This is a genomic window from Bradyrhizobium sp. AC87j1 (genome assembly GCF_002936975.1).
In the GTDB taxonomy this organism is placed as follows: Bacteria; Pseudomonadota; Alphaproteobacteria; order Rhizobiales; family Xanthobacteraceae; genus Bradyrhizobium; species Bradyrhizobium shewense.
This window is the reverse complement of record NZ_PTFE01000005.1, coordinates 57,074-113,707: the sequence shown is the minus strand read 5'-3', so window position 1 is coordinate 113,707 and position 56,634 is coordinate 57,074. Positions and strand designations below refer to the sequence as shown.

53 protein-coding genes (2 of these 53 only partly in view) are annotated in these 56,634 nt (G+C 64.8%); 29 read left to right on the top strand and 24 right to left on the bottom strand.

All coding sequences use genetic code 11. The features are described from left to right. Positions 1 to 444 carry the start of a phosphopyruvate hydratase gene (gene eno / locus CV770_RS05295; RefSeq protein WP_104461569.1) on the bottom strand. 840 nt of this gene lie to the left of the window's left edge, so 444 of the gene's 1,284 nt are visible here — the first part of the coding sequence; its start codon is at positions 442 to 444; the stop codon falls past the left edge of the window. 176 nt (positions 445 to 620) lie between these two features. Here eno and CV770_RS05290 point away from each other — a divergent pair, with 176 nt between their 5' ends. From CV770_RS05290 to CV770_RS05280, 3 genes are read left to right on the top strand one after another with little or no spacing between them, the layout of a single operon-like run. Next, entirely contained in the window at positions 621 to 1,598 is a 978-nt protein-coding gene (locus CV770_RS05290) for a Vgb family protein (RefSeq protein ID WP_104461568.1), read from the top strand. Between the two features lie 51 nt (positions 1,599 to 1,649). Then, on the top strand, positions 1,650 to 2,102 hold the full coding sequence (queF, locus tag CV770_RS05285; protein ID WP_165637764.1) for a preQ(1) synthase: 453 nt from the start codon (positions 1,650 to 1,652) through the stop codon (positions 2,100 to 2,102). Positions 2,103 to 2,162: 60 nt separating this feature from the next. Further along, entirely contained in the window at positions 2,163 to 2,924 is a 762-nt protein-coding gene (locus CV770_RS05280; protein WP_104461567.1) for a substrate-binding domain-containing protein, read from the top strand. 42 nt (positions 2,925 to 2,966) lie between these two features. Here the strand turns inward: CV770_RS05280 and CV770_RS05275 are convergent, their stop codons facing one another. The 6 genes from CV770_RS05275 to tpiA all read right to left on the bottom strand — a co-directional run bounded on the left by CV770_RS05275 (position 2,967) and on the right by tpiA (position 8,631). Continuing rightward, a complete protein-coding gene (locus CV770_RS05275) occupies positions 2,967 to 4,172 on the bottom strand; it encodes an MFS transporter (protein ID WP_104461566.1) in 1,206 nt (401 codons plus the stop codon). After that, complete coding sequence (gene kdsA, locus CV770_RS05270) at positions 4,172 to 5,020, bottom strand: 3-deoxy-8-phosphooctulonate synthase (RefSeq protein ID WP_091965740.1); 849 nt, start codon at positions 5,018 to 5,020, stop codon at positions 4,172 to 4,174. The genes CV770_RS05275 and kdsA overlap by 1 nt, the downstream gene beginning before the upstream one ends. 123 nt (positions 5,021 to 5,143) lie before the next feature. After that, the gene (locus CV770_RS05265) at positions 5,144 to 5,470 is read right to left on the bottom strand and encodes an NIPSNAP family protein (protein WP_104461565.1); all 327 of its coding nucleotides are present in this window, start codon (positions 5,468 to 5,470) and stop codon (positions 5,144 to 5,146) included. Between the two features lie 79 nt (positions 5,471 to 5,549). Further along, complete coding sequence (pyrG, locus tag CV770_RS05260) at positions 5,550 to 7,181, bottom strand: CTP synthase (RefSeq protein ID WP_091965742.1); 1,632 nt, start codon at positions 7,179 to 7,181, stop codon at positions 5,550 to 5,552. A gap of 166 nt (positions 7,182 to 7,347) precedes the next feature. Then, complete coding sequence (gene secG, locus CV770_RS05255; RefSeq protein WP_104461564.1) at positions 7,348 to 7,734, bottom strand: preprotein translocase subunit SecG; 387 nt, start codon at positions 7,732 to 7,734, stop codon at positions 7,348 to 7,350. A gap of 141 nt (positions 7,735 to 7,875) precedes the next feature. Beyond that, positions 7,876 to 8,631 carry a triose-phosphate isomerase gene (gene tpiA / locus CV770_RS05250; protein ID WP_104461563.1) on the bottom strand — a complete coding sequence of 252 codons (756 nt, stop codon included), beginning with the start codon at positions 8,629 to 8,631 and terminating at the stop codon, positions 7,876 to 7,878. Positions 8,632 to 8,854: 223 nt separating this feature from the next. Here tpiA and CV770_RS05240 point away from each other — a divergent pair, with 223 nt between their 5' ends. The 4 genes from CV770_RS05240 to moaC are packed head-to-tail and all read left to right on the top strand — an operon-like array spanning position 8,855 to position 13,115. Then, on the top strand, positions 8,855 to 10,756 hold the full coding sequence (locus CV770_RS05240) for a SurA N-terminal domain-containing protein (protein ID WP_104461562.1): 1,902 nt from the start codon (positions 8,855 to 8,857) through the stop codon (positions 10,754 to 10,756). A 14-nt stretch (positions 10,757 to 10,770) separates the two neighbouring features. Continuing rightward, entirely contained in the window at positions 10,771 to 11,790 is a 1,020-nt protein-coding gene (trpD, locus tag CV770_RS05235) for an anthranilate phosphoribosyltransferase (protein ID WP_104461561.1), read from the top strand. Between the two features lies 1 nt (position 11,791). Beyond that, on the top strand, positions 11,792 to 12,613 hold the full coding sequence (trpC, locus tag CV770_RS05230) for an indole-3-glycerol phosphate synthase TrpC (RefSeq protein WP_104461560.1): 822 nt from the start codon (positions 11,792 to 11,794) through the stop codon (positions 12,611 to 12,613). Position 12,614: 1 nt separating this feature from the next. Beyond that, a complete protein-coding gene (gene moaC / locus CV770_RS05225; protein WP_104461559.1) occupies positions 12,615 to 13,115 on the top strand; it encodes a cyclic pyranopterin monophosphate synthase MoaC in 501 nt (166 codons plus the stop codon). A 14-nt stretch (positions 13,116 to 13,129) separates the two neighbouring features. On the opposite strand, the gene CV770_RS05220 is transcribed toward moaC, so the two are convergent. After that, positions 13,130 to 13,723: a CGNR zinc finger domain-containing protein gene (locus CV770_RS05220; RefSeq protein ID WP_104461558.1), complete on the bottom strand. Its 594-nt coding sequence runs from the start codon at positions 13,721 to 13,723 to the stop codon at positions 13,130 to 13,132. A gap of 139 nt (positions 13,724 to 13,862) precedes the next feature. Here CV770_RS05220 and CV770_RS05215 point away from each other — a divergent pair, with 139 nt between their 5' ends. Genes CV770_RS05215 through CV770_RS05210 form a run of 3 tightly spaced genes read left to right on the top strand, consistent with a single transcriptional unit; the run spans position 13,863 to position 16,530 of the window. Beyond that, a complete protein-coding gene (locus CV770_RS05215; RefSeq protein WP_349627963.1) occupies positions 13,863 to 14,879 on the top strand; it encodes an amidase in 1,017 nt (338 codons plus the stop codon). Next, entirely contained in the window at positions 14,876 to 15,277 is a 402-nt protein-coding gene (locus CV770_RS44010; RefSeq protein WP_349627962.1) for an amidase family protein, read from the top strand. Before CV770_RS05215 ends, CV770_RS44010 begins: the two co-directional genes overlap by 4 nt. Then, complete coding sequence (locus CV770_RS05210) at positions 15,274 to 16,530, top strand: MFS transporter (protein ID WP_104461557.1); 1,257 nt, start codon at positions 15,274 to 15,276, stop codon at positions 16,528 to 16,530. Before CV770_RS44010 ends, CV770_RS05210 begins: the two co-directional genes overlap by 4 nt. Here CV770_RS05210 and CV770_RS05205 read toward each other — a convergent pair. Then, on the bottom strand, positions 16,511 to 16,675 hold the full coding sequence (locus CV770_RS05205; RefSeq protein WP_104461556.1) for a Flp family type IVb pilin: 165 nt from the start codon (positions 16,673 to 16,675) through the stop codon (positions 16,511 to 16,513). The two genes, CV770_RS05210 and CV770_RS05205, sit on opposite strands and share 20 nt — an antisense overlap. 310 nt (positions 16,676 to 16,985) lie before the next feature. On the opposite strand from CV770_RS05205, the gene CV770_RS05200 reads away from it, so the two are divergent. Then, the gene (locus CV770_RS05200) at positions 16,986 to 19,718 is read left to right on the top strand and encodes a bifunctional diguanylate cyclase/phosphodiesterase (RefSeq protein WP_104461555.1); all 2,733 of its coding nucleotides are present in this window, start codon (positions 16,986 to 16,988) and stop codon (positions 19,716 to 19,718) included. 309 nt (positions 19,719 to 20,027) lie between these two features. Beyond that, a complete protein-coding gene (locus tag CV770_RS05195) occupies positions 20,028 to 20,780 on the top strand; it encodes an SDR family oxidoreductase (protein ID WP_104461554.1) in 753 nt (250 codons plus the stop codon). Between the two features lie 74 nt (positions 20,781 to 20,854). Here CV770_RS05195 and CV770_RS05190 read toward each other — a convergent pair whose 3' ends face one another. Further along, the gene (locus tag CV770_RS05190) at positions 20,855 to 22,192 is read right to left on the bottom strand and encodes a S41 family peptidase (RefSeq protein ID WP_104461553.1); all 1,338 of its coding nucleotides are present in this window, start codon (positions 22,190 to 22,192) and stop codon (positions 20,855 to 20,857) included. Positions 22,193 to 22,534: 342 nt separating this feature from the next. On the opposite strand from CV770_RS05190, the gene CV770_RS05185 reads away from it, so the two are divergent. The 7 genes from CV770_RS05185 to CV770_RS05155 all read left to right on the top strand — a co-directional run bounded on the left by CV770_RS05185 (position 22,535) and on the right by CV770_RS05155 (position 29,143). Further along, positions 22,535 to 23,668, top strand: a complete 1,134-nt coding sequence (locus tag CV770_RS05185) for an alpha-hydroxy acid oxidase (RefSeq protein ID WP_104461552.1) — start codon at positions 22,535 to 22,537, stop codon at positions 23,666 to 23,668. Positions 23,669 to 23,681: 13 nt separating this feature from the next. Continuing rightward, complete coding sequence (locus tag CV770_RS05180; protein ID WP_104461551.1) at positions 23,682 to 24,305, top strand: HAD family hydrolase; 624 nt, start codon at positions 23,682 to 23,684, stop codon at positions 24,303 to 24,305. Between the two features lie 167 nt (positions 24,306 to 24,472). After that, a complete protein-coding gene (locus CV770_RS05175; protein ID WP_091965798.1) occupies positions 24,473 to 24,679 on the top strand; it encodes a hypothetical protein in 207 nt (68 codons plus the stop codon). A gap of 227 nt (positions 24,680 to 24,906) precedes the next feature. Next, positions 24,907 to 26,118 carry a molybdopterin molybdotransferase MoeA gene (locus CV770_RS05170; RefSeq protein ID WP_104461550.1) on the top strand — a complete coding sequence of 404 codons (1,212 nt, stop codon included), beginning with the start codon at positions 24,907 to 24,909 and terminating at the stop codon, positions 26,116 to 26,118. Between the two features lie 176 nt (positions 26,119 to 26,294). Further along, positions 26,295 to 26,996, top strand: a complete 702-nt coding sequence (lexA, locus tag CV770_RS05165) for a transcriptional repressor LexA (protein ID WP_091965799.1) — start codon at positions 26,295 to 26,297, stop codon at positions 26,994 to 26,996. A gap of 567 nt (positions 26,997 to 27,563) precedes the next feature. Next, positions 27,564 to 27,998 (top strand): hypothetical protein, encoded by a 435-nt coding sequence (locus CV770_RS05160; protein ID WP_028141557.1) that lies wholly within the window; start codon positions 27,564 to 27,566, stop codon positions 27,996 to 27,998. A 203-nt stretch (positions 27,999 to 28,201) separates the two neighbouring features. Then, a complete protein-coding gene (locus CV770_RS05155) occupies positions 28,202 to 29,143 on the top strand; it encodes a GAF domain-containing protein (RefSeq protein ID WP_104461549.1) in 942 nt (313 codons plus the stop codon). Between the two features lie 9 nt (positions 29,144 to 29,152). Here CV770_RS05155 and CV770_RS05150 read toward each other — a convergent pair whose 3' ends face one another. After that, positions 29,153 to 31,429, bottom strand: coding sequence for a ComEC/Rec2 family competence protein (locus CV770_RS05150; RefSeq protein WP_104461548.1), 2,277 nt, complete (start codon positions 31,427 to 31,429; stop codon positions 29,153 to 29,155). A 96-nt stretch (positions 31,430 to 31,525) separates the two neighbouring features. Further along, positions 31,526 to 31,759: a DUF2171 domain-containing protein gene (locus CV770_RS05145; RefSeq protein WP_091965758.1), complete on the bottom strand. Its 234-nt coding sequence runs from the start codon at positions 31,757 to 31,759 to the stop codon at positions 31,526 to 31,528. 388 nt (positions 31,760 to 32,147) lie between these two features. Here CV770_RS05145 and CV770_RS05140 point away from each other — a divergent pair, with 388 nt between their 5' ends. Beyond that, positions 32,148 to 33,470, top strand: coding sequence for an MFS transporter (locus CV770_RS05140; RefSeq protein WP_091965759.1), 1,323 nt, complete (start codon positions 32,148 to 32,150; stop codon positions 33,468 to 33,470). Between the two features lie 135 nt (positions 33,471 to 33,605). On the opposite strand, the gene CV770_RS05135 is transcribed toward CV770_RS05140, so the two are convergent. The 3 genes from CV770_RS05135 to CV770_RS05125 form a co-directional block, all read right to left on the bottom strand. Further along, the gene (locus tag CV770_RS05135; RefSeq protein WP_165637767.1) at positions 33,606 to 33,968 is read right to left on the bottom strand and encodes an SPW repeat protein; all 363 of its coding nucleotides are present in this window, start codon (positions 33,966 to 33,968) and stop codon (positions 33,606 to 33,608) included. 171 nt (positions 33,969 to 34,139) lie between these two features. Beyond that, positions 34,140 to 34,526 (bottom strand): nuclear transport factor 2 family protein, encoded by a 387-nt coding sequence (locus tag CV770_RS05130; protein ID WP_104461547.1) that lies wholly within the window; start codon positions 34,524 to 34,526, stop codon positions 34,140 to 34,142. Positions 34,527 to 34,533: 7 nt separating this feature from the next. Beyond that, positions 34,534 to 36,210 carry a glutamine--tRNA ligase/YqeY domain fusion protein gene (locus CV770_RS05125; protein ID WP_104461546.1) on the bottom strand — a complete coding sequence of 559 codons (1,677 nt, stop codon included), beginning with the start codon at positions 36,208 to 36,210 and terminating at the stop codon, positions 34,534 to 34,536. Between the two features lie 167 nt (positions 36,211 to 36,377). On the opposite strand from CV770_RS05125, the gene gltX reads away from it, so the two are divergent. The 8 genes from gltX to CV770_RS05085 all read left to right on the top strand — a co-directional run bounded on the left by gltX (position 36,378) and on the right by CV770_RS05085 (position 45,626). After that, positions 36,378 to 37,805: a glutamate--tRNA ligase gene (gene gltX, locus CV770_RS05120; protein ID WP_104461545.1), complete on the top strand. Its 1,428-nt coding sequence runs from the start codon at positions 36,378 to 36,380 to the stop codon at positions 37,803 to 37,805. A 147-nt stretch (positions 37,806 to 37,952) separates the two neighbouring features. After that, positions 37,953 to 39,257, top strand: coding sequence for a citrate synthase (gene gltA, locus CV770_RS05115; protein ID WP_091965764.1), 1,305 nt, complete (start codon positions 37,953 to 37,955; stop codon positions 39,255 to 39,257). 192 nt (positions 39,258 to 39,449) lie between these two features. Continuing rightward, the gene (locus CV770_RS05110; RefSeq protein WP_201759708.1) at positions 39,450 to 40,628 is read left to right on the top strand and encodes an ROK family transcriptional regulator; all 1,179 of its coding nucleotides are present in this window, start codon (positions 39,450 to 39,452) and stop codon (positions 40,626 to 40,628) included. 57 nt (positions 40,629 to 40,685) lie between these two features. Further along, positions 40,686 to 41,972, top strand: a complete 1,287-nt coding sequence (locus tag CV770_RS05105; RefSeq protein ID WP_104461543.1) for an ABC transporter substrate-binding protein — start codon at positions 40,686 to 40,688, stop codon at positions 41,970 to 41,972. Continuing rightward, complete coding sequence (locus tag CV770_RS05100) at positions 41,969 to 42,892, top strand: carbohydrate ABC transporter permease (protein WP_201759703.1); 924 nt, start codon at positions 41,969 to 41,971, stop codon at positions 42,890 to 42,892. Before CV770_RS05105 ends, CV770_RS05100 begins: the two co-directional genes overlap by 4 nt. After that, a complete protein-coding gene (locus CV770_RS05095) occupies positions 42,885 to 43,742 on the top strand; it encodes a carbohydrate ABC transporter permease (protein ID WP_201759702.1) in 858 nt (285 codons plus the stop codon). Before CV770_RS05100 ends, CV770_RS05095 begins: the two co-directional genes overlap by 8 nt. A gap of 10 nt (positions 43,743 to 43,752) precedes the next feature. Next, entirely contained in the window at positions 43,753 to 44,862 is a 1,110-nt protein-coding gene (locus CV770_RS05090) for an ABC transporter ATP-binding protein (protein ID WP_104461541.1), read from the top strand. Beyond that, on the top strand, positions 44,859 to 45,626 hold the full coding sequence (locus tag CV770_RS05085; protein WP_104461540.1) for an SDR family NAD(P)-dependent oxidoreductase: 768 nt from the start codon (positions 44,859 to 44,861) through the stop codon (positions 45,624 to 45,626). Before CV770_RS05090 ends, CV770_RS05085 begins: the two co-directional genes overlap by 4 nt. Positions 45,627 to 45,763: 137 nt before the next feature. Here the strand turns inward: CV770_RS05085 and lpxB are convergent, their stop codons facing one another. From lpxB to lpxA, 3 genes are read right to left on the bottom strand one after another with little or no spacing between them, the layout of a single operon-like run. Next, positions 45,764 to 46,942, bottom strand: a complete 1,179-nt coding sequence (lpxB, locus tag CV770_RS05080; RefSeq protein WP_104461539.1) for a lipid-A-disaccharide synthase — start codon at positions 46,940 to 46,942, stop codon at positions 45,764 to 45,766. Then, positions 46,939 to 47,796, bottom strand: coding sequence for an LpxI family protein (locus tag CV770_RS05075; RefSeq protein ID WP_049814974.1), 858 nt, complete (start codon positions 47,794 to 47,796; stop codon positions 46,939 to 46,941). Before CV770_RS05075 ends, lpxB begins: the two co-directional genes overlap by 4 nt. Positions 47,797 to 47,815: 19 nt before the next feature. Continuing rightward, complete coding sequence (lpxA, locus tag CV770_RS05070; RefSeq protein ID WP_104461538.1) at positions 47,816 to 48,607, bottom strand: acyl-ACP--UDP-N-acetylglucosamine O-acyltransferase; 792 nt, start codon at positions 48,605 to 48,607, stop codon at positions 47,816 to 47,818. Positions 48,608 to 48,782: 175 nt separating this feature from the next. Between lpxA and CV770_RS05065 the strand changes: the two genes are divergently transcribed. After that, positions 48,783 to 49,106, top strand: coding sequence for a KTSC domain-containing protein (locus CV770_RS05065; protein ID WP_104461537.1), 324 nt, complete (start codon positions 48,783 to 48,785; stop codon positions 49,104 to 49,106). Between the two features lie 27 nt (positions 49,107 to 49,133). Here the strand turns inward: CV770_RS05065 and fabZ are convergent, their stop codons facing one another. From fabZ to CV770_RS05035, 6 genes are all read right to left on the bottom strand, one after another. Continuing rightward, complete coding sequence (gene fabZ / locus CV770_RS05060) at positions 49,134 to 49,595, bottom strand: 3-hydroxyacyl-ACP dehydratase FabZ (RefSeq protein ID WP_091965774.1); 462 nt, start codon at positions 49,593 to 49,595, stop codon at positions 49,134 to 49,136. Further along, entirely contained in the window at positions 49,592 to 50,659 is a 1,068-nt protein-coding gene (lpxD, locus tag CV770_RS05055) for a UDP-3-O-(3-hydroxymyristoyl)glucosamine N-acyltransferase (protein WP_104461536.1), read from the bottom strand. Before lpxD ends, fabZ begins: the two co-directional genes overlap by 4 nt. 125 nt (positions 50,660 to 50,784) lie before the next feature. After that, positions 50,785 to 53,334, bottom strand: coding sequence for an outer membrane protein assembly factor BamA (gene bamA / locus CV770_RS05050; RefSeq protein ID WP_104461535.1), 2,550 nt, complete (start codon positions 53,332 to 53,334; stop codon positions 50,785 to 50,787). 177 nt (positions 53,335 to 53,511) lie between these two features. Next, entirely contained in the window at positions 53,512 to 54,663 is a 1,152-nt protein-coding gene (gene rseP, locus CV770_RS05045; RefSeq protein WP_091965777.1) for an RIP metalloprotease RseP, read from the bottom strand. A gap of 44 nt (positions 54,664 to 54,707) precedes the next feature. Beyond that, positions 54,708 to 55,931 carry a 1-deoxy-D-xylulose-5-phosphate reductoisomerase gene (gene dxr, locus CV770_RS05040; RefSeq protein WP_104461534.1) on the bottom strand — a complete coding sequence of 408 codons (1,224 nt, stop codon included), beginning with the start codon at positions 55,929 to 55,931 and terminating at the stop codon, positions 54,708 to 54,710. 4 nt (positions 55,932 to 55,935) lie between these two features. Further along, positions 55,936 to 56,634: the 3' portion of a phosphatidate cytidylyltransferase gene (locus tag CV770_RS05035; RefSeq protein ID WP_104461533.1), read on the bottom strand. Its footprint extends 144 nt past the window's final position; the window shows 699 of its 843 coding nt (coding positions 145-843); its start codon lies off the right edge, out of view; it ends in the stop codon at positions 55,936 to 55,938.

Below are 56,634 nucleotides of genomic sequence, written 5' to 3'. Positions count from 1 at the left end.
GTTCATCATCGGCACCGGCAAGAGGCGCGCGGAGGTGCCGCCGACATACCGATAGAGCGGCATGTCGAGCGAATTCGCGGCCGCCTTGGCGCAGGCGAGCGAGACGCCGAGGATGGCGTTGGCGCCGAGCCGGCTCTTGTTCGCGGTGCCGTCGAGGTCGATCATGATCTGGTCGATCTGGGCCTGCTGCTCGGCATCGAGGCCGCTCAAGGCCTCGAAGATCTCGCCGTTGACGGCACCGACCGCCTTGCTGACACCCTTGCCGAGATAGCGGGCCTTGTCGCCGTCGCGCAGCTCCACCGCCTCATGGGCACCGGTTGAGGCGCCGGACGGCACCGCGGCGCGGCCGAGCGCGCCATCCTCCAGCACGACATCGACCTCGACGGTGGGATTGCCCCGGCTATCGAGGATTTCGCGGCCGATGATGTCAATGATGGCGGTCATGATGTGCACTTCCGTTCGTTGGAGCTGATCGGTTCGCCGCGGGTCTTACACGGGCCGCAAGCAAATGTGAACGCTTGAGGGTGGCACGTCGACTGACGCGTGAAGGCGCCGGGATTAAGGTCGAGAGCATCGGGTCTGTGCGTGCATCCTCAATCCCAAGCAGTCGGGGTAACGCCATGAATCGCCGCCAGTTTCTTGCTTCCAGCACCGCCCTGTTCGTGGCGCGCCCAAGTTTTGCCCAAGAGGGCCCGTTCCGGACAAAATACTTCCCGATCAGTGCCGGCATCGGCCTGCACGATCTGACGCCCGCCCCTGACGGTTCGGTCTGGTTCACGGCGCAGGGCAAGGGCCTGCTCGGCAGGCTTGATCCCCGGGATGGCCGTTTCAAGACGGTCAGCCTCGGTCAGGGCGCGGCGCCGCATGGTGTCACCATCGGCCCCGATGGCGCGCCCTGGATCACCGAGGGCGGCCAGAACGCGATCGCCCGGGTCGATCCCGGCGATCTCAAGGTCACGCTGTTCCGCCTGCCGGAAAAGTTCGCCTCCGCCAATCTCAACACCGGTGTGTTCGACAAGGAAGGCACCTACTGGTTCACCGGCCAGTCCGGCTATTACGGCCGCCTCGCGCCTAAGTCCGGCGAAATGAATGTGTTCAAGGCGCCCAAGGGCGTCGGCCCCTATGGCATCACGGTGACGCCCAAGGGCGAGGTCTGGTACGCCTCGCTTGCCGGCAGCTATATCGCGAAGATCGACCCGGCAAGCGGCAATGCCGCCGTGGTCACGCCACCGACGCCGAACCAGGGATCGCGGCGCGTCTGGTCGGATTCGAAGAGCCGGATCTGGGTCAGCGAATGGAACAGCGGCCATGTCTCGGTGCACGATCCCGCCGATGGATCGTGGAAGAGCTGGAAGCTGCCGGGCGAGCGTCCCCGCGCCTACGCTGTCTTCGTCGACGACAAGGACAAGGTCTGGCTGACCGATTTCTCCGCCAACGCGATTGTCCGCTTCGATCCCCCCACTGAGACGTTCAACGTCTTCCCGAGCGACAGGGCCAACGCCAATGTACGCCAGCTCGACGGCCGACCGGGCGAACTCTGGGGCTGCGAGTCCGGCAACGATCGCATCGTCATGATCCAGACGATCGCGGCCGGTTGACGGCAGTGGCATTTGCGTCCATCCCGGCATCCGAAACAGGATGTGACGACGATGGCGAAGAAATCCCTCCAGCTCGGCCGCGCGGTCGAATGGCCGCACACACCGGAAGATGCCCAGCTCGACCGCGTGCCCAATCCGCAAAAGGGCACCGACTATCTGGTGCGCTTCACCGTGCCGGAATTCACCTCGCTCTGTCCGGTCACAGGCCAGCCGGATTTCGCGCATCTGATGATCGACTACGCGCCTGGTCCGTGGCTGCTGGAATCGAAATCGCTCAAACTCTACATCGCGAGCTTCCGCAACCACGGCGCCTTCCACGAGGATTGCACCGTGATGATCGGCAAGCGCATTGCGAGCGAGATCAAGCCGAAATGGCTGCGCATCGGCGGCTATTGGTATCCGCGCGGCGGCATCCCGATCGACGTGTTCTGGCAGACCGGCCGCGTGCCGAAGGGCCTGTGGGTGCCCGAGCAAGGCGTCGCGCCCTATCGCGGGCGCGGCTAGAGGGAGACGGACCCATGAAATCGATGTCAGCATTCCGCTGCCTTCGCCTTCAAGCTTGCTCTGGGCTTTCTCAGCTTCCTCTGGCTGGCCGGCTCGGCCGGTGCCGCCGAGGTCCGCGTGATGATCTCGGGCGGATTGACGGCCGCCTACAAAGCGCTCGTGCCGGAATTCGAGAAGGCCACCGGTCACAAGGTGCTGACGGAATATGGGCCGTCGATGGGAACGACGGCGAATGCAATCCCGGTGCGGCTCGAACGCGGCGAGCCGGCCGATGTCCTGATCATGGTGGGCTATGCCCTCGCCGACCTCGCGAGCAAGGGCAAGGTCGTTGCCGGCAGCCAGGTCGATTTGACCAAGTCGCCGATCGGGGTCGCCGTGAAATCGGGTGCGCCCAAGCCGGACATCAGCTCGGTCGAGGCAGTCAAGCGCGCTCTGCTGGCGGCAAAGACGATCGCCTATTCCGACAGCGCCAGCGGCGTCTACGTCTCGACCGAGATGTTCGACAAGCTGGGCATTGCCGACGTCATGAAGGACAAGGCGCGCAAGATCCTGGCAACGCCGGTCGGCGAGATCGTCGCGCATGGCGAAGCCGAGCTCGGCTTCCAGCAGATCAGCGAGCTGAAGCCCGTCAAGGGCATCGATATCGTCGGACCGCTGCCGAACGATTTGCAGAAAATCACGATCTTCTCCGCCGGGATTGCGACCGGTTCGAAGGAGCCCGAGGCAGGCCATGCCTTGATCAAGTTCCTGGCCTCCCCAGCCGCGCGCGAAGCGATCATCGGGAGTGGTATGGAGCCGATCACGGCCGCCGGGGCGAATTAGCCAAGTCTCGCCCGGTCGACACCTCCGCCGGACGAGGCGCCGTCAGCGCGCATCAGCCGGTGCACGCGGCTTGAGCAGCCGGGCGCAGACGAAGCCCAGCACGACCATGATCGCTGCGCTCGCGAACAGGGTCGGCATCTTGCCGGCATGCTGGAGCCCAAAGCCATAGGCGAGCGGCCCGACGGTCTGCCCCATGAAGAAGAAGAACGAATGCAGCGACAGCGCGGTGGCGCGCGCCTCGACCGAGAGCTCGCTGGCGAACACCTGAAGACAGCCATGGGCGATGTAGAAGCCCCATCCCATCACGATGAGATTCAGCGCCTGCACTTCCCAGCGCGGACCGAATGCGACGGCGACGAGTTGCGAGGCGACCAGCGTCATGCCTGCGATCATCATGCCCTTGACGCCGAGCCACGGCAGCAGGCGCGACACCGTCAGCGTGTAGAACAGGCCACCGACCGCAAAGCCCGCGATGACCATGCCGGCGATCGACAGCGAGGTCTGCCCGAGCTCGAACAGGAACGAGGCGATGTAGGGAAACAGGCCGAGCACGCAGCAGCCTTCGATGAACACCGCCGAATAGCAGACATAGGCGTTCGGATTGGTGAAGATGGTGCGATAGCCCGCTTTCAGCGCCGACAGGCTCGTCTTCGGCGGGTGCTTGACCTTGGCGCCGCGAAAGCCGGCGGCAACCGCAATCGACGCCACGATCACGAGCGCGCCGAGCACCGCGAGCACGCCGCGCCAGCCGAGGAAATCGCCTATCAGGCCGGAGGCCGAGGCACCGAGCAGATTGCCGGTCATGGCGCCGGCAAGCGTGCGGCTGATCGCGACCTGACGTTTCTCGGGCCCGACGAGATCGCTGGTCAGGCTCAGCGCCACCGGAAACACGCCGCCGGAGCCGATGCCGGCGAGGATGCGGGTCGCAAACAGAACCGAGAACGAGGACGAGAGTGCGCCCAGGATGTTGGCAAGGCCGAGCAGCGCGAGGCAGCCGATCATCAGCCGCGTCTTGCCGAACAGATCGGCGGCGGCGCCGACTATCGGCTGGATGATCGAGAAGGTGAAGGCGAACACCGCGGCAAAGCCCGCGGCGGTGGCAATGCTGACGCCGAAATCCTCGGCGACGTGCGGCAACACCGGGTCGAGTGCGCGCGCCGAAAGCGCCGCGGCGAAGCTAGCTCCTGATATGACGTAGAGCGCTGCCGGCAGGCCGTGATCGTGCGGCCGCGCCTCGCCTTGCTGCATCAGCGCGGGTTCTTTGCCAGCGCGTCGAACGCCATCAACCTGGCGATCAGCCCCTCGAACTCGCGCAGCGGCACCATGTTGGGTCCATCGGACGGCGCACTGTCGGGGTCGGGATGGGTCTCGATGAAGACGCCGGCGACGCCGACCGCCACGGCCGCGCGCGCCAGCACCGGCACGAACTCGCGCTCACCGCCCGACGAGGTCCCCTTCCCGCCCGGCTGCTGCACCGAATGGGTGGCGTCGAAGATGACGGGCGCGCCGGTGGTGCGCGCCAGGATCGGCAGCGCGCGCATGTCGGAGACCAGTGTGTTGTAGCCGAAGGAGGCGCCGCGCTCGGTGACGAGCACGTTGGGATTATCCGCGCTGGTGATCTTCGTGACGACATTTGCCATGTCCCACGGCGCGAGGAATTGCCCCTTCTTGACGTTGACGACCTTGCCGGTCGCCGCCGCCGCGAGCAGCAGATCAGTCTGCCGGCACAGGAAGGCCGGAATCTGCAGAATGTCCACGGCCTGCGCCACCTCGGCGCATTGCGTGGCCTCGTGCACGTCGGTCAGGACAGGCAGGCCGAGCGAGGAACGGATTTCGGCGAAGATCGGCAGCGACTGCGCGAGGCCCAGCCCGCGCGCCGCCGACGCGCTGGTGCGGTTGGCCTTGTCGAACGAGGTCTTGTAGACGAGGCCGATGTTCAGCCGTGCCGCGATCTCCCTCAGCGCGGAGGCGACCTCCAGCGCATGCTGACGGCTTTCGAGCTGGCAGGGTCCTGCAATGATCGAGATCGGCAGATCGTTGCCGAATTTGACCCTGCCAATGGTGACGACCGGCGCCGCTGAATGCGAAGAGCTCAAGGCAAATCCCTCGTTTCGGCGCGACCATAGCCGCGATGAGGGTCGGATCAACCCTATTCGGGCCGGGCTGCTTGAATAACAGGGTTGCGCCGGGCCTCCCCGGCGCCTCCCTTGCAGGAGCTGCTACTTGACCGAGGAGAAGGCGGTCGGCGTCAGGATCTGGCTCACGATGTTGGCGACGATCTGGCCGTCGGCTTCGCTCTCGGTGCGCGCTTTCGTCCAGTCGGGATCGGTCACGAACTTGCCCCACTTCGTCTCGCGCTCGGCGAGCGAGTCCCAGGCGAGGAAATAGGTCAGATCCTGGTTGGATTCACCGATCACGGTCGTAAAGAACCCGGCCTGCTTGATGCCGTGCTTCTCCCAGATCTTCAGCGTTGCGGTCTCGAACCGCTTCAAGAGCGCCGGCAGCCGACCCGGCACGCAACGATAGACGCGCATTTCGTAGATCATTGGAGTTCACTCCTGCATTGTTGTTCTTGCTGGGAGCTTGTCGCAACAAAACGCGCAATCGTCAAAGGGAGAGCGTGCGCTACACCAGCCGGCTCTGCACCATCGCCGCCCGAATGAAGGACGCGAACAGCGGATGCGGCTCGAACGGCCGCGACTTCAGCTCGGGATGGAACTGGACGCCGATGAACCAGGGGTGATCCTCGTACTCGACGATTTCAGGCAGCACGCCGTCCGGAGACAAGCCTGAGAATTTCAGGCCGTGCTGCTCAAGGCGGGCCTTGTAGGCGGTGTTGACCTCGTAGCGGTGGCGGTGGCGCTCGGAAATCTCGGTTGCGCCGCCATAGACCTGCGAGACGCGGCTGCCGCGGTTGAGCGCGGCGGGGTAAGCGCCAAGCCGCATGGTGCCGCCGAGGTCGCCGGCATTCGAGCGCTTCTCGAGCTCGTTGCCGCGCAGCCACTCCGTCATCAGGCCGACCAGCGGCTCCTTGGTCGGGCCGAACTCGGTGGAGTTGGCGTCCTCGATGCCGACGAGATTTCGCGCCGCCTCGATCACCGCCATCTGCATGCCGAAGCAGATGCCGAAATACGGCACGTCGCGTTCGCGCGCGAACTGCGCCGCGCGGATCTTGCCTTCCGCACCGCGCTGACCGAATCCGCCGGGCACCAGGATGCCGTTGACGTGCTCGAGGAACGGCGCGGGATCTTCCTTCTCGAAGATCTCGCTCTCGATCCAGTCGAGATTGACCTTGACCTTGTTGGCGATACCGCCATGCGAGAGCGCCTCGATCAGCGACTTATACGCATCCTTCATGCCGGTATATTTGCCGACGATGGCGATGGTGACGTCGCCCTCGGGATTGCGGATGCGTTCGTTGATCTGGTGCCAGCTCTTGAGCACCGGCGGGATGCGCGATTCGATGCCGAAGGCGGCAAGCACTTCGTCGTCGAGGCCCGCCGCGTGATAGGCTTCGGGCACGGCGTAGATGCTGTCGGCGTCGCGCGCCTCGATCACGGCGCTTTCACGCACGTTACAGAACAGACCCAGCTTGCGCCGCTCTTCCTTCGGAATCTCGCGGTCGGTGCGGCAGAGCAGGATGTCCGGCTGAATGCCGATCGAGCGCAGCTCCTTCACGGAGTGCTGCGTTGGCTTGGTCTTCAACTCACCGGCGCTCGGAATGTAAGGCAGGAGCGTGAGGTGAATGTAGATGGCGTGATCGCGCGGCAATTCGTTCTTGAGCTGGCGGATCGCCTCGAAGAACGGCAGGCCCTCGATGTCGCCGACGGTGCCGCCGATCTCGACCAGCACGAAGTCGTAATCGTCATTGCCGGAGAGGACGAATTCCTTGATGGCGTTGGTGACGTGCGGAACCACCTGGATGGTCGCGCCGAGATAATCGCCGCGGCGCTCCTTGGAGATGATGTCCTGGTAGATACGTCCCGTGGTGATGTTGTCCTGCTTGGTCGCGGGACGGCCGGTGAAGCGCTCGTAGTGACCGAGATCGAGATCGGTCTCCGCGCCGTCATCGGTCACGAACACTTCGCCGTGCTGATACGGCGACATCGTTCCGGGATCGAGGTTGAGATAGGGGTCGAGCTTGCGGAGGCGGACCTTGTAGCCCCGGGCTTGCAACAGCGCACCGAGTGCCGCTGAAGCCAGACCCTTGCCGAGCGAAGAAACCACGCCGCCGGTGATGAAAATGTACCGCGCCATGGGACTTAACCTCTAATCCCTCGAATTCGATTCGCCAAAGCGATTCGTATTCCGCCCCAAAGATTTTGCGGGCCTGTGGGTGAGCCAAAACTAAGAGTGGTGACAGTGCCTTGATGGGGATTGTTGATGCAGGACGGTAGCCACCGCCCTGCATGGCCCCCCTGCTTTATTGCGAACGAGGCACCTGCGGGCCGCTCGGAGCCGGCCCCTGCTGCTGCTCGTCGGCCTTCTTCAGCGAATCCAGGATGCCGCCAGAGGTCGGCGGCGCGATCGGCGATCCGCCGGCCGGCTGGCCCTGCGAGGCCGGCGTGCCGATGATCGACGACGGCGCGCGGCTGTAGCCCGCATGCCAGGACAGGAACATGCTGGTGAGGAAGAAGCCGGCGGCAAGAATCGCGGTGGTCCGCGTCAAGAGGTTCGCGGTGCCGCGGCTCGACATGAAGCCTGCGCCGCCGCCCATGCCGAGGCCGCCGCCTTCCGACTTCTGGAGCAGGACGGCGCCGATCATGACGGCGACGATCATGAGGTGGATGACGATGACAACGGTCTGCATAGTATCCTTCCGTCACAAGCGGGCGGCGCCTGACGGCGGCCGATCGCGCTTCGCGGGTTTTCCTGAAGTTGCGCGGTGTTACACGATCAGAGGGGCCATTGCCACCCCCGATCGGGTCCGGATCAGCCGCTTTGGGGTTAGCTAGGGGCACCCCTTCGCGATCGCAAGGAAATCGGCCGCCTTCAGGCTGGCGCCGCCAACCAGCGCCCCGTTGACGTTCTTGACCGCCATCAACTCGGCCGCATTCGAGGGCTTGACCGAGCCGCCGTAGAGGATGCGCATGTTCGCCCCGTCGGTCTTGAACCGGGAGGTCAGGACCTCCCGGATAAACCCATGAATCTGCTCGACATCCTTGGCCGTGGGGGTGAGCCCGGTGCCGATTGCCCAGACCGGCTCATAGGCCACGATGAGATTCGCGGCCGTCGAGCCATCAGGCAGGGAGCCGGCGAGCTGCCCGCGCAGGATGTCCAGTGTCTGGCCGGCGTCGCGCTGGGCCTGAGTCTCGCCGATGCAGACAATCGCCGTCGCACCGGCGCGCCAGGCGGCCTCGGCCTTCTGCCGGATCAGGGCATCGCCCTCGCCGTGGTCGGCGCGGCGCTCGGAATGGCCGACGATGATGGCCGTTGCCCCGGCATCAGCCAGCATTTCGGCGGCGATATCGCCGGTATGGGCACCGGAGGCCTTGGGGTGGCAATCCTGGGCGCCGACCCCGACTTTCTTGCCGCGCGCCTTGTCGGCGAAGGTGGCAATCAGGGTCGCAGGCGGGCAGACCAGCAGATCGGCCTTGCCGCTCACCTCGGCCGCACCGTCGAGCATGGCGTCGAACTCGGCAGCCTGGGCCTTCTGGCCGTTCATTTTCCAATTGCCGGCGATCAGGGGGCGGATGGCGTCGGTCATGTCAATTTCCAGCAAAATGAGGTTTGTGCATGCGCTAGCAGAGGACCTGCTGCAGTTCCAGAGACCAGAGGCTTTTAACCGCAGCCGCAAACGGTCGCCGGACCCGAGGTTGCGGGGGGAAAGCCACCACTTTATGATGATTGATCAATTTGGTGACGCGCTTTTGCTGAATCTGCATTAAGACGCGATCCCGTTCCCCTCCTGCTCAAACAAGTTGGACCAAATGCTTCGAGGAATGCGCAAGGCCTCATCAAACTGGCTCGGCAAAACCATTATGGCCGTGGTGATGGGCGTGTTGATCGTCAGTTTCGGCATTTGGGGCATCGCCGACATCTTCAAGGGCTTCGGGCAGTCCACGGTGGCCAAGATCGGCAGCACCGAGATTTCGCTGAACGAGTTCCGCCAAATCTATACGGACCGCCTGCAACAGATCAGCCGCCAGTTCGGCCGTCCGCTGACGCCCGACCAGGCGCGTGCCTTCGGCCTCGACCGCCAGGTGCTGCAGCAGACGATCGCCGAAGCCGCCCTCGACGAAGAGGCGCGCCGGCTCGGGCTCGGCCAGTCCGACGACCAGATCCGCCAAGTCATCATGAACGACCCCAACTTCAAGGGCGTCGGCGGCAGCTTCGATGCGAACCGGTTCCAGGCCGTGATCCGCAATTTCGGCTATACCGAGCAGCGCTACGTCGCCGAGCAGCGCAAGGTCTCGCTGCGCCGGCAGATCACCGGCACGATCGGTGCGGGCCTCGAGCCGCCGAAGGCCATGATCGACGTGCTGACGCGCTTCCAGAACGAGCAGCGCGCCATCGAATTCGTCAGGCTCGATGCCGCCCAGGCCGGCCAGATCGACGCGCCCTCGCCCGAGGCGCTCGCCGCCTATTTCGAGGACCACAAGGTCCAGTTCCGCGCGCCCGAATACCGCAAGATCTCCTTCGTCGTGGTCTCGCCGGAAGAAATCGGCAAGTGGAGCGAGGTCTCCGATGAGGACGCCAAGAAGGTGTTCGAGCAGCGCAAGGACCGGCTCGGCACGCCTGAGAAGCGCCAGATCCAGCAGATCGTGTTTCCCAACGTGACCGACGCGCAGGCCGCACGCGAGCGCCTCGTCGGCGGAATGTCGTTCGAGGACCTCGGCAAGGAGCGCGGGCTGAGCGCCTCCGACGTCGACCTCGGCCTCGTGACCAAGTCTTCGCTCGCTGCCGCCGTCGGCGATGCCGCCTTCGCGCTTCCCGCCGGCGAGATCAGCCAGCCGATCCAGGGTGGGCTTGGCGTCGCGATCGTCAGGGTCGACAAGATCGAGCCGGGCAAAGAGGCGGACTACGCCAGCCTTGCCGGCGACATCAAGCGCGAGATCGCCACCGAGCGCGCGCGCGTCAAGGTCGCCGATCTCCGCGACAAGATGGAAGACGAGCGCGGCGGCGGCGCCAGCGTGATCGACGCGGCGCAGAAGCTCGGCCTCACCGCCGTGACCATCGACGCGGTCGATCGTTCCGGCCGCGCCCCCAACGGCCAGCCGGTCGCCAACATTCCGCAGGGCCTCGACGTGGTGTCGCAGGCCTTCAACACCGATGTCGGCGTCGACAACGACTCGATCTCGTTCAAGGGCGGCTATGTCTGGTACGACGTGCTCGCGATCACGCCGTCGCGCGACCGCAATCTGGACGAGGTCCGCGACCAGGTCGAGGCGCGCTGGCGTCAGGACCAGATCGCCACCAAGCTCAAGGCCAAGGCGACCGAGATGGTTCAGAAGCTCGAAGGGGGCGGCAAGCTTGCCGATGAAGCCGCAGCGATCGGCGCCAAGGTCGAGACTGCAACCGGCTTCAAGCGCGACGATACGCCTGCCAGCGTGCCCGCAGCCGTCGTATCGGCCGCCTTCCGCACCGCCAAGGACGGCGTCGGACAGACGCCGGTGACCGGCGGCACCGAGGTGATCGTCTTCCGCGTCACCGACATCGTCGAACCCGCGGTCGACGCCGCCTCCGACGCGGTCAAGAAGCTGAAGGAAAGCCTCGACCGCGCCCAGACCGAGGAGCAGGTCGCTTCCTACGTCAACAAGCTTGAAACCGACATCGGGACCACCATTAATCAGGCCGCCTTCGCGCAGGTGACCGGCGCGAACCAGCAGTAAGTTGAAAGCACGCGATGGACGACCTGAAATCGATCATTGGAAAAGTGGCGACCGGCGCCAGCCTGTCGCGTGAGGAAGCGGCTTCCGCCTTCGACGCCATGATGTCGGGCGAGGCCACGCCCTCGCAGATGGGCGGCTTGTTGATGGCGCTGCGGGTACGCGGCGAGACCGTGGACGAGATCACCGGCGCTGTTACGGCGATGCGCTCCAAGATGCTGAGCGTGACGGCACCGCCTGAAGCCGTCGACATCGTCGGCACCGGCGGCGACGGCTCCGGCTCGGTCAACGTCTCGACCTGCGCCTCCTTCATCGTCTCCGGCGCCGGCGTGCCGGTGGCCAAGCATGGCAACCGCGCGCTGTCGTCGCGCTCGGGCGCGGCCGACGTGCTGGCCTCGCTCGGGGTGAAGATCGACCTCAGGCCCGAACAGGTCGGCCATTGCGTGCGCGAATGCGGCATCGGCTTCATGTTCGCTCCCGCTCATCACCCGGCCATGAAGAATGTCGGCCCGACCCGAGTCGAGCTTGCGACACGCACGATCTTCAATCTGCTCGGCCCCCTGTCCAACCCGGCTGGCGTGAAGCGGCAGATAGTCGGCGTGTTCTCGCGGCAATGGGTGCAGCCGCTGGCGCAGGTGCTGAAGAACCTCGGCTCCGAATCCGCCTGGGTCGTCCACGGCTCCGACGGCCTCGACGAGATCACCCTCACCGGCCCGACCTTCGTCTCAGCGCTCCACAACGGCGAGATCCGCAATTTCGAGGTGACGCCGGAGGATGCCGGCCTGCCGCGCTGCGAGGCCGGCGCGCTCAAAGGCGGTGACGCCGACGCCAATGCAATCGCCCTGCAGAGCGTGCTCGACGGCAAGCCGAGCGCCTACCGCGACGTCGCGCTGATGAACGCCGCCGCAGCGCTGGTCGTGGCCGGACGCGCCAAGGACCTCAAGGAGGGCGTCGCGATCGGCATGAAGTCGATCGACAGCGGCGCCGCCAAAGCGAAGCTGAAGCACCTGATCGCGATCTCGAACGGCCAAGCCTGACATGTCGGACATCCTGACCAAGATCGAAGCCTATAAGCGCGAAGAGATCGCAGCCGCCAAGCGCGCCGAGCCGCTCTCGGCGGTCGAGGCGAAGGCCAAGGCGCAAGCCGCACCGCGCGGCTTCGTGCAGGCGATCAAGGCCAAGCACGCCAACGGCGACAACGCGCTGATCGCGGAGGTGAAGAAAGCGTCGCCGTCGAAGGGGCTGATCCGCGCCGATTTCGATCCGCCCGCGCTCGCGAAAGCCTATGAAGCCGGCGGCGCGGCCTGCCTGTCGGTGCTGACCGACACGCCCTCGTTCCAGGGCCATCTCGACTTCATGGTGGCGGCGCGTGCGGCGACGGCACTGCCGGTGCTGCGCAAGGATTTCATGTTCGACACCTATCAGGTGGCGGAAGCGCGCGCGCACGGCGCCGATTGCATCCTGATCATCATGGCCGCGCTCGATGATGCCACGGCAAAAGAGCTCGAAGACGCCGCGCTCGCCTACGGCATGGACGTGCTGATCGAGATCCACGACCGCGCCGAGCTCGACCGCGCGCTCAAGCTCCGCTCACCGATGATCGGGGTCAACAACCGCAATCTTCGCACCTTCGAGACCACGCTCGCGACCAGCGAAACACTGGCGCCGCTGATCCCCGGGGATCGGCTGATGGTCGGCGAGAGCGGCATCTTCACGCCCGCCGATCTCACCCGGCTCGAGCGGGTCGGCATGTCGACCTTCCTGGTCGGCGAGAGCCTGATGCGGCAGGCTGACGTCACCGCCGCGACGCGCACGCTGCTCGCGCGCGAGAGTGCGACGCGCGCGACGGGCACGCGCTGACATGGCGCGCAAGCCGGCCAAGAAAGTCGTCCCCGCCCTCACCCATATCGGCGCCTCCGGCGAGGCGCGGATGGTCGACGTATCCGACAAGCCGGCGACCGAGCGGCTTGCAGTCGCGGAAGGCCGGGTCGTCATGACCAAGGCGACGCTCGACCTGATCGTATCCGGCAATGCCAAGAAGGGCGACGTGCTCGGCACGGCCCGCATCGCCGGCATCATGGCCGCCAAGCGCACCTCGGAGTTGATCCCGCTCTGCCATCCGCTGGCGCTGTCGAAAGTGACGCTCGACATCGAGCCCGACGCGAAATTGCCGGGCTGCCTCGTTCGCGCCAGCGTCAAGGTCACGGGCCCGACCGGCGTCGAGATGGAGGCCCTCACGGCCGTCTCGGTCGCCTGCCTCACCATCTACGACATGATCAAGGCGGTCGAGCGCGGCGTGCGCATCGAAGGCATCCATCTGGTCGAAAAGCTCGGCGGCAAGTCCGGCCATTACCGCGCCTGACTGCGCAATCCGCTCTATTTCGCCTCGCGCTGCCGCTCGCGATAAGCGCGCGTCTTCATCCGGTTGCCGCATAGCGTCGACATGCACCATCGCCGCGTCGATGGTTTCGACCGGTCGAAGAACACCCGGCGGCATTCCTCCGACGCGCACATCTTCAGCCGATCCAGCGTTCCCACGAGGGTTGCGTCATGAAGCTCGATCGCGATGACCGACAGGCCGGCGAGCGCATCCTCGCGCGCTGCTGACAGCGTTGCGCCACGGCCTGCGTGCGCCTCGACCCGCAACGGAAACGGCGCCAGCGCGTCATTGAGCGCGCCGAGAACGCTCTTGTTCCGGAGCCGCTCGCTCGGCTCACACTGCAGATAGGCACGCAAGGCCTCGCGCATCCTCAGCGCCGTCTCGAACATTGCAGGCGTGACATGGCCGCGCTTGGCGCCAAGGCCGCGTTCCCGCATCCAGTCCGCCAGGTCCTTCGGGCCACTGAGCTCATCGCTCTCCGGGTGCTCCACGCCGAAATGCGTGAAGCGGCGAACATCGAGCGTGTTGGCGAAATCGTAGAGGTTCGCCAACGCGTCGGGAACCTGGAATTTGCGCGACTCTTTCGACATCGGAACACCAAAGATTTGAACACCAGTAAAACATATTTACTGGTTGACAGCAAGCGACACCTGTATTCCAGTTATACCTGTGTCGAACGATCCCTCGGGGTCGAGCGCCTCTGCGATCACTGGAATGGAGAACCGAGCCGTGGCCGACGCCCTGCACTATCTCGAACTCACCGCGCTCGCGGCACGCCTCAAGTCGCGCGAAATCTCGGCGCTGGAGGTGACGCGCGCGCAACTCGACCGGATCGCCTCCGTCGACCGCGATCTCGGCAGCTACGTTCACGTGATGGCGGAAACGGCCATGGCCGAGGCGAAAGCCGTGGACGCCGACATCGCGCAGGGCCGGTATCGGGGCCCCCCGCATGGCGTGCCGATTGCGCTCAAGGACCTGTTCTGGACCGAGGGCGTTCCGACAGCGGCCGGCACCACGCTTCATCGCGACTTTCGTCCCAATGAAGACGCAACCGTCGTGCGCCGGCTCAAGAACGCGGGCGCCGTGATCCTCGGCAAGGTGCAACTCACCGAGGGCGCCTATGCCGATCACCATCCGCTGGTGAAACCGCCGAAGAATCCGTGGAATGCGAGCTACTGGCCGGGTATCTCGTCCAGCGGCTCGGCGGTCGCGACGGCTGCCGGACTTTGCTTCGGCTCGCTCGGCTCCGACACCGGCGGTTCGATCCGCTGGCCCTGCGCCGCCAACGGCCTGACCGGATTGAAGCCGAGCTGGGGCCGCGTCAGCCGCCACGGCACCTTCGAGCTTGCCGCGTCACTCGACCATGTCGGACCGATCGGCCGCAGCGCGGCCGACGCCGGTGCGCTGCTCGGCGTCATCGCCGGACACGATCCGAACGACCCGACATCGCTGATCGATCCGGTGCCCGACTATCTGGCCGCCGCCGCACAGGACGTGCGGGGCTTGCGGATCGGCGTCGATCCTGCCTGGAACAGCGACGACGTGGACGTTGCGACCCAGCGCGTGCTGGCGGACGCCATCGATGCTTTCCGCGCGCTTGGCGCCGACACCGTCAATGTCCGATTTCCCGACGTCACGCAGGCGATCGCCGACTGGACGCCGAACTGTGCGGTGGAAGCTGCGGCGCTCATGAGGCGACCTATCCCGCCCGCAAGGATGATTATGGTCCGATCCTCGCCTCCGTGATCGAGACCGGCCGCGCTCTCTCTGCTCTCGACTATCAGAAGATCCTGCTGCGGCGGCTGGCGCTACGCGGCCGGGTGACTGCGCTGTTCGAGACCATCGACCTGCTGCTGATCCCGGTGCACCCGTTCCCGCCAGTGACGCTTGCCATGATCCAGACGCTCGGCGAACAGCCGGATCTAATCGCGAAGCTGCAGCGCTACACCTGCCCGTTCGACATGACCGGTCATCCCACCATCACACTGCCAGGCGGCGCGTCGACGGACGGGCTGCCGATCGCGTTCCAACTCGTCGCCGCCCATCTCGGCGAGGCCACGCTCGTGCGCGCCGGCGCGGCCTTCCAGCGGGCCACGTCTTGGCATCGTCGCCATCCTTCCCTCACCTCGCGGAGGCAGCATTGACCATTCAATCCACGCTCGCTCAGCGAAGCATTTTCCATGGCTGGTTCGTCGTCGCGGCGGCGTTTGCCGTCATGTTCGTCGGCTTCGGCTCCGCCTACACGTTCAGCGCATTCCTCGAGCCGCTCCAGCGCGATTTCGGCGCCTCGCGCGGTTCGATCTCGCTGGTGTTTTCGATCGCGGGCTTTCTGTACTTCGCGCTCGGCCTCGTCAGCGGTCCCCTCGCCGACCGGTTTGGCTCGCGTCCGCTGGCCGTCGCCGGCATGATCCTGGTCGCGGTCGGACTTGCGGCCGCGAGCGCTGCCCGGTCCGTCGTCGAGGTCTATCTTGCCTACGGGCTCGGCGTCGGCCTCGGCGTCGGCTGCGCCTATGTCCCGGCCATCGGCGCGGTGCAACGCTGGTTCGTCAGGCGCCGCGGCTTTGCCTCCGGGCTCGCGGTGAGCGGCATCGGGCTCGGTACACTGGCGATGCCGCCGCTCGCCTCATTGCTGATCGCCTCGGTGGGATGGCGCGGAGCCTATCTGGTGCTGGGCGTGATTGCGCTGGTGCTGGGCGGCGGGATGTCGCTGCTCATCGAGAACGATCCGAAGCACCGCGGCCTCGGACCCGATGGCGATCCGCCTCGCGATGCCGCGGGCGCCAACAACGCCGGCGGCGCATCCGTGCGCGAGGCCATCCGGTCGACGCGGTTTGTCGCCCTCTACCTATCGTGTCTGGTCTGCTCGTTCGGAGCCTTCGTCCCGTTCGTCCATCTCGTGCCCTACGCGCGCGACCACGGGGTCGCGGCGTCCTCTGCCGTGCTGCTGCTCGGCGTGATCGGGGCCGGCAGCACCGCTGGCCGCTTCTTTCTCGGCGCACTCGCCGACCGGATGGGCCGCGACCGCTCGCTGATCCTGGTCCTGACCGGAATGGCGCTCGCGATGGCGATCTGGGCCATTGCTGCTGATGTCTGGACCCTCGCCGCTTTTGCCTTCGTCTACGGCGTGTTCTACGGCGGCTGGGTCGCGCTGCTGCCCTCTGTGGTCATGGACTATTTCGGCGGACGCAATGTCAGCGGAATCATCGGCATTCTCTACACCAGCGTGGCGTTCGGCACGCTGATTGGCCCGAGTGCCGCCGGCTTCGCCTACGACGTCAACCACAGCTATACGATGCGGATCCTGATCGGTGCCGCCGCGAACATCGTCGCGGCGCTGATCGTGGTGGCGATACTGGCGCGCAGCGGAACCCGCGCGATCAGCGCAGCGACGCGCTGATCGCGGTGAATTTGCTGTTGAGCTTGGAGCCCATGCCATTCACGACAGTGATGATGGCCAGCGCGATGCCGGCCGCGATCAGGCCGTACTCGATCGCGGTTGCCCCACGCTCGTCGGCAAGGAAGTTCTTCAAGGTGCTTTTCATCGTTGCGTCCTCTCTGTGTCGTCAGCAGGCATCTCGCAAATCACGTGCCAATGCCGATTTGAGGATCCCCAACACGTTAGATGGTTAGGCCTTGGTTGATTGTGGCGTGGCCGGCAGGAATTGACCGGCGCCCTCCAATGCCTTCGGCAATTCCTGCCCGCTGTATCGCGCATCTCGGTTGCATTTGCGCGCGGCCGTTCACACAGCGTTAACCGCGCTTCCTAACTTCGCCTCCACACCGTTCCCGTAAACCAACGGGTGTCTTCGGGGCCAAGAATTGATCCTGACGTGTGCACGGCAATGATCCAGCATGATGACGAGATTCGGCAGTCGCCTCTTTGACCACGCCTTCGTGCGCAGCGGACCGATCCGCTGGCTGGTGGTGGGCGGCGCCCTGCTTATCGCGGCCATCGCCATTGGCTCGGTCCTGATGGCGCAGAACTTCCGCGAGCGGACGCTGCGCAACTCCAGCCGCGAGCTGGAAAACACCGTGCTGCTGCTCGCCCATCATTTCGATCAGCAATTGCAGGATTTCGCGGTCATCCAGAAGGACTTCGTCGATCACGTCCGCACGACCGGAATCAGGACCGTGGAGGACTATCGCAAGCGCCTCGCCGGCGAGGACGTCCACCGGATGTTGCGCTCGAAGATCGAAGCGCTGCCCTACATCGGCGGCGTCAACATCATCGATGCCGAAGGCAATCTGATCAATTCGTCGACGGCATGGCCGGCTCCGAAAGTGAACGTTGCCGACCGCGCCTATTTTCGCACTTTCAAATACGATCCCTATTCGCCTGATATCCTGATCGAGCCGTTGCACAGTCGCATCTCCGGCGCCTGGACCGTCCTGATCGTGCGCAGGATCGTCGGGCCGAACGGCGAGTTCCTGGGTGTTGTCGGGCGCGGCATCGAGCCCGCCAATTTCGAGAAGTTCTTCGCCTCCGTCGTGCTCGGTGAGGGCGCGACGATCTCGATGCTGCATCGCGACGGTACGCTGCTCGCCCGCTATCCCCATTCCAGCGAATTGATGGGGCGGAATTTCAAGTCCGGCACGACCGCGCAGCAGAGAGTCTTCGACCTCGATCACTTCGCCGGACGATTCATGAGCCCCGTCGACGGCGAAGACAGGCTGATCTCCTCGCGCGCCCTGCCCCACTTCCCGATCCTGATGATGGCCACCACGACGCGCGCCTCCGCCTTGACGGACTGGCGCGAGCAGATCGGCATCCTGATCTCGGTGGCCGCCTCTTCCGCGCTCGCCATCGCAGGCGTGCTGATCGCGGTCGTGCGCAAGCTTCTGGAGCAGCACCGCCTCTCGCGGGAACGGCTGACGCTGGAAAAGCAGCGGCTCGATCGCGCCGTCAACAACATGACGCAGGGCCTCTTGCTGTTCGACGCCGAGCAGCGGCTGGTGGTCTGCAACCAGCGCTATCTCGAAATGTACGGATTGTCGGCCGAGGTCGTGAAGCCCGGCTCGAGCTTCCACGACATCATCGCCCATCGCAAGGCGACCGGCTCGTTCACGGGCGACATCGACGACTATGTCGTGCGCGTGCTGAAGGGCGTCCATACGCGCAATTCCATGGTGGTCGACACCTCCGACGGCCGCTCGATCCACATCCTCAACGAGCCGCTCACGGACGGCGGCTGGGTGGCGACGCATGAGGACATCACCGAGCGCCGCCGGATCGAGGAGCGCATCACCCACCTCGCCCATTACGACGCGCTGACCGACCTGCCCAACCGCACCATGTTCCACGAGCATCTGCGCGAAGAGCTGGCCGCCGTCGGCAACGACGAACAGATCGCGGTGCATTACATCGACATCGACGAGTTCAAGGGCGTCAACGACGCGCTCGGCCATCTCGTCGGCGACGAGCTGTTGAAATCGATCGCCGGAAGCCTGCGCCGCTGTGCCGGCCCGGCGGATTTCGTGGCGCGGCTCGGCGGCGACGAATTCGCGATCGTCCAGAGCGCGGTGGCGTCGCTCGACCAGGTCAACGAGCTGGTCGCACGGGTCTTCGCCGCCATCCGCGCGCCGTTCGACTGCATGGGCCACCATCTCACCACCGACGCCAGCATCGGCATTGCGCTCGCGCCGGAACACGGCACGGCGCTCGACCAGGTCCTCAAGAACGCGGACATGGCGATGTACGCCGCCAAGTCCGCCGGACGCCGCACCTATCGCTTCTTCGAGCCGGAGATGGATGCCAAGGTCCGCGAGCGCCGGCAGCTCGAGAGCGACCTGCGCCACGCCATCGCCCAAGGGGGGCGCGATGGCGGCCTCGAGGTCTATTACCAGCCCTGCCTCAGCCTGAAGGATGATCGCATCACCGGCTGCGAGGCATTGGTGCGCTGGCGTCATCCCGCGCGCGGCATGGTCTCGCCGGCGGAGTTCATCCCGATCGCCGAAGATACCGGCCTGATCAACGAGATCGGCGAATGGGTGCTGGCGACCGCCTGCCGGGACGCTGCGAACTGGCCCGACGACATCCGCCTCGCCGTCAACGTCTCGCCGGTGCAGTTCAAGAGCGGCACGCTGGCGCTGAAGATCATGGCGGCGCTCGCTGCTTCCAACCTGCCGGCGAGCCGGCTCGAGCTCGAGATCACCGAGGCGGTGCTGATCCGCGACGACGACACGGCGCTGGCGATCCTGCACCAGCTCCGCGCCATCGGCGTGCGCATCGCGCTCGACGATTTCGGCACCGGCTACTCGTCGCTGAGCTATTTGCACCGCTTCCCGTTCGACAAGATCAAGATCGACCGCTGCTTCGTCGACGACATCGGCGGCCCCGACGGCTCGGCCAGCATCGTCCAGGCCGTCGTCAATCTGGCGGCCGCGCGCCGCATGACCACCACGGCCGAGGGCGTCGAGACGGAGGAGCAGCAGCGTCTGCTCCGCGCGCTCGGCTGCTCCGAGATGCAGGGCTATCTGTTCAGCGCCGCGAAGCCCGCCGACAAGGTGCAGGAGCTGTTCGCGCTGCATCGCAGCCGGCTCGCCCAGCGCGGCGGCGCGAAAGCCCGCCGCCGCGAGGCGAGTTAGGCTCGCCGCCCTCACCTCGGACTTGACGATCACGGGCGCCCAAAGTATCTCCGCACCCGTAGCTCCGTGTCAGACGGCGCTGCCGTAGGCGTTACCGTCATCCAACGCGTCCTTTGTCGAGAGGATCCCAGCAGGGAGTTCTCGATTCACGAGACGCCACGGTATGCCATTTCCCCTGCTTGCGGACCCCATTCAAGACGTTGATTCACCGCGGCCCATCGGCGCCGCGATGGGGCTGTCTTGTCGGATTGTTCGTCGTCGGGAGTCCAGGAGTTGCCGTGGCCTTCACCTCAGTCGAAAGGCAGCAACATGAAAATGACTGGCAACACGATCCTCGTCACCGGCGGCACCAGCGGCATTGGCCGCGCGCTCGCTGAAGCCTTCCACGACCGCGACAACCGCGTCATCGTCACCGGAAGACGACAGACCCTCCTTGATCAGATCGCGGCCGAACGTCCCGGCCTGATCGGCCTATCGCTCGACCTTGACGATCCCTCGGCATTGCCACGCTTGTCGGCCGAGGTGCGTTCGAGTTTCCCCGAGCTCAACGTGGTGATCGTCAATGCCGGCATCTCGCGTCCGGAGGACATGAGCGCGGATTGGAATGTTCAGGACGCACAAGCCATCGTCGAGACCAACATCATGGGCGTGCTGCGCGTGACGGCAGCATGTCTGCCGTTGCTGAAGAGGCAATCCAACGCGACCATCATCGCGACCAGCTCGAACCTCGCCTTCGTGCCGCGTGCCGATTTCCCGACCTACTGCGCCAGCAAGGCATTCCTGCATTCCTGGCTGCAGTCGCTGCGGCATCAGCTCCGCAATATCCCGGTCGAGGTGCTGGAGCTTGCGCCACCCTATGTGCAGACCGAGCTCACCGGCACGCAGCAGGCGAGCGATGCACGCGCCATGCCGCTTGCTGCCTATGTCGCGGAAGTCATGCAGTTGCTGGAACTGCGGGGACATCCCCGCGATGAAGTGCTGGTTGAACGCGACCGTGCACGACGATGGGCCGAGCGCGACGGCCGCTATGAGGCGACCTTTGCTGCCCTGAACCCGAGCTGAGGCGAGGCCCAAAACAAATTCGCCCGGGAGTGGACATCCACTCCCGGGCGATCGATGTCTGGGGGGCGTAAGATCTAGTTCGGCACCGCGGCCTTCGACGCGGGCTTTGCGGCCACCGCATTGGCGGTGACGCCGTGCAGGAAGTCGTACGCGGCATGCAGGGCCTTGTCGTCCTCCTCCTTCGGCGGAACGTAGGATTGCGATCCGGTCTGCTCGCCGCCCTCGCCGGCTGAGAGATGCCCGCGCATCTGGGACTCCGCCATGGTGTCCATGCGGCCCTTCAGCTCCGGCGGCACGTCTTGCAGGATCTCGATGTCGGGGGCGATGCCCTGGGCCTGGATCGAGCGGCCGGACGGCGTGTAGTAGCGCGCGGTGGTCAGCGCCAGCGCGCCATTGCCGGCACCGAGCGGAATGACCGTCTGCACCGAACCCTTGCCGAACGAGCGCGTGCCGATGATGGTCGCACGCTTGTGATCGTGCAGCGCGCCGGCCACGATCTCGGAAGCCGAGGCCGAGCCGCCATTGACCAGGACCACCAGCGGCTTGCCCCTAGTGAGGTCGCCGCCATGCGCGGTGAAGCGCTGGGTCTCTTCCGGACTGCGGCCGCGGGTCGAGACGACCTCGCCGCGCTGGAGGAAGGCGCTCGACACCGAGACGGCCTGGTCGAGCAGACCGCCCGGATTGTTGCGCAGGTCCATCACGTAGCCGGTGAGCTTCTCCTGCGGCACTTGCTTGGAGATCGCGGCGATCGCCTTCTTCAGGCCGTCGGTGGTCTGCTCATTGAACGAGGTGACGCGGATATAGCCGATGTCGCCGTTCTCGACGTGGAATCGCACCGGGCGCACGTGGATGATCTCGCGCGTGATCGCGACGTCGAGCGGCGCGTCAGCACCCTTGCGCACGATGGTGAGCTTGGTCTTGGTATCGACCGGGCCCTTCATCTTGTTGACGGCCTGCTCGAGCGTCATGCCCTGCACGGCCTCGCCGTCGATCTTGCTGATGAGGTCGCCGGACATCAGGCCGGCCTTCGAGGCGGGCGTATCGTCGATCGGGGAAACGACCTTGACGAGACCGTCTTCCATCGTGACCTCGATGCCGAGGCCGCCGAACTCGCCGGAGGTGGTCTCCTGCATCTCGGTCCAGGCCTTCGCGTTCATGTAGCGCGAATGCGGATCGAGCGAGGTCACCATGCCCGTGATCGCGCCTTCGATCATCTTGGCGTTGTCGGGCTTCTCGACATAGCTCGCCTTGACGCGCTCGAACACCGTGCCGAACAGGTTGAGCTGGGAATAGGCATCGTCCGCGCTCGCTGCCGCCCGTGCCGCCCATACACCACCGTGCGGGCTGGCGACCAGAAGGGTGAGACACGCTCCGGTGAGCGCGCCCAGAGGGAACAGCAGGGTTTTCCGCATGGGTGGGCTTGCCTTTTTGCTTGGCGGTTCGCTTGAGCTTGCCTGGGCTCGTCTCTCGAGACTTGGGAAGCAGATTTGGGACGCGCCATGCAATTGGCGATCCAGTCCACTTCTCACAATACCATTCTGGTTTCTTCAAGGCCGGGACGCACCGCCGACCGGTACACCGCAAAAATCGCTTCGTTCAGGCCTAAACTTTTGGCAACGTTGCAGGACTGGCCCGCCCCAAGGGGGAATAGGTGCGCCCGTCCACGCCGCGCAGCCATGCCATTTTAGGATGGTTTTGGAGCGCTGGACGGGTTAGGCGATGACACAAGGCTTCAAATTCTCGGGAGGATAACAATGAACGAAGCACCCCGGATCCGGCCGGAACGGAACGTCGAGCTCGGCGCCAGCAACGAGCCGTTCCAGAACCTGCACGAATTCATTCGGAAAGCGCGGGCCAACCTCAACCAGAACGCCTGGGACTACATCGTCGGCGCCGCCGAGACCGAAACCACGATGCGCCGCAACCGCATGGCGCTGGACGAGATCGCCTTCCGCCCGCGGGTGCTGCGCGACGTCCGCAAGGTCGACGGCTCGGTTCAGCAGTTCGGCCGCAAGATGCGCCTGCCGGTGGTGCTCGCCCCGGTCGGCGCGCTCGAGATCTTCGATCCGGATGGCGCGGCGAGCGTCGCGCGCGCTGCCGGCACCTTCGGTGCGGCGCACATGCTGAGCTCGGTGTCCGAGCCCGGCCTGGAGCAGACCGCCGAAGCCGCGCCGGATGCGCTGCGGCTCTATCAGCTCTATGTCCGCGGCGACGACGCCTTTGTCGCCGATGTCGTCAGCCGGGCCGAGAAGAGCGCCTATGCCGGCTTCTGCCTGACCGTCGACACCGCCCATTACAGCCGTCGTGAACGCGACATCGCCAAGCGCTACGTTCGCGAGAGCCGCCTGCGTGCCACCGGCGGCGATTTCCAGAAGGGCCTGGAGTGGCGGACCGTGAAGATGATCAAGGACAAGTTCAGGATTCCGCTGATCCTGAAGGGCATCGCCACCGCCGAGGACGCCCTGATCGCGGTCGATCACGGCGTCGAATGGATCTACGTCTCCAACCATGGCGGCCGCCAGCTCGACCACGGCCGCGGCGCCATGCATGTGCTGCCCGAGATCGTCGAGGCCGTGAAGGGCCGCGCCAAGATCATGGTCGACGGCGGCATCTGCCGCGGCACCGACATCGTCAAGGCGATCGCGGCGGGCGCGGACATGGTCGGCATCGGCCGGCTGCAATGCTGGGCGCTGGCGGCGGCTGGCGAGGCCGGCGTCGCGCGGATGCTGGAGCTGCTGGAGGACGAGGTGCTGCGCTGCCTCGGCCTTTTGGGCGCCACGTCATTTGCCGAGGTGGACAAATCCTGCCTGCATCCGGCGACCGCCACCAACCCGCCGAGCGTGTTCAGCGCATTCCCGCTGTTCGACCACGATCCGTATCGATACTGAGTGAAAGGACGCAATGACTTCGCTCTCTCCCGGCAGCGCGGATGCGCTGCTGTTCGATCTCGGGCGCGTGGTGCTCGACATCGATTTCTCCAAGGCGATCGCCTGCTGGGCGGGACATGCCGGCTGCCAGCCCGAGGCCATCGTCGCGCGCTATGTGCGTGACGATGCCTACCGGCTGCATGAGGTCGGCAAGATCAGCGACGAGGATTATTTCGCCTCGCTGCGTGCATCGCTCGGCATCGGCATTTCGGACGCGCAGTTCCTGGAAGGCTGGAACGCGATCTTCGCCGGCGAGATGCCTGATATCGCCGAGCTGCTGCCGCGCGCGGCGAAACAGATGCCGCTCTACGCCTTCTCCAACACCAACCGGCCGCATGTCGACTATTTCTCGAAGGAATACGGCGAACTGCTCGGCCATTTCCGCGCGCTGTATCTGTCGTCAAGCATCGGCCTGCGCAAACCGGACGCGGAAGCCTTCGACCATGTCGTCGCCGCGATCGGCGTGCCCGCAGGGCGCATCGTGTTCTTCGACGATCTCGCCGAGAACATCGAGGGCGCGCGGTCGCGCGGGCTGACGGCGGTGCACGTGACGTCGCCGCGCGACGTCGGGAACGCCTTGAAGGCATTGGGCATCTGACGATCTCCGCTCAGTGGGAGGCGCAAGGTCGGGCAGCCCTCCCGGAACCAATTTGCCCAAAATGAGGAACCAGAGCGCTTTGTGCATTTTTGTACGGAGTTCCGGGAACGGAATGGCCCCTTCCGGACTCTTGAGTCCGTTGGGACTTCTACACCGGACTTATGGACGTGCTGGGCAAAACCTATCTCACCAAGCAAGCCTCTCTCCTGCTTGAATTCGCAAGAACCACCTCGGATTCTGACCTTTCCGCCAAGCTGATCAGCAAGGCCGCCGACCTGAAATCCCAGGCCGATCCGCTGCCCGACAAGGATCAAGGCCCGAAGGCTCCCGACGTCGCGCTGGACGACGGGCCGGACCGGCCGAGCGGGAGTTGAGCGATGCTGGCCGTGGCGCTCGTCATTCTCGTCCTCGCCATGGCCACCCTCCTGCCGATCGGTCTCGTTCTCTGGATCATGCCACACCAGGCCTGAGCCCGCTTTCCATCCAGGGCCGGAAGCGGCAGGATAAATCGTGCCCGCACCGCAATTTTGCCTCTGCTCCCGCGCTCGGCTAGAAGACTGTCGGAACATTTCGTCCGAACGTGCCGAGCAGGAGTTTCGCCGTGGCCTTGATGCCGGTTTCCGACGCCCTTGCTGCGGTGCTGGCGGGTGCAGAGCCGCTGCCTGCAGAGATGGTTTCACTCGACGAAGCCTACCATCGCGTGCTCGCGCAGGACGTCGCTGCGCGGCGTACCCAACCGCCCCAGGCGATGTCGGCGATGGACGGCTATGCCGTGCGCGCGGCCGACGCAGCGACAATCGATTCCAGGCTGACGATGATCGGTGAGGTCGCAGCGGGCCGTCCGTTCACGGGAAGGGTCGGCGCCGGCGAAGCCGTGCGGATCTTCACCGGCGGCGTCGTTCCCGACGGCGCGGACGCAGTCGTGATCCAGGAGGACACGATCGCCGAGGGCAAGCAAATAACGATCAAGGAAGCCGCGATCGTGGGTCGGCACATCCGCCCCGCCGGGGTCGATTTCCGCGAGGGCGACGTCCTCCTGCGCAAGGGAACCCGTCTGACGGAGCGCGATCTCGCCCTCGCCGCTGGAATGAATCACCCGCATCTCGCCGCCTGCCGCCGCCCGAAGGTCGCGATCCTCGCCACCGGCGATGAACTGGTGATGCCGGGCTCAACGCCCGGGCACGGCCAGATCGTCTATTCCAACGGCTACGCCCTGCACGCGCTCGCCCGCAGCGAGGGCGCCGAGACCATCGACCTCGGTGTCGCCGCCGATACGCTGGAGGCCACCACCGCCGGCATCCGCCGCGCGCGCGAAAGCGGCGCCGACGTCCTGGTCACGACCGGGGGCGCATCGGTCGGCGACCACGATCTGGTCCAGCAGGCGCTGAAGGACGAAGGCATCGCGATGGCGTTCTGGAAGATCGCGATGCGGCCCGGCAAGCCGATGATGCACGGACGCTTAGGGACGATGGGCGTCATCGGCCTGCCCGGCAATCCCGTGTCGTCCTATGTCTGCGCCTTCCTGTTCATGGTGCCGCTGATTCGCGCCCTGTCGGGCCGTTCGGTGATTCATCACCATCGCGAGCGCGTCGTGCTGGGCCGCGATCTCGGCGCCAACGACCAGCGCGAGGATTATCTGCGCGCGCGCCTGGAGCTGCGCGACGACGGCACGCTCGTCGCCCTTCCCGTCAGCCATCAGGACTCCTCTCTGCTTGCGAATCTTGCTGCAGCACAGGTACTTCTCGTGCGCGCACCGTTTGCGCCAAAGGCCGAGGCCGGCAGCCCTTGCGAGGTGCTGCGGCTCCCCGTCTGACCTGCGCGGCCACACGCATTCCGCGCGCTCCGTCTTGTTCACGCTAAATTAAGCAGTTGCGGAACATGTATCGAACATATAGTGTCCGTTCATGATTTGTTTCGAGGATGTAGCGGCTTATCGCTGAATTCATCGTCTCGGAATCGAACGACATCAACCGGGGGACTTTGGTCGAGATGTTAACGCGCAAACAATACGAGCTTCTGCGGTTCATCAGCGAACGCTTGAAGGAAAGCGGCGTGCCGCCGTCCTTCGACGAGATGAAGGATGCACTCGACCTGCGCTCGAAGTCAGGCATCCACCGCCTGATCACCGCGCTCGAAGAGCGCGGCTTCATCCGCCGCCTGCCCAACCGCGCCCGGGCCATCGAAGTGATCAAGCTGCCGGAGCTCCAGGCTGCCGCCGGCAACCGACGCGGCTTCACGCCAAGCGTCATCGAGGGCAATCTCGGCAAGGTGCGCGCGAGCTCCAGCCCGTCCGCAGACGAGGGCGAGCGACCCGTTGCGGTGCCGGTGATGGGCCGAATCGCGGCCGGCACCCCGATCGAGGCATTGCAGACCCGCAGCCACACCATCAGCGTGCCGCCCGACATGCTCGGCTCCGGCGAGCATTACGCGCTCGAAGTGCGCGGCGATTCCATGGTCGAGGCCGGCATCCTCGACGGCGACATGGCGTTGATCCAGCGCAACGAGAGCGCCGATACCGGCGATATCGTGGTGGCGCTGATCGACGACGAGGAAGCCACGCTCAAGCGCTTCCGCCGCCGCGGCGCCTCGATCGCACTGGAGCCCGCCAATGCCGCTTACGAGGTGCGCATCCTGCCGCCAAACCGCGTGAAGATTCAGGGCAAGCTGATCGGGCTTTACCGCAAGTACTGATACCGGAACTACTCATACCGGAAGTAGTCAGCGCCTCGCGCGCGCCTTCGATCGGCATCGCCGATCAGAGATCGGAGCGGATGATGGTCCGCTCCGGCGGGATAGCCCTTCTGGTACTGCACAGATTGTCCGGCCCCTCCTCCTTTCGCGACATCCTCGGTAGGCCGCGCGAAGCAACATCGCTTCGCGGCCTTTCGAGTTCGAGGGAGACAGCCCAAATGCGCCAGATCGTTTGAGCGCAGCCGCAGCGACGCTGGTTGCATCATCATGTCGGCAAGGACACGGCCGTGATCTAGAAAATCCGCAACGACCGCGTACACAGCCGAGCTGACGATACTCGGGCTGGCTGGTTTCGCCGGTCGTTGACGCGCGCCTGCCAAATGCACGGAAGCCGACTTTGTTCCTATCGAATTCGGAAAAGATGGAAAAGATAATGTGATCGGGGCTCGCGGATCCCAGCCGTAGATTTGCCTACAACCAAGCAGACCGTCACGTGCTTCCACTCTGGTAGGGGCCTGCGCCTCCGAAAGAGGTGCGGGTCGCTATCTCTGCATTGAGGAGCACCCGATGTGTGACTACAGCCTGCATGCCGTCGCGACGCGCCCCGCAGAAGTCGGCGAGACGATCGTCACGACAACATTCCGCGGCACCTCGACCCGCGGCTTCGCCTCCGAAGCCGATCTCTCCGTCGCGGTCTGCCTGCTGCCGGGAACGGAGCTCGCTTTCGCCGACAACGTCCGTTACGACAACCGCTGGATCTGGACGCGCACCGTCAACTCCCGCGTCGGCAAGTTCGGCAAGATCGATCCGCACATTCCCGATCGCCATCATGATGCGATTGAATTCCCGGACGGCAAATCCGTGCTGGTGACGCAGCTCGTCGAAGGCCAGCGCGCAACCGTGCTGCAACTGCCCGTGACCCAGCCGATCGGCGAGCGCGAGCACAAGCCGCAGATCATCGCCGACAGTCGCCCGACGGTCACGCGACTGCCGATCGGCTGACGCCCCGGCCGACAGGTCGAGGGCCAGGATTGAAATGCCGTCGCCGGCCGAGGCCGGCGAGCCCGGTGGGTTTTTGTTTCACGACATTCGAGCGGCGAACCTCGTCGCCGCACGAAGTTTGGGCCGTCCTGCCTGAATTTTGAACCTCCGCTCCGCAGCCAAATGACCGATGCTGTCGTGATCTGAGGCGGCGGACACGCTCGATGAAAACCTTCATTCGCGTCGTTGAACTCTGGGTGCCTGACCGGACGCGCATGCGGCTGGAATTCGGCGGCGGCCTCTACGATGAAGGGCTGTCCGCGTTCAAGGCCGTCAGCGAAGAGCTGCACTTCGGATATGACGAGGGGCTTCCAGGCAAGGCCTGGGCCTGCGGCCATCCCGTCATCCTCACGAAATTCGCCAACTCCTATTTCAAGCGGACTGATCAGGCCGTCGCGGCCGGCCTCACTTGCGGCGTGGCGGTGCCGGTGTTCGCGGGCGAATTCCTGCAAGCGGTGATGGTGCTGTTCTGCGGCGACGACGAGGCGCATGTCGGCGCGATCGAACTCTGGCACAACGATCCTGATCTCTCCCACGAGATGGGCCTCGTCGACGGCTATTACGGCGCAGCTGACATGTTCGAATTCAACTCCCGCCACACCAGATTTCCTCGCGGCTTCGGACTGCCCGGACGCACCTGGAAGGCTGGCCTGCCGCTGATCATCAAGGACCTGCACGACGCCAAGAGCTTCCTGCGCTGGGAGGACGCAGCCAAGGTCGGGATCAATCTCGGCGTCGGCGTGCCCTACCGAACCGGCACCGACCAGACCTGGGTCCTGACATTCCTCTCCGCGCAGGCAACGCCGATTGCGCGACGCTTCGAGATCTGGGTCCCTAACGAGGCCCGTTCGGCGCTGGTCTTTCGCGCCGGCGATTGCAGCGCGCACACCGACCTTGACGCGCTCTATGCGACCAGATTCATCGCCCGAGGACAAGGCAGCATCGGCGGCGCCTGGGCCACCGGCATGCCGGCGCTCAACGACGATCTCACCCACGACGGCTCGGTCGCCGGCTCGGACGCCTGCGCAGCGGGGTTGAGGCGGATGGTGGCCCTGCCAGTCATCGGCAACGCAAGGCTCGAGGCCGTGCTGGCCTGGTATCTGTAATCGATCGCGTCAATCGTCGGCCTGCAAGTCGGTCTCCGATGGCGTTGCGTCGCGGCTGCGGGGAGCCGCCTTCGGCGCAAGGCTGCCGTCGAAATCACCTTCGCCGGCACCGGCCGGTAACCACGGGCGGTTCGTGCCTCTTGTCCTCACCGCCTGAACCGAAAAGCCGTCGCCACGCTGGGTCAATGCCAGCGCGCCCTGGCGAGCGAGCCGCGGCCGATCCACCACCATCGCCGCACAATCGGGCGGCGCGGGCCGTGACGTCACCACCAGCGCGGCCCGGCTGCAATCGTCCGCCAATGCGTCGATGCGCGAAGCCAGCGCGACCAGCCGTCCGTCGGCGAGCGGCATATCGTGCGACGAGTCCGGCTGCGTGACGCCGCTCGCCAGCGCGCTACTGCCGGCATCGCGCGGATCGGCGTCGGCAGCCAACCACTCCTTGAGCAGGAAATTGTCCTTGCCCGCCCTGATCAGATGCAAACGCCCGTCTCCGCCGCGCACCGCGACGCTCGCGCCGTCCCCGGCAATCAGGATATCGGGCTGCCGCACCGACAGCCCCCAGCCGATGGAAACGAGCAGCACCATGGCACCGCACCAGCGCAAGGGCGTGCGCAACAGGCTCATCACGATGATCCCCAGGCTCGCGGCGATCAGCGGCGCGATGCCAAAAGCCGGGATGCGGCCGACCGCGCCCGGCAATGCCGCCACCCAGCGCGAGACCGCGACCATCCAGTCGATCCCGATCCCCATCAGCCACCAGAACACGCCGTCGAGCCCGAACGGCGCCGCGAGCAGGCCCAGCAGCCCCGCCGGCATCACCAGCGCAGAGACCACCGGCATCGCGCCGAGATTGGCGAGCACGCCGTAGGGCGTGACGCGGTGGAAGTGGAAGGCGGCGTAGGGCGTGGTCGCAAGCCCGGCGATCAGCGAGGCCAGGAACAGCATCGCGATCTCGCGGCCGCCCCACATCGCGATCCGCGCGGTGGCGGAATGATCGGGGGATGCGAACAGGTTCGGCATGCCGATCTGCACCAACGCAACGAGTCCGAGCGTCGCGGCGAACGACATCTGAAAACTCGGATGCACAAGCGCTTCCGGCGCGACCGCGAGCACGATCAGCGCCGCCACCGCGAGCGTACGGAACGTGATGGCGCGGCGATCGACCATCACCGCGATCAGCACCACCGCCGTCATGAAGAACGAACGTTGCGTCGCGACCTCCGCGCCAGACAAAAGCAGATAGAACGCAGCCGCGACCAGCGCCGCGGCCGCCGACCATTTTTTGATGGCAAAGCCGGCTGGCAGTCCCGGGATCAAGGCCAGCAATGCGCGCACCGCGAAGAAGACCACGCCCGCGACCACCGCCATGTGATAGCCGGAGATCGACAACACGTGCCCGAGCCCCGAGATGAACATCGCGTCGTTCACGGGCGTGGAAATCGCATCGCGCCGTCCGGTGAGCAGCGCTGTCGCGATCGCGCGGTTGTCCCCCTCGAGCGTGGCGCGGATGCGGGCGTCGATCGCATCGCGCAGGCCCTGCATGAAGGCGGCGTAACGCAGCCGCAGGCCGCCGGCATCGGGCGGGATTGAAGCCGTGATCGCGCCCATCACGAAGCCGGAGGCGCCGATGCCCTGGAAGAACATGTCGCGCGAGAAATCGTAGCTGCCCGGGCGCACCGGCGAGAGCGGCGGCATCAGCCGCGCCTTCAATTGAACGAAGCTGCCGACCTCGGGCGCAGTGCCCTTGCGCACCGACAGGCGGACGCGTTCCAGCTTGACCTCGCTGCGCTGCGCCTCCATCGCGGTGACGCGCAGCACGAAACGATCGGTGCGCTCGCGGATGTCGCGGGCCTCGACGAAACCCGACAGCGCCACCGAATAGAGCGGCTTGGCCAGCACCGGGTGGGCGATGCGCGCCGTCTTCCAGGTCGCCACGGCAAAGCCGGAAGCGACCGCCGCGATCATGATCGCGGGCGCGAACAGCCGGCTCCGTCGCAGCAGGATCGCGCCGAGCAGGAGTACGGCCGCCGTTGCCGCGACGACCCATAACACCGGCTCGTGATGAGCAGCGAAGTAGAGCGCGATGCCGCCGCCAAAGGCGACCGGCACCCACGGCAGCAGGCGGCCGGGGCCGGCCTCGGCACGGGCCCATTCGCCTAGCGTTTCGACGATTGCGGGCCAGATGCCAAAGCCCGCGGGGGCAAAGCCGCCGGCCGGGCTAGCGCGGCCGACGGGCCACGTCCCGGCAACTCCCTGGGACCGCACTGGCCGGCCCGGCTCCGCCATGTCCCTGCACCTTACGCGACGCGACTGGCACTGAGGCTACCGGAACGTGCGACCGCGCGAATAGCGGTACAGATCGGGAACAAGAGAAGGCGCCCCCTACTTTTCCTCTTCCATGGTCACGGCGACCGAGGCCTTGGCAGACAGCCGCACCTTGTTGCCTTCGACGTCGGCAACGAGGCCCTTGTCGATGAAATGATGGTGGCCCTTGTGGCTGCCCTCGCCGCTGTCCTTCTTGGTCAGCTTGATGCGGTTGCCTTCGACGCGATCGACCGTGCCGATATGGACGCCGTCGGCGCCGATGACTTCCATATGCTCTGCGATGTTCTGCATGGTGGGTTCCTTTTCCGGCCCCCTCACAACGCCTGAGACGCCTTTCCGTTCGCTGATTACGAGACGTCGCGGACAATTCGAGTCCTTGCGATCTCTGTCGCAAAAGCGCCCCGTGTCAGATCGATTGAGCCGAAAGTCTCATAAGTTGGCAGCCCGTGGTGGGATTACACTACGGTTCCCCGCCTCCCCGACAGACGGGCAGGCCAGTGGTGGCTCGCGGCTCTAAGGCCGCCGGAGCTCTTCTCAGGTGGCGCCAAACGCGCCTGAGGTCAGACGTTGCCGACGCAACTCTTTGAATTGGCGCCTGCAACGCCGCGCATCACGCTCTCCGCGAGAAGATCGACGCTGAATCAAGCGAGGAGACGTTTTGAAACCATAGGAGGCGCACATGCAGGTACCGAGCGATTTTCGCCGCGTGATCATCGCTGCGTCGGTAGGAAACATCATCGAATGGTATGATTTCTATATCTTTGGCAGTCTGGCCGCAGTTCTATCGGTCAAGTTCTTTGAGCAGTCCCACCCCATCGCCGCCCTGCTCAGCACGATCGCGCTGTTCACGGCAGGATTTCTGATCCGTCCGGTGGGAGCATTCCTGTTCGGATGGATGGGTGACCGGGTCGGCCGCAAATATACGTTTCTCGTCACGCTCACCGGAATGGGACTGGGCACGGGAGCGATCGGATTGATCCCAACCTACCAGTCGATCGGGCTGACGGCTGCGATCCTTCTCTTCGGCTTGCGCATGATCCAGGGGCTGTGCCTGGGCGGCGAATATGGTGGCGCCATCACCTATGTTGCCGAGCATGTGCCTGACGACAAGCGCGGCTACTACACCGGCTGGCTACAGACCTCTCCGACTCTCGGGATCGTGGTATCGCTGGCAGTCATCATCCTGACCCGAACCTATGCCGGCAATCAGGCCTTCGATGAATGGGCGTGGCGCATTCCGTTCCTGGTGTCCTTCCTGCTGGTGGCCATCGCGATCTATATTCGCCTCCAGCTCCAGGAGACGCCGATCTTCCAGGAGATCAAGGCCCGCGGACAGATGACGAGGAATCCGTGGAAGGAGGCCTTCCTCAGTTCGAACGTCAAATACATCGGGATCGCCATTGTGGTCCTGATCGGACAGGGCGTGGTCTGGTACAGTGGTCAATTCTGGGCGCTATACTTTCTGCAGCAGGTCTCCAAGGTGGACCCGCTGACCTCGGCCTACATCGTGGGAGCAGCATTGCTCATTGCAACGCCGAGCCTGATCTTCTTTGGCTGGCTGTCGGATCAGATCGGCCGCAAGCCGGTGATCCTCGGAGGCATGCTGCTCGCCGCGATCACGTACTATCCGCTGTATCTGTGGCTGGGATCGGTCACGCAGCCCGGAAACATCAACTATCCGACCGCTATCTTCATCATCTTCATCCTCGTTTGCTACGTCGGGATGGTGTACGGGCCGGTCGGCGCATTTCTGGCAGAATTCTTCCCCGCCAGGATCAGGTACACGTCGGTCTCCGTGCCGTACCACATCGGCAACGGCTGGGGTGGCGGATTGGTGCCGTTCATCACCTCGGCGGCATTCGCCGCGACCGGCAGCATCGGCTACGCACTGATCTACCCGATCGTGGTCCCCGCGGTGTGCTTCGTGCTCGCTGTCTTCCTGATGCCGGAGACGCGCAAGATCAGCATCTGGCAACCGATCGAGCCCAGAGCCGCATTGTGATGGCTTGTGATGGGATGACCTGGTGCAGGACCGCGAGGCCCTGCACCGCACATTTCCTTCGGAATGCCGGAGCCAAATCCCCCCTCTCCGACCGTCAGTGGATAGAGGTCGGCGAAGTTCGGCTAACCGCTCTTGTCAGCCGGCTGGATGATGCCAGCGATCGTGCCACCAGGCGGTGAAGTCACGATCGGTCATCAGTTCCCAGCCGCCGAGCAAGATCACCAATATGCCCGACAATACGCTGCTCACCGTGGCTGATGCTGACTCATAGCCAATGGTCCAAGGCGCCAGCACAAGAGCCAGACCCAGCAGCATTTCTCCCCACTCTTCCAGATATGACGGGATGACAAACGCTTCTACGGCAAAGAGCACGACGCCGAGCCCGAGCGCGATGGTGATCCAGACAGCCGCCCCGGACAAGCCCAGGACGAAGGACGACAGGACCAGCCATACGCCGACCAACAGGCTGGCAGCATCTTGCCAATGTTGGATGCGCATAATGCTCACCTCCCCTCTTCCAATTAGATGGGGCGCACCGATGAAAATGCATCCATCCAACCTGCGTTATGTTGCCGCTGCGCTGATCCGGGGCGCCAATCCTGACACGTATGTCGCTGGAAAGGGCCCCAGCAACCGCCTTGCGTCAGGACGCAGGACGTTCCGCTGCCGCTAGATCAGCGATGTCCGCGACGAGGCGTGGTGATTGACGATCTTCCAACCGCCGTCCTCGCGGATGATCACCCAGCTCATCTTGACGATGAGATCGTCCCGCTCGCCCGCGAGATCGAACGAGATGGTCGCGGCCATGTTGATCAGATCAGGGCCGGCCTGCGCTGCGTTCACGTCGGAGAACACGGCACTCGGCTTGCGCCAGCGCGGCAGGCCGTTGAAATAATCGGCAACGCCGTCCCTGCCCCGATAGAGTTTTGGGTTGGAGCCGAAGAAGAACGCGCTTTTCGAATAGAGCGACGACAGCGCGGCCGCATCGAGCGTCGCGAAGCCGGCGCACCATTTCGCGATGATGGCGGAAACGATGGCGTCGGCCTCTTTGCTCATGTGCGCCTCAACCTTTCGCGACTTCCTTCGCGAAGGTGTCGCGCAAGCCGATGGTGCGCGAGAACACCGGCTTGCCGGGCGTCGAGTCCTTGTCGCGCACGAAATAGCCCTGGCGCTCGAACTGCATCGGCTCGGTGGAGTTGCTCTCCGCCACCGATGCCTCGATCCGCGCGTCCGCGAGGATCTCCAGCGACTGCGGATTGAGATCGGCCGCGAAGTTCGAGGCGTCCGGGCTCGGATTGGCGAACAGCTGGTTGTAGATGCGGATCTCCGCGGGCACCGAATTCGCCGCGGGCAGCCAGTGCATGGTCGCCTTGACCTTGCGGCCGTCGGGCGCGTTGCCGCCCTTGGTCGCGGGATCGTAAGTGCAGCGCAGCTCCACCACCTCGCCGGCGTCGTTTTTGATCACGCCGGTGCATTTGACGAAATAGGCGTAGCGCAGCCGCACCTCGTTGCCCGGCGACAGGCGGAAGAACTTCTTCGGCGGGCTCTCCATGAAGTCGTCCTGCTCGATATAGAGCTCGCGGCCGAACGTAATCTTGCGCGTGCCGGCGCTGGGATCGTCGGGATGGTTGATCGCCTCGAGCTCCTCGGTCTGCCCTTCCGGATAGTTCTCGATCACGACCTTGAGCGGGCGCAGCACGCCCATGCGCCGCTGCGACGTGCGGTTGAGCTCCTCGCGGATGCAGAACTCGAGCATGCCGACGTCGACCACGCTATTGGCCTTGGCGACGCCGATGCGCTTGATGAATTCGCGCAAGGCGGCTGGCGGCACGCCGCGGCGGCGCATCCCCGCCATGGTCGGCATCCGCGGATCGTCCCAGCCGGCGACATGGCCGTCGCGGACGAGCTGAGTCAGCACGCGCTTGGACAGCAGCGTATAGGTGATATTGAGCCGCGCCATTTCGTACTGATGCGGCCGCGAGGGTACCGGCAGCTTCTCGATGAACCAGTCGTAGAGCGGCCGGTGGTCCTCGAACTCCAGCGTGCAGATCGAATGCGTGATGCCTTCAATGGCGTCCGACTGGCCGTGGGCGTAATCGTAGCTCGGATAGATGTGCCACTTGGTGCCGGTGCGCGGATGGTGCGCATGCAGGATACGGTACAGCACGGGGTCGCGCAGATTGATGTTGCCCGCGGCCATGTCGATCTTGGCCCGCAGCACCCGCGTGCCGTTCGGGAATTCACCGGCCTTCATGCGGCGGAACAGGTCGAGGTTTTCGTCCACACTGCGGTCGCGGAACGGCGAATTCTTGCCGGGCTCGGTCAGCGTGCCGCGCGAGAGACGGATCTCCTCCTGGGTCTGGTCGTCGACATAGGCGAGGCCGTCGCGGATCAGCTGCTCCGCCCATTCGTACAGGCGGTCGAAATAGTCCGAAGCAAAGAACAGGTTCTTGCCCCAGTCGAAGCCGAGCCAGCGCACATCGGCCTGGATGGAATCGATATATTCCTGCTCTTCCTTGACCGGATTGGTGTCGTCGAAACGCAGATGGCAGCGGCCCGGAAACTCCTGGGCGATGCCGAAATTGAGCGCGATCGACTTGGCATGGCCGATATGCAGATAGCCGTTCGGCTCCGGCGGGAACCGGGTCACGATCTCCCTGTATTTGCCCTGGTCGAGGTCGGCCTGGATGATGTCACGAATGAAATCGCGCCCAACCTCAGCTGCCACCGGTTCTGTCATTACGAAAATCCTGTCGGGAAATCAGCGGTTCTTCTGCCAAATTCGGAAGGCTGAGCCAAGAGCTTAAGCAAGGCCTTGAGCGGGGCCCGGCAGGTCCGCCGACGGGCTTTGTTTATGTCCCGTTCCTGCTATACACCACCGCCTCCAAAGCATAGGCCCTGCCAAGAATGACCGATTCCGTCGTCACACGCTTCGCTCCCTCGCCGACCGGCTTCCTCCATATCGGGGGCGCCCGCACCGCGCTGTTCAATTGGCTGTACGCGAAGAAGCACGGTGGCAAGATGCTGCTCCGGATCGAGGACACCGACCGGGAGCGTTCCACGGAGGCTGCGATCGGCGCCATTCTCGACGGCCTGAAATGGCTGGAGCTCGGCTGGGACGGCGAGGTCATCTACCAGTTCAGCCGCGCCGCGCGCCACCGCGAAGTCGCCGAGCAGCTGCTCGCCGACGGCAAGGCCTATCGCTGCTACGCGACCGCCGAGGAACTAACCGCCATGCGCGAGAAGGCGCGCGCGGAAGGGCGCACCCGCCTCTATGACGGGATGTGGCGCGATCGCGATGCCGCGACGGCCCCGTCCGACGTCAAGCCGACGATCCGGCTGCGCGCGCCGCAGACCGGCGAGACCGTGATCGAGGACCAGGTCCAGGGCCGCGTGATCTGGCAGAACGAGAACCTCGACGACCTCGTGCTTTTGCGCGGCGATGGCAACCCGACCTACATGCTCGCTGTGGTGGTCGACGATCACGACATGGGCGTGACCCATGTGATCCGCGGCGACGATCATCTGATCAACGCCGCGCGCCAGAAGCAGATCTACGATGCGATGGGATGGGCTCTGCCGAGCATGTCCCACATCCCCCTGATCCACGGCCCGGACGGCTCGAAGCTCTCCAAGCGCCATGGCGCGCTCGGCGTCGATGCCTACCGCGCCATGGGATATTTGCCGGCCGCGCTACGCAATTACCTCGTCCGGCTCGGCTGGAGCCATGGCGACCAGGAGATCTTCTCGACCGAGGAGATGATCGCGGCGTTCGACCTCGCCAGCGTCGGCCGTGCCGCCGCCCGCTTCGATTTCGCCAAGCTGGAAAACCTCAACGGCCACTACATCCGCCACGCCGACGATCAATCACTCGTGAAGATGTTCGAGGACGTGCTCGACCATCTCGTGCCCGCACGCGACGAGCTCAAGGCCAAGTTAAACGACACCACGCGCGCCCAGCTTCTCAAGGCCATGCCGGCCCTGAAGGAGCGCGCCAAGACGCTGATCGAGCTGATCGACAGCGCTTATTTCATCTTCGCCGACCGGCCGCTGGAGCTCGATCCCAAGGCACAAGCGCTGCTGACGCCAGAGAACCGCAAGCTGATCGGCCAGCTTCATTCCGCGCTGGAGAAAGTCGAGACGTGGAGCGGCGCGACCACTGAAGCTGCGCTGCGCACTTTTGCCGAGGAAAATAGTCTCAAGCTCGGCGCGGTCGCCCAACCCTTGCGGGCCGCGCTGACCGGGCGGACGACATCGCCTGGTATATTTGAGGTTTTGGACGTCCTGGGACGCCAGGAAAGCCTCGGCCGGCTTAAAGATCAGTCTACGACGTAAGTCGAGCATGCGTGCGGTGATCTTGCAGCGCACACAGCAATAATATACCCATCTCCCCCGTACCTTCTGGAACATCCGGCCTGCCCCGTCATCTCGCAAAGGGGGCCTCCGGCTCCGGCCCGTTTCACCATACATCGGGGACCTCTGATGGACGCAAAACCGAGCAATAAGACCGCTACGCTGACGGTCGGAAACAAGAACTACGATCTCCCGATCCACAGCGGCAGCGTCGGGCCTGATGTCATCGATATCGGCAAGCTCTACGGCCAGTCCGGCCTGTTCACCTACGATCCCGGCTTCACCTCCACCGCGAGCTGCCAGTCCAAGATCACCTATATCGACGGCGACGCGGGCGTGCTGGAATACCGCGGCTACCCGATCGAGCAGCTCGCCGAGAACGGCGACTTCCTCGAGACCTGCTATCTCCTGCTGTTCGGGGATCTGCCGACCGCCGCGCAGAAGAAGGATTTCGACGACCGCGTGACCCATCACACGATGGTGCACGAGCAGATGGCCCGCTTCTTCCAGGGCTTCCGCCGCGACGCCCATCCGATGGCGATCATGGTGGCTGCGGTCGGCGCGCTCGCCGCGTTTTATCACGACTCAACCGACATCAACGATCCGAAGCAGCGCATGATCGCTTCCATGCGCATGATCGCCAAGATCCCTACCCTGGCGGCGATGGCCTACAAGTACACGATCGGCCAGCCCTTCGTGTACCCGAAGAACTCGCTCAAGTTCGCCGAGAACTTCCTGCACATGTGCTTCGCCGTGCCGTGCGAGGACTACAAGATCAACCCGGTGCTCGCTGACGCGCTGGACAAGATCTTCATCCTGCACGCCGACCACGAGCAGAACGCCTCGACCTCGACGGTGCGCATCGCCGGCTCGTCCGGCGCCAACCCGTTCGCCTGCATCGCCGCCGGCATCGCCTGCCTGTGGGGTCCGGCGCATGGCGGCGCCAACGAAGCAGCCCTCGCGATGCTCGCCGAGATCGGCTCCGTGGACAAGATTCCCGAATTCATCGCCAAGGTGAAGGACAAGAACTCCGAAGTCCGCCTGATGGGCTTCGGTCATCGCGTCTACAAGAACTACGATCCGCGCGCCAAGATCATGCAGAAGATGTGTCACGCCGTGCTCAAGGAGACCGGCCATGGCGACGATCCGATGCTGAAGGTGGCGCTCGAGCTCGAGAAGATCGCGCTCAGCGACCAGTACTTCATCGACCGCAAGCTCTACCCGAACGTCGACTTCTATTCGGGCATCACGCTGAAGGCGATGGGCTTCCCGGTCTCGATGTTCACCGTGCTGTTCGCGGTCGCCCGCACCGTCGGCTGGATCAGCCAGTGGAGCGAGATGATCGAGGACCCGCAGCAGAAGATCGGCCGTCCGCGCCAGCTCTACACCGGCGTCACCCGCCGCGACTACGTAGCGATCAAGGATCGCAAGTAAGATCCAAGCCAATACGGCTTTCGAAGCGGCGCCATCGCAAGATGGCGCCGCTTTTGTTTGCGAAACCGGGTCGAACAATTCCCTTTCTTGCTGCCGCGCACAACAACAAGTCCACGCCTGCGGCCGCAAACGCCTTGACAGTCAGAGCGCTCCGCGCGCAAATTCTTACACTAAGTAAGAATGACGACAGGGATGGAAATGCCGGAGCAGCCGAGAAGTCGGCGGCAGACGCGCGCTGCCATTTTGACTCACCTGCTTCAGTCGGGCGGCTCGTTTCGTCCGCCACTGGCCAAGGCCGTGCGCCTGTCGGAAGCGAGCCTGTCGCGCATCCTGCTTGACCTGAAGGCCGAAGGCCTGATCGAGGAAGTGCGGCGCCCTGCCCCTTACGTCGGCGGCCCGACCGGCCTCGTGTCGCTCGATGGCTCGGTCGCCCTCGCAGCCTTCGAGCTGACTGCTCAGCACCTTAGCCTCGGCGTCGGCGGCCTGTCGGGCGAGCTGCACTACACCGAGCGCGTGCCGCTGCCGAAGACGCCGACGGTCGAGACCGTCGGCCGGGCGTTTCGCGAAGCGATGACATTGTTGCGCGACTGGACGCGGCGCCGCCGCGTCGTCCTTTCGCAGGTCGGCGTCTCCATTCCGGGCCTCGGCCGGCTCAGCGCCGCGGGCAACCCCATCATTCCCTGTGACGTCGGGCGCATCAGCGACATGTTCGGCGAGATGTTCGCCGACGTGCCCGTCGAGTTCACCAATTCGGTCGTGGCGCACGCCACATTCCATCGCTGTCGCACCGAAAACTATCCATTCAATGACACGCACCTGTTCGTCTTTGTCAGCCATGGCGTTGCCGGCGCCTGGATGGATGATCCCGTCGAGACCGACGCGCTCCAGCCGATCGAGCTCGGTCACATGGTGTTTGGCGAAGGCGGGCCACGCTGTCGCTGCGGCCACCTCGGCTGCGTCGAGGCCTATACGTCGCTTCCGGCGCTGGCCGAGCTTCTCGGCGTGCCCGAGCCGGAGTTGCTCCAGCTTGGCAGCGATTGGGTCAGCGCGATCCCGATCTCCTCGCGCGTGCGTCAGGAGCTGCGGCATCGCCTGTATCGCCTCGGGCTCGCGATCGGCAACACGCTGAACGTCAAGCCCTGTCACGGCGTCGCCATCTCCGGCTGGCCTTCGCTCCTTGCGGAAGGCGATCGGAAAGCGCTGGTCGACGGCGTCGATGCCTGCCTGCTCGGCGGCCGCAAGCATGCGCAGGTGTCGCTGGCTTTCGTGCCGCCGTCGAACGGCAATGATCCCAGGGCCGCGCTGGCCTTCGCCGCGTTCTGCCTCGCCTGTCGCGGCGGCATGCCGGCCGCGTCGACGGAGGCCGCCTGAGATGGCCTGAAGCTGCGCGGCTCGCGCGCAAGAGAGTTCACACCGGGAGGAACTGCCATGCCGATCACGACAACAAGGCGCCGTCTGCTCGCTGGATCCGTTGCCACGCTCGCACTGCCGGCCTTTGCCCGCGCGCAAGGCGCGGTCAAGCCGCGCCTGACCGCGATCTCGCAATGGTCTGCGGGCAGCGATGGCGCGGCCATCACCGCGCTCGGCAAGAAGTTCGAGGAGAAGGGCGGTGTCTGGCAGCACTCGCCGGTCCCTGGGTTCACCACCGAGATGATGAACAAGCTGCGCGCCCAGATCATGGCCGGCGATCCACCGGCCTGCTCCCAGCTCAAGGGTCCCGAGATTGCAGCCTGGTCGAAGATCGCCCCAACCGTCGATCTCGACGCCGTCGTCGCTGCCGCCGGCTATGAAAAGGTGGTCGCGCCGGACCTTGCGAAATTGCACAAGCCGGGCGGCAAATGGATCGCACTGCCGTTGCAGATCTACAGCACCAACATGCTATTTCTGTCCAAGCGCGCGATGGACAAGGCCAAGGCCGACAAGATCCCCGTCACCTGGGCAGACTTCAACGACCTCGCCGACAAGATGAAAGCGGGCGGCGTCCCCTATCCCGTCGCCAACGGCGGCACCCGCCCCGACGACGGGCAAAAATTCGAGGCCGCCCTGGCCGGCATCAGTCCCCTCGCATACCGCGCGGCCATCATGAATCTCGAGAAGAAGGCGCTGGAGGGCCCCGAGATCAAGGCTGCGTTCGCGCAGGTGCGCAAGATCGCCGACTGGATGGACCCCAATGTCGGCGCCCAGCACTTCTCGACCAATTTGAAGCGCTTCGTCGACGGCGACATGGGCATGATGATCATGGGCGGCTGGGCGCAGGGCGTGTTGCGCAATGCCGGTTTCAAGTTCGAGGACTTCATGATCGCGCCAGGCCCGAGCGATAATAGCAAGCCGGTGTTCCTGTTGAACGCGGATGCCTTCATCTTCTGGCAGCGCAAGGAGCCTGACCTGCAAGCCGGCCAGACGCTGATGGCTCAGCTCGTCATGGATCCGGCGATCCAGACCATGTATTCGCAGATCACGGGATCGATCCCCGTGCGTACCGACGTCGATCTGTCCGGCGAGGGCTGGTCGGACGGTCAACGGCGGACCGCGGCAGCTCTAAAGGACGCCATCGCCAGCAACCAGGCGGTCCTGAGCCTCGCGCACAACATGGCGCAGGAAAACGGCATGACCGCCGCGATGATCGACGTGATCACGGAGTACGTAAAGAACAAGACGATCAAGCCCGAACAAGCGGCCACCCGCCTCGCCGAGGCCGTCGAGGGCGCGCGTTGAGCAATGCCGCCGCGATAAGACCGGGCCGGCCGGCGCTTCCTGAATGGGTGCGCCGTCTGCCCGAATATCTGATGATCTGGGTGCCGCTGCTGCTGTCCGCCGCGCACCTCGTGTCGTTCTCGCTGTGGACGATCTGGATCTCGTTCACGCCATCGACGCTGGTCCCTGTTACGGGCTGGGTAGGCTTGCGCAACTACTCGGCGGTCGCGGCATCGCGGAATTGGCAGATCGCCTTCGACAATCTTCTGTTGTTCGGCAGCGCTTTCGTGCTGCTGAGTTTGGTGACCGGCCTCGCCCTTGCGATCCTGCTCGACCAGCGCATTCGCGGCGAGAACCTGTTGCGATCCATCTTTCTCTATCCCCTTGCGGTGTCGTTCGTGGTCACCGGCACGGTCTGGAGTTGGCTGCTCAATCCTGGCCTCGGAATCCAGAAGCTCGTCCACGATCTCGGCTGGACCTCGTTCAAGTTCGACTGGCTGATCGACCGCGACATGGCGATCTGGACCATCGTGATCGCCGCGATCTGGCAATCCTCGGGCTTCGCCATGGCGCTGTTCCTTGCCGGCCTCCGCTCCGTCGACACCGACATCATCAAGGCCGCGCAGATCGACGGCGCGGGACCGATCCGAATCTACCGGCGCATCATTCTGCCGTCGCTTTGGCCGATCACCATCACCGTCGTCGTGATCCAGTTGCAGTTCGCGATTTCGACGTTCGACCTCGTGCGCGCGCTGACCAATGGAGGACCGGGAATCGCGACCCAGCTGCCGGCACTCGTCGTCTACGACCTGATGTTCCAGCGCAGCCTGCTCGGCCGGGGCGCGGCGGCGGCGGTGCTCATGTTGCTCATTCTTCTCGCGGTGCTGCTGCCGTATGCGGCGTGGCGATATGTTCAGCGACGGCGGGCCGCCCATGCGTGAGCGAACCTTCGCACCAAGCCGGATCTTGATCTACCTCATCGTCCTGCTGATCGCTGCGGCATGGCTCGCGCCATTGGCTGTTGTCGTGCTGAACTCGCTCCGCAGCAACGAGGAGATCGCGCAGGGCTCGATGATCGGCTGGCCGCAGCACTGGGCCTGGAGCAACTACCTGGCTGCCTGGAGCGGCTTCTGCGTTGCCGAGACCTGCGCCGGCATCCGGCCGTACATGCTGAACTCCGCCCTCGTCACGATTCCTGCGACGATCTTCTCGACCCTGCTCGGTGCCGTCGCCGGCTACGCCGTATCGCTCTGGCGTTTTCGCGGCGATACCTGGATCTACGGCATCGTGACCCTCGGCCTGTTCCTGCCCCAGCAGATGCGCCTGCTTCCCTGGACCATCGTGCTGCGCGACATCGGTCTCATCAACACGCTGGCGGGCCTCGTGCTGATTCACACCATCCAGGGGCTCTCCTTCACCACGCTGTTCTGCCGCAACTATTATGTCGCCATTCCCCACGAATTGATCAGGGCCGCGCGCATCGACGGCGCCGGGTTCTTCCGCATCTTCTTGCGCATCATCCTGCCGCTCTCGCCACCGATCCTGATCGTCACCGTGATCTGGCAGTTCACGCATATCTGGAACGAGTTCCTCTACGGCGTGACGTTCACGAGCGGCCAGCAACAGCCCGTCACGGCCGCTCTCATCGCGCTGTCCGCTGCTGTCGCAGACATCCCGCAGCACGGCGTGCAGAGCGCCGCGGTGATCATCGCGGCGCTCCCGACGCTGTTGATCTATCTCCTCGGTGGCAAATACTTCGTCCGCGGCCTGACTGCCGGGGCCGTGAAATGATGGAGTTGTCATGGCAGCACTGAGCATTCGAACCCTGTCGAAGCGCTACGCCAATCTGGAGGTGCTGAAGGGCGTGGATCTCGACATCGAAAGCGGCGAGTTCACGGTGCTGGTCGGGCCATCCGGCTGCGGCAAGTCCACGTTACTCAACATCGTCGCCGGGCTCGATCATCCGAGCGCAGGGACCGTCGAAATCGGCGGACGCGTGGTCAATGACGTCCCGCCCAAGGACCGCGACATCGCCATGGTGTTCCAGTCCTATGCGCTCTACCCGTCGATGACCGTGCGCCAGAATATCACCTTCGGCATGGAATGCCGTCACGTGCCGAAGGCGGAGCAGGACAAGGCGGTCGCGGACGTCGCAAAACTGCTCCAGATCGAGGCCCTGCTCGGCCGCAAGCCGTCGCAGCTCTCCGGCGGCCAGCGCCAGCGCGTGGCGATGGGCCGTGCCCTGGTGCGCGATCCCCTGCTCTTCCTGTTCGACGAGCCGCTGTCCAATCTCGACGCAAAACTGCGCGTCGAGATGCGGATGGAGATCAAGCGGCTACACCAGCGCATCGGCGCGACCATCATCTATGTCACCCATGACCAGATCGAGGCGATGACGATGGCGACGCGGATCGCCGTGATGCATCGCGGCGTGGTGCAGCAGTTTGCCGATCCCGATACCGTGTACCGCTATCCCGCCAATCTGTTCGTCGCACGCTTCATGGGCTCCCCGCCGATGAACACCATGCCGGCGCGGCTCGAGGCCGACGCCGGCGGTCCCGTGGTCGTGATCGGCGCGGGTCGGCCGGACGAAGTTCGCCTCCGCCTGCAGGGATACGATGCCGCGGCACCCTATCTTGGCCGCGAGGTGGTGTTCGGGATCAGGCCGGAATGCATCGCGGAGGGCAACCGCGTGTTCTCCGGCGATGCCCCCATCGTCGTCCACGCGCCGGTGGAGATGGTCGAGCCCACCGGCGCCGAAACCATCGTGCTGCTGCGGCTCGGCGGCGAGTCCGCGCTGGCGCGCATCACGCCGGATATCCGTCCCCCGCCGGGGACGGCAGCCCCCTTCGCGCTGGATACGCGCCGCATCTGCCTGTTCGACCCCGAGACGGAGCGACTGATCGCATGACAAAGACGAGCTATGCCGGACTTGCGGACCGCGTCGTACTGATCACCGGCGGCGCCAGCGGCATCGGGGCCGCCTTCGTGCGCGCCTTCGCGGCCCAGGGCGCGCGCGTTGCGTTCCTCGATGTGGATGAAGAAGCCGGCGGGGCGCTGGTCGCGGAGGTGAGCGCTGCGTCCGAAACCGCGCCCTTGTTCGTGCCCTGCGACCTCCTGGACATCGAGGCCTTGCGCGCGGCCATGGCACAGGTGCAGCGATCGCTCGGTGATGCCGCAGTGCTCGTCAACAATGCCGCCAATGATCAACGCCAGTTGCTGGCCGAGGTGACGCCAGCAGAGTTCGATTGGATGATCGGCGTCAATCTCAAGCACGTCATCTTTGCTGCGCAAGCGGTGGTGCCGCAGATGCAGGCGCGCGGCGGCGGCTCGATCATCAACATGTCGTCGATCGCCTGGATGCGCGGTGCACCGGCGCTGCCGGTCTACGCCGGGGCAAAGGCGGCGATCGTCGGTTTCACCAACTCGCTGGCCCGGCTGGTCGGCCCCGACCGCATCCGCGTCAACGCGATTGCGCCGGGCATGGTGATCACCGAACGTCAACGCCGGCTGTGGTATCCGGACGAGCAGGTCATCACCGAAATGCGCTCGCGCCAAGCCGTTCCGGATGCAGTGACGCCCGAGGACATCGCCAACATGGCGCTATTCCTCGCCTCCGACGAAAGCCAGCGCATCACCAGCCAGTGTTTTCGGGTGGATGCAGGACTTGCGTAGAACTTGATCCGGCCACACTGGCGCAACGTTCACGGTCTCGTAGGGTGGGCAAAGCGGAGCGTGCCCACGAATTCTTCCCATCGCGACGAATCGTGGGCACGGCGCGACGCGCCTTTGCCCACCCTACGAGACCTCCGTTACCGCCTGCCCTTGCCCATCGTTGCCAGCACGATGTCGGCGGCGAGCACGCTTGGCGATTTGTTGCCGGTCGACATGATCTGGTCGAGCCGGGCAAAGGCCTCGACCTGCTGCTTGCGCAGCGGCGAATCCGTCAGCACCTCGGCGAGTGACGGCGCCAGTTTCTCCGGCGTGCACTCCTCCTGCAGGTACTCCGGAATGACATCCTTGCCGATCACGAGATTGGCGAGGATCACCGAGGAGACGCGGATCGCGCGGCGCAGGATGAAGGCCTCGATCGCACCGACGCGATAGGCCGTCACCATTGGAATACCCGACAGTGCGAGCTCCAGCGTCACCGTACCGGATTTGGCCAGCGCCGCACGAGCGATCCGGAACACGGCGCGCTTCTCGTTTTCGCCGGTCACGACCCTTGGCTTGACCGGCCAGCTCGCGATGCCTTCGCGGATGGTGGCCTCGAGATGCGGCATGGTCGGCAGTATCAGTTCGAAGGCGTGGCCTTCCGCCTGCAAGCGGCTGAGCACCCCGCCAAACACGTCGAGATGGTTCCTGACCTCGCTGCGGCGGCTGCCGGGCAGCACCAAAAGCACCGGTGGCTCGCCGTCGCGACGTGCCTGCTCCTCCGCGTTCGGCCGCAGCGAGGGCAATTGCTCGATGAGGGGATGGCCGACATAGCTGCATGGCGGTCCGCCGAGCTTGCGGTATTCCTCGGGCTCGAACGGCAGCAGACCGAGCACATGGTCGACATAACCGAGCATGGTCCGCGCCCGCCCCGGCCGCCACGCCCAGAGCTGCGGCGAGACGTAATCGACGACCGGGATCGCCGGATTCTTCGCGCGCACGCGGCGGGCGACGCGATGGGTGAAATCTGGACTGTCGATGATGACGAGCGCGTCCGGCGCCGCGTCGGCCACGGCGTCGGCCGTCTCGCGGATCAGCCGCAGAATTTTCGGCAATTGCTGCACCACCGCGGCAAATCCGACGATCGACAGCTCCTCGATCGGAAACAGCGATTCCAGCCCTTCGCGCGCCATGGTACGGCCGCCGACGCCGACGAACTCCACGCCGTCGCCGAGGCGCTGACGCAGCACCTTCATCAAGGCACTGCCGAGCCGGTCGCCGGATTCCTCCGTGGCGATCAGGAAGATCTTGCGTTTGGGATCGCGCGACTGCATCACGCCGGCAGACCGATGACGAAGAGATATTTGGCGTCCGCGAGGCCGATCATCGCCTGCGGCTCGGCGGCGATGGTGTTGCCGGCGATGACAGCGAGGCCCGCAAGGCCGGCCGCCGCGACGCCCTCGATGGTACGCGGGCCGATCGTCGGCAGGTCGAAGCGCAGATCCTGGCCGCTCTTCGGCGCCTTCACGAGCACGCCGCGGCCGGCGGCCGCGCGAATGCGTCCCTCCTCGCGCAGCCGCGCGACGCGCGCGAGCAGCGCGTCGGTGCCCTCGATGTCCTCGACCGCCACCACATGGCCGTCGATCACCACCGCAGCCTGGCCGATGTCGAACGGGCCGAGTGCGGTCAGCACCGCGCGGCCGCGCGCGATGTCGGTCTTGCTGGTATCGCTGGGCCAGGCGCGACTGATGCAGCCCTCGGGCATCAGGAGATCGGGTGCGAGGTCCTTGATGCCGACCATGCGAAAGCCGTCCTGCTCGAGGATGCGGCCGACGCCGGACAAGAGATGATCGTCGCCGCCGCGAAAGGCGCGGATGACGTTGCCGAGCAGCCGCATCGTCTTGACGTCGAACCGGATCTCGGAGAGCGAGGGCCGCACCAAGGTGCCGATGAAGATCAGGTCGCGGCAACCCTCCTCGCGGAACAGCCGCATTGCGCGGCCGAGCTGGCCGACAGAGATCCAGCGATGGCGGAATTTCTCCACCCGCGCGGGATCGCAGGCCCCGCGCAGCGGAAACAGCACCGGCGTGATGCCGCGGGCGGCAAGCGAGTCGGCAACCGCAAACGGCATCGCCCCGCCGCCAGCGACGATGCCGACCGGCGATGAGATGTCCGACGCCGCCGATGTCATGTCCGCGGCCATCCCAAAATCACTTCGCAATGGCAGGAAGACAGAGCGGTCGCTTGCCCTTGCCGATGAAGTCGAGGATTTCGGCGATCGCCGGATCTTCACCCGCAAGCGGCCTGGATGCCTCTAACCGCTCGGCGAATGTGCCTGGGCCATGGAAGAGCTTTTGGTAGAACCCGCGCACCGTCGCCAGCCGCTGCTTGGTGAACTTGCGCCGCTTCATGCCGATCAGGTTGAGGCCTTCCAGCGCCGCATATTGGCCGTTGACCAGCCCGAACGGGATGATGTCGTCGCGCACGCCGCACACGCCGCCAACCATGACTTGCGGCCCGATGCGGGTAAACTGGTGCACTGCGGACAGACCACCGATGAAGACGAAATCGCCGATCTCGGCGTGACCGCCGAGCGTCGCCGAGGTCGCGAAGATCACGTCGTTGCCGACATGGCAGTCATGGCCGACGTGGCTGCAATTCATGAAGTAGCCGCGATCGCCGACCGTGGTGATGCCACCGCCGGCGACCGTGCCGGCGTTCATCGTCACGGACTCCCGGATGGTGCAGCCAGATCCGATCTGGAGCTTCGTCAGCTCGCCCCGGTAGCTGAGCGACTGCGGTGGCGTGCCCAGCGAGGCAAAAGGATAGATGATGCAATCGTCGCCGATGGTCGTCTGCGCGGTGATGTGCACATGCCCGACCAGCTTGCAGTTCGCGCCAATCACGACATTCGGGCCGATGATGCAATACGGCCCGATCTCGGTGCCCTCGCCGATCACGGCGCCGTCCGCGACCCGTGCGGTGGGATCAATCTTGCTCATCAAGCAATCTTACTCGTCAAGAAGGTCTGGTTATGCGTTGAAGTCGCTCAGTTTTCCGGTGGTTAGCGCGACTATGCCCGATCTGTCCAGTGACGTATCATCTCTGCCTGTTTCAAGTACCGGATGAGGCGGTCGTCCCGGCTCATCAACAACTTCATGCGGAGCTTCAGCTTTCATGGTCAGGGCCCTGGCACTTCTGCTCGCACAACTCGCGGCCGCACCGATCGTGTCCGAGACGGTCGAGACCGGCGAACGCCAACCTATCGACCTCGCGACATTCGAATGCCGCGACATCAGCCGCAGCACGGTGCTTCAGCGTGTCTGTTACGACCGCGCGCAGCACGACCTCGTCGTCGCGACTGGCGGCAGCTATGCGCGCTATTGCGGCGTCGCGGCCGAGACGGCCGACCGTCTCCTGGGCGCGCCGTCCATGGGTCAGTTCTTCAACCAGAACATTAAGCGCGAGGCCCCCGGTAGCCGCTACGATTGCGGCGCGTGAGCCCGACCAGCGCGACGCGCGTGCCGCTCAGTCCGTCAGCATGGCGCCGACGTCGGCTTCCGCAACCACCTGCCCGTTGACCTTGGCGTCGCCGTGAAACCACCACATGGCCTTGCGGCGGCCGACCGAGCGCATGTGATACTCGATGGTATCGCCCGGCAGCACGGGCTTGCGGAATTTGCACTTGTCGATGGTGAGGAAATAGACCGCCCGCGGCTTCTCGGTGCCTTCGACCGACTTGATGCCGATCACGCCCGCGGTCTGCGCCATCGCCTCGATCATCATGACGCCGGGATAGACCGGTCGCTCCGGGAAATGCCCCTGGAAGGCCGGCTCGTTGAAGGTGACGTTCTTGATGCCGATGCCGCTGTAGTCGGCCCGGATGTTGATCACGCGGTCGATCAGCAGCATCGGAAAGCGGTGCGGCAGCGTCTGGAGGATGGCATTGATGTCCACCAGCTCGAACTTAACAGGTGATTCCTCCGTCATTCCCGTCCCTCATCCTTCGGATCAGCCCTGCTGTCGCGTACCAAGCGCTCCACCGCGATGATCTCCTTGAACCATTGTTTGGTCGGCTTGGCGAAAAAGCCACCCCAGCGTCCGCCCGGCGGGATGTCGTCCTTGACGCCGCTCATCGCGGTCACCTGGGCACCATCCCCGATCTTGAGGTGGTTGTTGATGCCAACCTTCGCTCCGAGTGCCACGTTGTCGCCAATGGACAGACTGCCGGCGAGCCCGATCTGGGCGGCCAGCAGGCAATGCCGGCCGATCGTGACATTGTGACCGATCTGGACCTGATTGTCGATTTTCGTACCCTCGCCGATCACGGTGTCGCGCAAGCTGCCGCGGTCGATCGTGGTCCCGGCGCCGACCTCGACGTCGTTCTGGATCACCACCCGCCCGGTCTGGGGCACCTTCAGATGGCCCTCGGGGCCGAAGAAAATGAAGCCGTAGCCGTCCTGGCCGATCGAGCAGCCGGGATGGATCAGCACATTGTTGCCGATCAGGGCGCACTGGATCGCGGTGCGCGCGCCGACATTGCAGTCCCGGCCGATCTTGACGCCGGGCCCGATCACCGCCCCGACGCCGACCACGGTGCCGCTGCCGATCTCCACATCCGGGCCGATCACGGCCAGGGGATCGACGATCACGCCGTCCTCGAGCCGGGCCGAAGGATCGATGATCGCCGACGGCGCGATGCCGTCATTGCCGACCCAGGATTGGGGCCTCAGCGCTTCGCCGTGCCATTCCCGCGCGATCCTGACAAAGGCCCGGAACGGCTGCGCCACCCGCAGCACGGCCACGTGCGCGGGCACCTGGGGCTCGAAGCGCGGGCTCACCAGGCAAGCGCCGGCCTTGGTCGCCTTGAGCTCGTCGGCGTATTTGAGGTTGTCGAAGAACGCCAGATGCATCGGGCCCGCTTCGTCAAGGGAAGCAAGGCCCGTGATGATGTGGCCGCCCCTGGCGGGATCGACCAGCTGCGCCTTGGTCAGCGTGGCAATGTCAGCCAACGTTGAGGCAGGCGGCTTTGTGAAGAAGGTCGGCTGCGCCATTCCACCCCGTCGCGGTCCGGCTTCGGCATGAAGCGGTCGAGCCGCATCATGCTCCATCTCTTGGATTGGCACGATCCCTTTCGGAAACCGGTTCCGGTGATCCGGATCGTGCCGTGCTGATCGAATTAGAACGTGGTGCCGCCGCCGAACCGGAACTCCTGCGTGCGATCGTACTTGCCCTTGCTGAGCGGCACGGCGTAGTCGAAGCGCAGCGGACCGAACGGTGACTGCCAGATCAGACCGACACCAACCGACGAGCGGATCACCTTGCTGTCGTCATAGACGAGGCCGGTACAGGTTCCCGCGGTCGATGGATTGATGGACGACGGGATACAACCAGGTGCATTGACTTCGTTGGTGCCAGTGCCAGTGACTGGGTTAAATGCCCAACTGGTTGGTCCCTGGTAGTCGTAGAGGCCGCCGGCATCGGCATAAACCGCACCCTTCAGACCCACTTCCTTCGGCAGGAACCAGAACGGCATCTGCAATTCGAGCGAAGCGCCCCAGTACTTGGTGCCGCCGAGCGCGTCCTGCGTACCGAACGGATTCAAATCGCGCGGGCCGATGCCGTTCGGGGCAAAGCCGCGGACGAGGTTCGAACCCATCTGGAAGTGATCGAGCATGCGCAGATCGCTGCCCATCTTGTTCAGCATGCCGCTCTGCAGGCGGACCAAGCCGACGATGTCCGACACCAGCGGAGTGTAGTACTTCGCATCGATGACCGACTTCATGTAGGAGACGTCACCGCCGACGCCGGCGAAATCCTGGCGGAAGTCGATGAGCAGACCGTCGGTGGGGTTCTTGTTGTTGTCCAGCGTGTTGTAGGTCAGCGTGTAGCCGAGCGCCGAGGTCAAAGTCTTGCCGTTGGCAAGCTCCTTGCGCACCGGCAGCGAGGCTTCACCGTCGCTGTAGCAGCCGAGGCCGTTGGTCGAGGTCAGATCCGGAACGCCGCCATTGGCATTGACGAAGGCCGGACTCGGGTTGAACGCCGAGGTGCCCAGGTTGTTGTTACAGTTCGCCAGATAGTACGGCAGCGAGATTTCCTGCTGGTAGATCGAGTAGCGCAGCTGGAGCGCCAGATCTTCACGTAAGGAGAAGCCGAGGCGCGGCGAGAAGCCGAGCGTCTTGGTGCCGTAGGAGATGTAGCTGTTGGACAGCTGCTGGCGCTGATAGAGGTCGAGGCCGAGCGCGACGCGGTAGTCGAGCAGATACGGCTCGACGAACGACAGCGAGTAGCCGCGCGCATATTGGCCATAGGTCACCGACGCCTTGGCGAACAGACCGCGGCCAAGCAGGTTGCGCTCGGAGATCGAGACTTCGGCCAGCGCGCCGTCGGTGGTGGAGTAACCGCCCGAGATCGAGAAGTCGCCGGTCGATTTCTCTTCCATGTCGACGATCAGGACCACACGATCGCTCGACGAGCCGGGCTCCGTCGTGATCTTCACGCTCTTGAAGTAGTCGAGGTTCTTCAGGCGCCGCTCGGCACGGTCGACCAGGGCGCGGTTGTAGGCGTCGCCCTCGGAGATATCGAACTCGCGGCGGATCACGTAATCGCGGGTACGCGTGTTGCCGCGCAGGTTGATGCGCTCGATATAGGTGCGCGGACCTTCGTCGATGTTGAACACGACGGAGACGGTGTGCGCCTCGAAATTGCGGTCGCCGCCGGGCCGGACCACGGCGAAGGCGTAGCCGCGGCGCGAGGCCTCGATCTGCATCTCCTCGACCGACTTCTCGACCGATTCGACGTTGTAGAGCGAGCCGACATTGACGCGCGAATAAGCGCGCATCGACGAGGGATCGAAGTTCGGAATGCTGGAGCGGAAGTCGAGCGCGCCGACCCGGTACTGCGATCCTTCCTCGATCTTGAAGGTGACGTTGAAACCCTTCTTCTCGGGATCGTATTCGGTGAGCGCGGCCACCACCTGGACGTCGGCGAAGCCGTTCTTGAGATAGAAGCGGCGGATCAGGTCGCGGTCGGCTTCGACGCGGTCGGGATCATAGATGTCACCGCTGGCCAGGAAGCTCAGCAGGTTCGATTCGCGGGTCTTGATGACGTCCCTGAGGCGATAGGACGAGAATGCGACATTGCCGACGAACTCGATCGACTTGACGCCGGTCTTGGCGCCCTCCTCGATCGTAAAGATGAGGTCGACGCGGTTGTTCGGCTGCTCGATGACCTCGGGCGTGACGCGCACGTCATAGCGGCCGGACCGGCGATAGATTTCAGCGATTCGCAGCGTGTCGGACTGCACCATGGCGCGGGAGAAGGTGCCGCGCGCCTTGGACTGGACTTCAGTGGTGAGCTGCTCGTCCTTGATCTTCTTGTTGCCCTCGAAGGCGATCCGGCCGATCACCGGGTTTTCCACCACGGAGACGACGATTTGGCCGCCGCCGCCGCGGTTAATTCTCACGTCCTGGAACAGGCCGGTCTCGATCAAGGCCTTGAGGCCGTCGTCGATGGCGCCTTGATCCAGGCGCCCGCCCGGACCCGGCTTGAAGTAGGAGCGGATCGTCTCCACCTCGACCCGGCGATTTCCTTCGACGGAAATCGACTGCACGGTCTGAGCGAGCGCAGACGAAGACACAAAAACAGCCCCGACCGGGGCAATCACCGGCGCGCCGAACATGATCAGGGTTGCGAGCAAGCCCCCCCGGAGTCGCAGTCCAAACTTCATCGCGCAACGCGCCCTTATCATTCCGAGCCAGACCCAACCCCAACGCCGGTCTGGAAGATTCCCCAAGTTCAGGCCGCTTGTAGCCAATTTCACCGACGCCGCAAACGGCCGAAAGCGCCGTAATTTCAATTTCATTCCAAGACGTTGCTCATCAGCAACGCCACAAAAAAGCCTCCATCAAGATGCCGCCATCCGCAGGATGTCGTTATAGGTCGCAAACACCATCAACATCAGCACCAAACCGAGCCCGATTCGGAACCCCATCTCCTGAGTCCGCTCGGACAGGGGGCGGCCGCGGACGACCTCCGCCGCATAGAACATCAGGTGGCCGCCATCGAGCAGCGGGATCGGGAACAGGTTCAGCAGGCCGATCGACACCGACAGCACCGCGCAGAGATTGATCACGAACTGGAACCCGGCGCTGGCCGCCTGCCCGGACATCTTCGCGATGCCCAGAACGCCGCTGACCTCGTTCGGATTGCCGTTTCCGACAAACAGCGAGCCCAGGAACTTGAAGGTGCTGGTGATGATGAACCAGACCTGCTCGACCCCGATCTTGAGCGCCTCGCCGACGCCCACCGGGGCGGTCGAGGCCTCGCCGGCCTGAGATTTATGCTCGACGCCGAGCACGCCGAGACGGTGGCTGTTGCCGAACGGATCCTTGCGCTCGAGCAGGGCCGGCGTTGCGGTCAGCGAGACGATGGCGCCGTCCCGCTTCACCTGGAAGGCAAGAGCCGAACCCGCATTCATCGCAACGATTCGCTGCATGTCGGCAAAGCTCTCGATCGGCTTGCCGTCGATCTGGACGACGACGTCCCCGATCTTGAAGCCGGCCGCAGCTGCGGCGCCATCGGCGACGACGCCATCGACCCGCGCGATCGTGCTCGGCTTGCCGTAATACAGCGCCATGCCCGCGAAGATCAGCGCGCCCAGGATGAAATTGGCGATGGGTCCGGCCGCGACGATGGCGGCGCGCGGGCCGACCTTCTTGTGGTGGAAGCTGCCGGCGCGCTCCTCGGTCGTCATGGCCGCGAGCGTCTGGGCCGAGGGAGTCGAGGCCTCGCTCTCGTCGCCGAAGAACTTGACGTAGCCGCCGAGCGGGATGGCCGAGATCTTCCAGCGGGTGCCGTGGCGGTCATTGAAACCGACCAGCTCAGGTCCGAAACCGAGCGAGAAGGTCAACACCCGAACGCCCGCCCAGCGCGCGACCAGGAAATGGCCGAGTTCGTGGAAGAACACGACGATCGTCAGGACGAACAAGAAGGGAACCGCGTAGCCGAGGAGCCCATGGCTCAACGTATTGAAACTATGGACAAAAAAGTCGATCATCGAATTCCCTCATCCAGCGCCGCAAGGCCCTGGCCCCGAACCATCTAGGATGCCTTTAAGGCAATTTGAGGCAATAGGGCGGCAGCTCTATTTCGAGCAACATGGTCAACAGAGATCGCATCATCGGCGGACATCAGGGGCGCCTGGTTCCCGCTGCGGATCCAGTCGTCCAGTGTTGCCTCCACCAGCCGGGCGATCGCGCCGAACCGGATCTTGCCGGCGATGAACGCGGCGACCGCGACCTCATTGGCCGCGTTGTAGACGGTGGTCGCCCCCTTCCCGGTCCGGAGCGAATCGAAAGCCAGCCGTAATCCGGGGAAGCGCTCGAAGTCCGGTGCCTCGAAGGTCAGCTGGCCGATCTTGGCGAGGTCCAGCTTGGCCGCCGGCCCCTTGATCCGGTCGGGCCAGCCGAGGCAATGCGCAATCGGCGTGCGCATATCGGGCGCGCCGAGCTGGGCCATCACCGAACGGTCGGAGAACTCGACCATGCCGTGGATGATCGACTGCGGGTGCACGAGGACGTCGATCTCGTCAGGCGACAGCGCGAACAGATAGGACGCCTCGATCACCTCGAGGCCCTTGTTCATCATCGACGCCGAATCGATCGTGATCTTCTGGCCCATGCTCCAGTTCGGGTGTTTCAGGGCCTGCTCGAGCGTGGCCTGCTCGATGTCGGCCGGCTTCCAGGTGCGGAACGGGCCGCCCGACGCGGTGATGATGACGCGGACGAGTTCGTCCCGATTGCCCGAGGCGAGCGCCTGAAACAGCGCATTGTGCTCGGAATCAGCCGGCAGGATGCAGGCGCCCGCCTTGGCCGCACGCTGCATGAAGAAATCGCCGGCGCAGACCAGGCATTCCTTGTTGGCCAATGCCACATGCGCGCCGCGGTCGACCGCCGCCAGCGCCGGCTTCAATCCGGCAGCGCCGCTCACGGCCGCCATCACCCAATCGGCCGGACGCGCGCCGGCTTCGATCACCGCGCTTTCGCCGGCGCCGCATTCGGTGCTGGTCCCGGCCAACGCGGCCTTGAGCTCGGCGAGCTTGGAGGTGTCGGCGATCGCGACGTAGCGCGCGGAAAATTCCTTCGCGAGCTTTGCCAGCGCTTCGACATTGCTGTTCGCCGTCAAGGCTTCGACGCGGTAGCGCTCGGGCGAGGCGCGCAGCAGATCCATCGTGCTGTCGCCGATCGAGCCGGTGGCGCCGAGAACCGTGACGCTGCGGACGCTGGACGCCGCAGCCTTGTTATTACGCAATGGGACCGCGCTCATATCCTCACCAAACCATAAGACCGCTTCCGGCGCTATGCACACCATGGCGGAGAAAGCCGATAATCCATGCCGCCAGGATGGCGGCGACAAAACCGTCCAGGCGGTCCATAAGCCCGCCATGGCCGGGAATTAAGTGACTGGAATCCTTGACACCGAAGCGCCGCTTCACCGCGGATTCGAACAGATCGCCCAGTGCCGACACCACCGAAAGGATGGCACTGACCAGCAGCAATGGTCCCATCTTTCCGAACCCGCAAGCCGCAAAGCCCACCGCAACCAGAAGGCTTGCGACGAAGCCGCCCAGGGCCCCGGACCAGGTCTTTTTCGGGCTCACGCGCGGCCAGAGCTTCGGCCCGCCGATGCTGCGACCGGCAAAATAACCGCCGATATCGGTCGCCCACACCACCAGCAGCACGAACATCAGCGCGGAGAAGCCGTTGACGAGATCCTTCCGCACCAGGATCGACGCCAGCAACGCCGCCGCCGCATAGGCAAAGCCCGTCGCCGCCCAGATGAACTTGCCGCGCGCGATCAGCGTCACGATCGCGCCGCCGACGAGGCCGACGATGACGGAGGTCTTGAGCCCTCCAAAAGCAACCGCGGCCCCCATAATCGCGATGACGATCGTCCCAGCCCCGGTCAGCGCCGCCGAGCCCGCGCCGACGACCGTCAGCCATTCCGCGAACAGCCCGATCGACACCAG

What these genes read in the sequence shown, in the direction of transcription:
- CV770_RS05180 (WP_104461551.1), top strand. Translation starts at nt 23,682, where the DNA reads ATGACTTCGCTCTCTCCCGGCAGCGCGGATGCGCTGCTGTTCGATCTC.
- lexA (WP_091965799.1), top strand. Translation starts at nt 26,295, where the DNA reads ATGTTAACGCGCAAACAATACGAGCTTCTGCGGTTCATCAGCGAACGC.
- gltX (WP_104461545.1), top strand. Translation starts at nt 36,378, where the DNA reads ATGACCGATTCCGTCGTCACACGCTTCGCTCCCTCGCCGACCGGCTTC.
- CV770_RS05265 (WP_104461565.1), bottom strand. Translation starts at nt 5,470, where the DNA reads ATGATCTACGAAATGCGCGTCTATCGTTGCGTGCCGGGTCGGCTGCCG.
- trpC (WP_104461560.1), top strand. Translation starts at nt 11,792, where the DNA reads ATGTCGGACATCCTGACCAAGATCGAAGCCTATAAGCGCGAAGAGATC.
- CV770_RS05195 (WP_104461554.1), top strand. Translation starts at nt 20,028, where the DNA reads ATGAAAATGACTGGCAACACGATCCTCGTCACCGGCGGCACCAGCGGC.
- CV770_RS05145 (WP_091965758.1), bottom strand. Translation starts at nt 31,759, where the DNA reads ATGCAGAACATCGCAGAGCATATGGAAGTCATCGGCGCCGACGGCGTC.
- lpxD (WP_104461536.1), bottom strand. Translation starts at nt 50,659, where the DNA reads ATGGCGCAGCCGACCTTCTTCACAAAGCCGCCTGCCTCAACGTTGGCT.
- gltA (WP_091965764.1), top strand. Translation starts at nt 37,953, where the DNA reads ATGGACGCAAAACCGAGCAATAAGACCGCTACGCTGACGGTCGGAAAC.
- CV770_RS05240 (WP_104461562.1), top strand. Translation starts at nt 8,855, where the DNA reads ATGCTTCGAGGAATGCGCAAGGCCTCATCAAACTGGCTCGGCAAAACC.
- rseP (WP_091965777.1), bottom strand. Translation starts at nt 54,663, where the DNA reads ATGATCGACTTTTTTGTCCATAGTTTCAATACGTTGAGCCATGGGCTC.
- CV770_RS05185 (WP_104461552.1), top strand. Translation starts at nt 22,535, where the DNA reads ATGAACGAAGCACCCCGGATCCGGCCGGAACGGAACGTCGAGCTCGGC.
- tpiA (WP_104461563.1), bottom strand. Translation starts at nt 8,631, where the DNA reads ATGACCGACGCCATCCGCCCCCTGATCGCCGGCAATTGGAAAATGAAC.
- CV770_RS05160 (WP_028141557.1), top strand. Translation starts at nt 27,564, where the DNA reads ATGTGTGACTACAGCCTGCATGCCGTCGCGACGCGCCCCGCAGAAGTC.
- CV770_RS05150 (WP_104461548.1), bottom strand. Translation starts at nt 31,429, where the DNA reads ATGGCGGAGCCGGGCCGGCCAGTGCGGTCCCAGGGAGTTGCCGGGACG.
- CV770_RS05155 (WP_104461549.1), top strand. Translation starts at nt 28,202, where the DNA reads ATGAAAACCTTCATTCGCGTCGTTGAACTCTGGGTGCCTGACCGGACG.
- CV770_RS05085 (WP_104461540.1), top strand. Translation starts at nt 44,859, where the DNA reads ATGACAAAGACGAGCTATGCCGGACTTGCGGACCGCGTCGTACTGATC.
- bamA (WP_104461535.1), bottom strand. Translation starts at nt 53,334, where the DNA reads ATGAAGTTTGGACTGCGACTCCGGGGGGGCTTGCTCGCAACCCTGATC.
- CV770_RS05135 (WP_165637767.1), bottom strand. Translation starts at nt 33,968, where the DNA reads ATGCGCATCCAACATTGGCAAGATGCTGCCAGCCTGTTGGTCGGCGTA.
- dxr (WP_104461534.1), bottom strand. Translation starts at nt 55,931, where the DNA reads ATGAGCGCGGTCCCATTGCGTAATAACAAGGCTGCGGCGTCCAGCGTC.
- trpD (WP_104461561.1), top strand. Translation starts at nt 10,771, where the DNA reads ATGGACGACCTGAAATCGATCATTGGAAAAGTGGCGACCGGCGCCAGC.
- CV770_RS05190 (WP_104461553.1), bottom strand. Translation starts at nt 22,192, where the DNA reads ATGCGGAAAACCCTGCTGTTCCCTCTGGGCGCGCTCACCGGAGCGTGT.
- fabZ (WP_091965774.1), bottom strand. Translation starts at nt 49,595, where the DNA reads ATGACGGAGGAATCACCTGTTAAGTTCGAGCTGGTGGACATCAATGCC.
- CV770_RS05200 (WP_104461555.1), top strand. Translation starts at nt 16,986, where the DNA reads ATGATGACGAGATTCGGCAGTCGCCTCTTTGACCACGCCTTCGTGCGC.
- CV770_RS05290 (WP_104461568.1), top strand. Translation starts at nt 621, where the DNA reads ATGAATCGCCGCCAGTTTCTTGCTTCCAGCACCGCCCTGTTCGTGGCG.
- CV770_RS05110 (WP_201759708.1), top strand. Translation starts at nt 39,450, where the DNA reads ATGGAAATGCCGGAGCAGCCGAGAAGTCGGCGGCAGACGCGCGCTGCC.
- CV770_RS05090 (WP_104461541.1), top strand. Translation starts at nt 43,753, where the DNA reads ATGGCAGCACTGAGCATTCGAACCCTGTCGAAGCGCTACGCCAATCTG.
- CV770_RS05205 (WP_104461556.1), bottom strand. Translation starts at nt 16,675, where the DNA reads ATGAAAAGCACCTTGAAGAACTTCCTTGCCGACGAGCGTGGGGCAACC.
- CV770_RS05105 (WP_104461543.1), top strand. Translation starts at nt 40,686, where the DNA reads ATGCCGATCACGACAACAAGGCGCCGTCTGCTCGCTGGATCCGTTGCC.
- CV770_RS05130 (WP_104461547.1), bottom strand. Translation starts at nt 34,526, where the DNA reads ATGAGCAAAGAGGCCGACGCCATCGTTTCCGCCATCATCGCGAAATGG.
- pyrG (WP_091965742.1), bottom strand. Translation starts at nt 7,181, where the DNA reads ATGGCGCGGTACATTTTCATCACCGGCGGCGTGGTTTCTTCGCTCGGC.
- CV770_RS05075 (WP_049814974.1), bottom strand. Translation starts at nt 47,796, where the DNA reads ATGACATCGGCGGCGTCGGACATCTCATCGCCGGTCGGCATCGTCGCT.
- secG (WP_104461564.1), bottom strand. Translation starts at nt 7,734, where the DNA reads ATGCAGACCGTTGTCATCGTCATCCACCTCATGATCGTCGCCGTCATG.
- moaC (WP_104461559.1), top strand. Translation starts at nt 12,615, where the DNA reads ATGGCGCGCAAGCCGGCCAAGAAAGTCGTCCCCGCCCTCACCCATATC.
- CV770_RS05125 (WP_104461546.1), bottom strand. Translation starts at nt 36,210, where the DNA reads ATGACAGAACCGGTGGCAGCTGAGGTTGGGCGCGATTTCATTCGTGAC.
- queF (WP_165637764.1), top strand. Translation starts at nt 1,650, where the DNA reads ATGGCGAAGAAATCCCTCCAGCTCGGCCGCGCGGTCGAATGGCCGCAC.
- CV770_RS05065 (WP_104461537.1), top strand. Translation starts at nt 48,783, where the DNA reads ATGGTCAGGGCCCTGGCACTTCTGCTCGCACAACTCGCGGCCGCACCG.
- lpxA (WP_104461538.1), bottom strand. Translation starts at nt 48,607, where the DNA reads ATGAGCAAGATTGATCCCACCGCACGGGTCGCGGACGGCGCCGTGATC.
- CV770_RS05140 (WP_091965759.1), top strand. Translation starts at nt 32,148, where the DNA reads ATGCAGGTACCGAGCGATTTTCGCCGCGTGATCATCGCTGCGTCGGTA.
- CV770_RS05275 (WP_104461566.1), bottom strand. Translation starts at nt 4,172, where the DNA reads ATGCAGCAAGGCGAGGCGCGGCCGCACGATCACGGCCTGCCGGCAGCG.
- CV770_RS05220 (WP_104461558.1), bottom strand. Translation starts at nt 13,723, where the DNA reads ATGTCGAAAGAGTCGCGCAAATTCCAGGTTCCCGACGCGTTGGCGAAC.
- CV770_RS05095 (WP_201759702.1), top strand. Translation starts at nt 42,885, where the DNA reads ATGCGTGAGCGAACCTTCGCACCAAGCCGGATCTTGATCTACCTCATC.